Origin of the sequence: Balnearium lithotrophicum (assembly GCF_900182585.1) — a bacterium.
Lineage (GTDB): Bacteria > Aquificota > Aquificia > Desulfurobacteriales > Desulfurobacteriaceae > Balnearium > Balnearium lithotrophicum.
The window spans coordinates 1-56615 of the sequence record NZ_FXTM01000008.1; the positions used below are offsets into that span (position 1 = coordinate 1).

Sequence of the window (56615 nt, forward strand, 5' to 3'; positions counted from 1 at the left end):
TTTGAATTTCTTTAATTGTTTCATTGGTGGACACCTCCTTTTGTTGGAGTTCAAATCTTATTTTAGGGTGTCCACCTTCTTTCTGAACTTCAACAGTGGTTGTTCTTTATCAATACGTATCGAGTGCTCTATAGTTGGCTTACCTGGATTTAATATACTTTTGAAAAATTCTTTTAATTGGGAGGCCAAATTGTTGGCAAAGAGAATCATTCCATGCCTTGACGTTAAAGAAGGAAGAGTAGTTAAAGGAGTTAACTTTGTGAACTTGATTGATGCAGGAGACCCTGTCGAGAATGCCAAGGTCTACGATGAACAGGGAGCAGATGAGCTGGTTTTTCTGGATATAACTGCAAGCTACGAAAAGAGGGGAATTATGATAGACGTTGTAAGGAGGACTGCAGAGGAGGTATTTATGCCCTTAACTGTGGGGGGAGGGGTTAGAACTGTTGATGATATAAGGAATCTACTAAATGCCGGAGCTGACAAGGTTTCGATAAACACAGCTGCTGTAAAGAATCCCGAACTCATAACTGAGGGGGCAAAACTCTTTGGCTCGCAGTGTATAGTTGTTGCAATTGATGCAAGGAGAAAGGGGAAAAGCTGGGAAGTTTACATTCACGGAGGAAGAACTCCAACGGGAAAGGATGCTGTTGAGTGGGCAAGGGAGGTTGTTGACAGGGGAGCAGGGGAAATTCTCCTCACATCTATGGATAGGGATGGAACGAAGAAAGGTTACGACATTGAACTGACAAGAGCAGTTTCAGAGGCTGTTTCAGTTCCAATCATAGCCTCAGGAGGAGCTGGAAAGCCGGAACACTTTTACGAAGGATTGACAAAGGGGAAAGCTGACGCCGTTTTGGCCGCATCTGTTTTCCACTTTAGGGAAATATCAATTCCAGATTTAAAGAAATATTTAAAGGAAAGAGGAGTTTGGGTAAGGGTTTAGGGGGGTACCCCTAAACCCTATCCTTTAGTAGTAACCAGAGTCGTTTTTTAGCTTCATCTGAAATGTATTCAGGTTTTGTTTGAATTGCACCAATTAGAGCTGTTTTAGCAGGAGAATTTTCAATATCTTCAGGTTTTATTTTTTCAACAACTCTCTTAATCATTTTCTTTGCATTTTCGACGTTTCTTGCCATAGTTGCAAGAACCTTTTCTACGTTAACTTCCTCTCCTTCCTTCCACACGTCGTAGTCTGTTGCAAGGGCAACAGCTGAATAGGGAATTTCAGCTTCCCTTGCAAGCTTTGCCTCGGGAATGTTTGTCATTCCAATAACATCAACTCCCCAGCTCCTGTATATTTTTGATTCTGCCTTTGTTGAGAACTGGGGACCTTCTATACATATATAGGTTCCCTCCTTGTGAACGGGAATTCCCTCTTCCAAACAAGCATTGTAGATTATTTCGTTTAGGAGTGGACATGTAGGTGTATCAAAGGGAATGTGGGCAACTATTCCGTTACCGAAGAACGTTGAAGGCCTGTTCTTTGTCCTATCAAAGTACTGGGTTACTATTACAAAATCCCCCGGTTTTATCTCCTCCTTCATGGAACCAACAGCACTAACGGAAATAATACAGTCAACACCTAACATCTTAAAACCGTAGATGTTTGCCCTGTAGGGAACTTCTGATGGAAGGTATACGTGTCCCCTTCCATGTCTTGGAAGAAAGTAAATCTCTTTATCCTCTAACTTCCCGTATATGTAAGCATCGGAGGGCTGTCCAAACGGTGTATCAAGTCTTATCTCCTTAACATCTCTTAATCCTTCGATGTCGTAAAGGCCACTTCCACCAATGACTCCAATTTTCACTCTTCACCTCCAGTTTTTAGTTTGATTATTGTTCCCATTCCCCAAACGTTTACTACCTTGTCCCCATCCTTGTCCGTTCCTTCCAAAATTTTAATCGTAATGTTCTTTACTCCATCTGCTTTCAACTGCTGAGCCTGCTGTTCCAACATAGAAACAACCCTCATTATAGGGTCTATGGGGAGTTCCCCGTTAAACCACGTTTTCTGCTTCTGCTGGGAAAATGCATAGGCAATGTTGACAATTTCGTGGGGTTCTCTAACTTCTCCAAAGGATAAAACCATCTTTTCCTCCTGTTTTAAGTTTTAAGTTTTAAGAGAAATTTTATCCTACTGGAGGTTGTATTGGTTTTAAGGGATTTGGATGAGTTAAAGAACTTGGTTTTAAGTTTGAAGAAGGGCGGGAAAAAAGTTGTCTTTACAAACGGTTGTTTTGACATTCTCCACGCAGGACACGTTGACTACTTGGAAAGGGCAAAGCTACTGGGAGATTTCCTCATCGTTGGAATGAACAGCGATGAGTCTATAAGAAAAATTAAGGGAGAAAAAAGACCTATTGTTCCTGAGGATTTAAGAGCAAGGGTTCTTACAGGACTTAGAGCAGTTGACTGCGTTTTCATATTTAATGAGGAGACCCCTTTAAAGGTTATTGAAACTATTAGGCCGGATGTTCTTGTAAAGGGAGCAGATTGGCCGATAGAGAAAATAGTGGGAAGGGAATTTGCAAAGTCTGTTGAGAGGATTCCGTTTAAGTTTGATATATCTACAACAAAAATAGTTAGGAGGATTGTAGAGGTTTACTGTTCAAAGAACTCCCGAGGGACAACAACGTAGGTTTTTGAAACCTCCCTTGAGAGGGCCTTTACTGCATCTGTGGGAGCTACGTTTGAGAGCTCCTCAACTCTATCTCCAAATTTTACCCTTATAACGTCATCGCCCTTAGGAGAGTAGTAGGAATAGGCAACTTTTGAGGGTTCAACAACCTCAAAGTAGTACCTATGGTCAAAACCTAACTTTTCTACCCTCTCCCTAAACTCTATAACTTGAGAAGGCTTTACTTCAACAGTTTTGAAGAGCTCCCTCCTTATAAATCTCCTGGATAGGTCAGAAATTATTTCGTCCTTGTGTTTCTGGAGCATGTATATAGCAGTTGTGATGTTTCCGTCAGTTAGGTTGAAGAATGCCTCTAAGTCGTTATGCTTTAAACACCTTTCTAAGTTTTCATCTATTGGCAGTTTCTCCCCGTTCAAAAGGAGCTCCCTCAACCTAATAACTATTTTTTGAAGTAGAACCTGGGCAGAGAGGTTTACCTTGTGAAAGTAGACTGCCCAGTACATCTGATACCTCGACATAACGTAGGATTCTAAAGCATTCAATCCCTTGAAACTCCACACTAAACGGTCGTTTTCCAAATTGGCAGAGACCAAGATTCTGTTTGTATCTATTCTTCCAAACGATACTCCCGTGTAGAAAGCATCCCTCCTTAAGTAGTCAAGTCTGTCACAGTCAAGTTGGCTTGAGACCATCTGATGCGTAAATGGCTTCTCGTGTTCCTTTCTTAGAATTTTCATTGCCGACTCGATTAGTTTCCTATCTACACTCTCCTCCTCAATTAGTAGAGCGAGAGCCTTTTGAGTCAAATCCTCGTGGTGGAAGGGAAGGATATAACCTTCAAGAGCATGGGAGAAGGGAGAGTGTCCTAAGTCATGGGTAAGCGCTGCAACTTCAACAGACAGCTTGATTTCATCATCAAGATTGAAGCCGTTCAGCTCTAAATACTCAAAGAGTTTAACTGTAAGCCAGTACGTTCCAAGGGAGTGTTGAAACCTTGTGTGTTCAGCTCCCGGGTAAACGAGGTAACAGGGGCCTAACTGCCTTATGTATCTGAGCCTCTGCAGAAGTCTGCTCCTTAGAATCCTCTCTAAGGAGGAGTCCCTTTCAAAGAGGATAAATTCCTCATAAACAGGGTCCATCAAGAGTTTATGCTTTTTCAACTCTGCACTCTCTACAGATTCCGTAACAAACTGCCGAACAGCTTAAAGGTTCTCCTATGTGTTTTACCCTCTCCCTATCAATTTCGGGAATGAGGTCTAAATCGTAGATTTTCCCGCAGTTTAAACAGATGAAGTGGCTGTGGGGTTCAACCCTCGCATCGTACCTTACCTTGTCCTTTAGTGTAGGAACCCTTTGAATGAGACCAACCTTCTCCAAATTTGAGAGCGTTCTGTAAACCGTTGTAAGTGAAATTCCCTCAATCTTTCCCTTTAGACTCTCGTAGAGCTCCTCTGCACTCGGGTGGTCCTTCCTTGAGAGAATCTCCCTGTAAACGGCTATTCTCTGGGGAGTTACCTTTAACCCACAGCTTTTAGACTTTCTTTTAAACTCATCTATCTTCTCATTAACCTTCATTATTTTCTCCTGCAAGATATTTGCATCTTATAAATTTAGTAAATTTTAACTAATCTCCAAATTTATCACCTACACTTACCCTGTAACCCCTTACAAATTCCTCTCCAGAAATTTCCCTTCTACCTTCGGGCTTTAATCGCTCTATCCTTAGAGCTCCTTCCCCAGTTGCAACTATCAGCTCCTTATCTGCCCTTACTACCTCTCCAGGTTCTCCCCTTCCTGAAATGGGAATGGCTTTCGTTATTTTTATACGTTTTCCCTTAAATTCCGTAAAGGCAGAAGGCCATGGAGTAAAAGCTCTAACCATGTTAAATATCTCCTGAGAGCTCCTCCTCCAGTCAATTCTCCCCATCTCCTTTTTTATCTGTGTACAGTAGGTTGCTTCCTCCTCGTTTTGAGGTACTGGCTTTATCTCTCCAGAAACGTAAAGGGGAATCGTTTTTACCAGAAGGAGAGCTCCAACCTTTGATAACTTGTCATGAAGTGTTTGAGCGTTATCCTCAGGATTTATTGGGACTCTCTCCTGACTTATAATGTCTCCGGCATCCAACCTCTCTGTAACCTTCATTATTGTAATTCCCGTTTCAGTTTCTCCGTTTAGAATGGCACTCTGAATAGGGGATGCTCCCCTGTACTTTGGAAGAAGGGAGGCGTGGACGTTTATAACTCCAAATCTCGGGAGCTCTAAGAGCCATTTAGGGAGTATCTTTCCGTAAGCTGCAACGACAATTAAGTCTGGAGATACTTCTTCCAATAATCCCTTTAACTCCTCGTTTTCTTTCAATTTTTCAGGCTGGTAGACGGGAATTCCAAACTCTTGGGCAGTAACTTTTACAGGAGGAGGTGTTAGCTTTTTACCCCTACCTGCCGGTTTATCTGGCTGTGTTACAACTAAAGGAACTTCATAACCCGACTCAACCAACTTTTTTAGGGAAGGAACGGCAAACTCCGGCGTTCCCATAAAGACAACTTTTAAATTACTCACTGAATACCTCCTTTACCCTTTCAAAGGGGAAGGCTCCATCTCTCAAAAGCTCCGGTTTCCCCTTGAGGAGGGAAACAAGGGTTGATGGTAAATTTAGCGTCTCTCCCTCTAAACAGAGGGATATCCTGTCATCAAAGTACCTCTCACAGTCACTACAGCTTTCTGAGGGTTTTTCCCCTTCAGGGTTTGCACTTGGGGCAAAGAGAGGAAATGTTTCAGAAATCAGTTTCAAAAGAAATTCATCCTTCGGAACTCTAACAGCAACGTTCTCCCTCTTTAAAACCCTTCCAAGTGGGGAGTTTCTATTTAGGGGAAGTACTATCGTCAACCTCTCTGGAAAGATACTTTTTAACTTTTCCTTTGTTCCTTTAGGGAATAAAACTCCTAATTTCTCAGCCCTTTCAATAGAATCAAAGAGAACTATTAACGGTTTTTTATGGCTTCTCCTCTTAAGTCTGTAAATATCCCTGTAAACCTTTTCAGAAAGGGCACTACCTAAGAGTCCGTAGAGTGTATCCGTAGGGGAGCAGACAATTTTCTCCTTTCTTATTTCCTCTGCAACTACAGGCAGGTTGTCAATCTCCTTTCTCAGCTTCCTCATTACCTTCCTTTATGTTTAAAAGGTGCTTGTTATAGAGAAATATTAAATCGCCGACGTTGCACGAGAGTTCCATTGCAACCGGCTCACACTTTGCCTTGAGAATGAAAAAGATGTCCTTGTCGTAAACACCATCAAGGGTTTCAAAGTTTGCCTGTCCCTTTGATACAACGAAGTAGCTGTTCTTCCACGCCTCCTTGAACTCTGAAGAGGCAAATTCAAAGTCGATTCCAATGTAGTCCTTTCCAGCCGTGACAACCTCGTCAACAATATCCGCAACACCAGTTGAAACTGCATCCTCAACGGTTGCATCGTTAAGGACGGGAGCTCCCCTAACTGCCAGTACTACCCTTAATCCCCTTTTCTTAAGCTCCCTTATCAAAAACTTATCAAAGACTATCTCACCAGCGTTGTCTGCAGCGTAGAGAACGGTCTTTCCCGGAACTAAAAACCTCTCTAATATTGCTACATCAAAGTAGGCAAATGGCGTTTTAAAGAAGTTGTTTATCTCCTCCTCAAGGTCAAATGTGGAGGGAACACCAAAGTCTATGACGTTTCCAAGGGCTGCAAGTTTTATTGCTACAGAGAGCTTGTCGTCACTCCTTTCGTAAATTTCCCTCTCTAAAATTGGCTCCAATTTAAGGGCAATTGAGTTGTACTTGTCCTTAAGGTTTCTGTAGGGGTCCTCTACCTTTGACATCCTTTTAAATATCCTGTGAACAAAGGTAGCATTGTGACCTGGTGATTTTTCAGGGTCTAACTCCTTCCAGAGGAATTTTGCAACTTCCCTCTCAATTTTAATAGTTTCCTTATTAGAAAGCCCTGCCACCTTTGCGGCCTTTCTCACCTGGTTGAGAAAGCAGGGAAGACAAAGGGGATACACTTTCATCTTAGCCCTCTAAAACCTTTTTCTTCATCTCTTCTCTATAACTTTTGAGTTTTTCTCGGAGCTCCGGGTACTTAATGGCCATTATCTCAACTGCAAGGACCGCCGCATTTTTTGCACCGGCCTTCCCTATTGTAACGGTAGCAACAGGAATTCCTCCTGGCATTTGAACTATAGATAGAAGGGAATCTATCCCCTTTAAAGGAGAGGCATCCAACGGAACTCCAATTACAGGAAGTGTAGTTTTTGCAGCTATGACTCCTCCAAGGTGTGCTGCATAACCCGCAGCTGCAATTATGACCTCGTACTCCTCCTCTGCCTTTTCACAGAAGGAAATTACCTCATCTATTGTCCTGTGAGCAGAGAGAACCTTAACGTCAAAAGGAACTCCAAATTCTCTGAGCGTCTTTAGACAGGACTCCATAACGGGCATGTCAGACCTACTTCCCATCACTACTGCAACCTTTTTCATCTAAGACCTCCGGAAAAGCAGGTTTTGAAAGGTTCCCCGACTTATCAACGGCGTAGATAGCTACCTTTTTGGGACAGACTTTAAAGGTTAAGTATATACCACTAACTCTAATTTCCCTTCTATCTGTTTTAACTACGTAATCAACAACGTCCTTTGAAGGAGATGGCTCCCAGAATAGGGTACATACAGGTCTTTTAACTAAATACGCCTTTGGAGGAGGAAGGGGAGGAATTCTATCCTGAGGAGTAACAGAATAGGGTTCTGTTAATCTTCCCTTTACACTACCTTTTGAAAACCTAAATCTGTAGTTGTACCTTTTTCCGTTCTTTACGTTTTTATCGATAAAGGAGCTCCCCTTAAAGGTGGCGTAGGGTTTTACAAATGGAAATTCCTGATTTCTGAATGCTTCAACTTCCGTAACGGGATTTTCTACAGAGACTTTTACAAGTCCATCTCCAGCCTTCACCTTTACCTTTGGAACGTCCACGATAGGCTTTCTTCCCAGCAGACACTCTACGTTACTTTCGTTTTTTTCCCTTTTGTAGATGGAGATTACTTTGTAGCACCTCTTCTCTCCAGCCTTTATAGGAACATCTAAAAAGTAATTCTTTTCTGTTTCATACGTCTCCTTTCCAAAGTTTACTATCACCCTGTAATGGACTTTTGAAGGGTTCGGAATTTTCCTTCCATCCTCATAGGTGCTAACCCTCTTCCAAACGATTAGTGGCCTGTTGAAGTCCTGTACTTTTTCAGTTATTATTGGAGGTGATGGTTTTTTTGTAAGGGGAGGGAGAGGATTTCCCCTGTGGCCACAGGTGGAAAAGGAAAACAAGAGGGGAAATAGGAACAGTACTAATTTCTTCAAATTTCCTCCATTGAAAATTTTTTGCTGATATAATTTTCTCAAAATTTGAATCCATAAGGAGGTGGCGTTGGCTTCTATAGATGTAAATCAAATATCAAAGGGAATGAAGTTGGAAATAGAGGGAGCTCCGTACGAAATAATCGACTATCAGCACGTTAAACCCGGTAAGGGACAGGCATTTGCAAGAATCAAACTGAAGAATCTAAAAACTGGAAACGTTGTTGAAAAGACGTACAAGGTTGGTGAAAAGTTAGAACTCGCAGACTTTGAAGAGAGGGAGATGGAGTACATCTACAACGACGGTGAGTACTACTACTTTATGGATACGAGAACTTACGAACAGGTTGGAGTTCCAGCTGTTTCTTTGGGAGAAAAGGCAAAGTTTCTGAAGGAGAACACTCCCGTTATGGTTCAATTTTACAAAGGAGAGGCAATTTCTGTAAAACTTCCAAAGAGCATTGTTCTCCAGGTTGTTGACACCGAACCAGGGTTTAAGGGTGATACTGTTACAAACGTTACAAAGCCGGCTACCCTTGAAACTGGAGCGGTAATTCAGGTTCCTACTTTTATAAACGTTGGAGATTTTGTAAAGGTTAACCCTGAAACGGGAGAGTACATAGAAAGGGTAAACGTTAAGTAGGAGGATGTTTTGGAGAATTTGGAGAAAGTAAAGAACTTACTAAAGTCCCTGGAGAACACATCCTTAGAGGAAGTTGAAATAGAGACGGAAGGAATCAAAATAAAGGCAAAGTTCAAAAGGGAAATTACTGTTCAAACTGTTAAACCTTCCCCTGTAAAGGAGGAAGTTGAGGTTCCTCAGGAAGAGGAATTAGAAGAGAACTACTACGTTGTAGAGTCTCCCATGGTGGGAACGTTTTACAGAGCTCCCTCTCCGGGAGCTGAGCCATTTGTTAAGGAGGGGGATTACGTTGAAAAGGGGCAGGTTCTGTGTATAATAGAGGCTCTCAAAGTTATGAACGAGATTGAGTCTGAAGTATCGGGAATAGTTAAGAAAGTCCTCGTTGAGAATGGTCAACCTGTTGAGTACGGTCAACCTCTTTTCTACATTGAGAAAAAATAGGAAAGTGTAATGTTCAAAAAGGTCCTTATTGCAAACCGTGGAGAAATAGCTGTAAGAATCATAAGAACGTGTAAGGAATTGGGAATAAAGACAGTTGCAGTTTATTCAACGGCGGATAGGGAGTCGCTCCACGTTTACTTAGCGGATGAGGCCGTCTGTATAGGAGGGCCTCAGCCAAGCCAGAGTTACCTTAACATACCGGCAATAATTGCTGCTGCTGAGTTAACTGGAGCCGATGCAATTCACCCTGGGTACGGTTTTCTGTCTGAAAATCCCGGATTTGCCGAAATTTGTAATGCCTGTGGAGTGAAGTTTATAGGGCCCTCTCCAGAAACAATGCTCTTGATGGGAGATAAGGCGAAGGCGAGGGAGATTGCAAAGAGAGCAGGAGTTCCTGTAATTGAGGGAAGTGGTGTTTGCAGGAGTGTTCAGGAAGCCCTTAAGGAAGCGGAGAGAATAGGTTATCCGCTCTTAGTTAAGGCAGCCCACGGTGGTGGTGGAAGGGGAATGAGACTGATAAGTGAACCATCGGAGGCGGAAACACTGATAGCAACCGCCATGTCTGAAGCTGAGGCTGCCTTCGGAAGTAGTGAGGTTTACCTTGAGAGGTTCATAGAAAATCCAAGGCATATAGAAGTTCAAATAGTTGCAGATAGAGGGGGAAATGTAGCAACCTTTGGGGAGAGGGAGTGTTCTCTTCAGAGAAGGCACCAGAAGGTCTTAGAGGAAGCTCCTTCATCCTTTGTCGATGAGGAGCTCAGAAAGAAGCTTTCAGAGGCAGCAAAGAGGATTGCAGAGTACATAAATTATGAGGGTGCTGGAACGGTTGAATTTTTAGTTGATAAGGAAAAAAATTTCTACTTCATCGAAATGAATACGAGAATTCAGGTGGAACACCCTGTTACTGAAATGGTAACAGGAAAGGATTTAATTTCACTTCAAATAAAGGCAGCTTCCGGTGAGAAAATTGACTATAATCAAGTTGAATTAAAAGGACATGCTATAGAATTTAGAATAAACTGTGAAGATTATAAAAAAGGATTCTCCCCAGTTCCGGGAAAGATTGAAAAACTATTGATACCCGGAGGATTTGGAGTAAGGGTCGATACTCATATATACGAGGGATACCAAGTTCCCGTTTACTACGATTCTCTACTTGCAAAGCTCATAGTTTGGGGAGAGAGTAGGGAGGAAGCAATAAGGAGAGGAAGGAGAGCTCTCTCTGAGTTTGTAATAGAGGGAAGTTTAAAAACTACAATTCCTTTTCACCTGAAATTGATAGAAACGGAGGAATTTAGAAAAGGGAATTTGAATACGAGGATTTTAGAAGAGGTTATCCTTCCCAAGATTGTTTAATCAGTTTGGAGGAAAATAATGCCCAGTCAGTCGAAGTCTGAAAAGGTAAAAATATGGATTAAGGAGTACCTTTCTGAGTTTGGAGAGTACAACGGAACGATTGAGGAGCTATCAAATTTAACGAACGCCTCACCCTACATAGTGAAAAAAGTTTTAAAGGAACTTGAGAAGGAAGGTTTTCTAAAGTCTGAATCCAAAAGGGGGAAGGGGTTGACTATAAAGCTGGCCGAGTCTTCCGAACCTCAGAAAGAGGAGGAGGTGGCCAAGGTGGAGGAGAAAGAGGAAAAACAGAAAAACGTTGAGGAAGTGGAAGTAAAGGAAAAAAAGGAAAAGGAGAAGAAGAAGTCCCTTCAGGACAGGGTACTTTCATCCCTGTTGGGAAAGGACGTTACGGTTTTCCTCATAAGTGGAACGAGATTGGAGGGAAAACTTTTGGATTTTGATAACTTTACACTATCCATGACAGCTCCAAAGGGAAAATCCTTAGTTTATAAACACGCCATTGCAACAATTCTCTATGATGTGGAAGAGTAATGAAGAGGTATAAGACCTTAGAGGAAGCCCAAATAGCCCTTATTGAACTTCTTGAGGAGAGGGGAGAGTTTAGAGGAACGATTGAGGAGTTGTCTGAGGAGCTTTCTGTTAAACCTGAGCAGGTCAAACTTGTTGTTCAGGTTTTAAAGTCATCCGGTAACGTAATTACAGAGGAGTTTGACGACCACATAATCATAAAGCCTGCCTCATCAATTCAGGTTTACCTTCCGCCGATTCTGACGGAAGAGCAGAAAGAGGAGATTGAGAGGAAGGTGGAGGAGGGTTACAAGGTTATAGCCTGTTCAACTATGGGGGGAGTTCAGAGTAGGGAGCTCCGAAGTGCCCTTGGAAAGAGAGTTATTGTTTACTTTAGAAACGGTAGTAGATTGGAGGCAAAGCTAAAGGGTTTTGACAGGTTCTGTTTAAAGTTGAGAAACTACATGGGAAACATTCTTGCGTACAAACACGCAATTTCGACAATAGTCTATAAACCTTAAATTTCCCCCTTCTTTTACTTTAGGAGAAAGAAGTGAAGAAACTCCTGAATGAACTTAATCCACAGCAGAGAGAGGCCGTTCTCTACTTTGATTCTCCACTTTTAATACTTGCAGGTGCAGGTTCAGGAAAAACGAGGGTTATTACCTATAAGATTGCATACATGGTTAGGGAGCTCTCCTTCTCTCCCGAGAGAATTCTCGCAATAACGTTTACAAACAAAGCAGCAAGGGAGATGAAGGAGAGGGTAGAGAAGCTCTTAGGGAGTGACGTTCCCGTTTTTGTTTCAACGTTTCACTCCTTCTGTGTTAGGCTTTTAAGGTCTCACGCTGCTAAAGTAGGCTTAAAACCAAACTTTGTGATAGTTGATACTGAGGATAAGAAGAGGCTTCTAAAGGAAGTAGTAAAGGAGTTAAACCTTGATACAGAACTCTACAGTCCCTCTGCCCTGTCCTCTGTTTTGAGCAACATAAAGAATGGAACGTTCTCTCTTGATTCTGCACAGGTTTACTACGATAGAATTTCTCCTATTTTTGAGCTCTACAACAGAAAGCTGAAGGAACTTAATGCCGTTGACTTTGATGACTTACTCCTTTATGGAAGAGACATCTTAAGTGACGAAAGGACGAGAAGTTACTACGAAAGGTACTTTCAGTACCTGTTGATTGATGAGTATCAGGATACAAACAGAATCCAGTACGAAATTGCAAGGTCAATTGCTGGTAGAAAGGGAAATATCTGTGTTGTTGGAGATGAGGACCAGTGTATCTATACCTGGAGGGGGGCAAACATTGAAAACATCCTCTCGTTTGAAAGGGACTTCAAGAATGCAAAGGTAATAAAACTTGAAAAGAACTACAGGTGTACAAAGGTAATTCTTGAAGCTGCAAACGCCGTAATATCCAACAACAGGCTCAGAAAGGGAAAAAGGCTTTACACAGACAATCAAACTGGAGAACCAATAAGGCTCTTTAGGGCTGAAACAGACTCAGAGGAGTCACTCTTTGTTTCAAAGGCTATAAAGAACTTGATTAAAAAAGGAATAAGTCCAAAGGACATTGCAGTTTTCTACAGGACCAATTCCCTGTCAAGGTCGATAGAGGATGCTTTAAGGAGGGAAGGAATCTCCTATCAGATTGTTGGTGGAGTTAAGTTCTACGAGAGAAAGGAGATTAAGGACATTCTGGCCTACTTGAGGCTCTCTCTCTTTGAGGAGGACCTTATTTCCCTTTTCAGAGTTCTAAACGTTCCTAAGAGGGGACTTGGAAGTGCTGTTGAGGAGAGGTTACGGAGGATAACCGAAAGGGAAAGGTCATGGAGTGGAGTCCTCTCAAAGCTTGAAGGGGAACTCCGAATGGAAAAGCAGAGGAGGGCAGTCAGGGAGCTCCGTGAAACGTTAGAAATACTCAAAGGTAAGACCTCAGAACTTTCTCCCTACGAGCTTATCAAATTTATCGTTACAGTTACCAACTATGAGGACTACCTGAGGAACGAGTTTAAGGAGGACTTTGAACAGAGGTTGGAAAACGTTAGAGAGTTGGGAAATACAATTCAGGAGTTTTCAGAGAGAACGGGACTTAAAGGGGAGGAGCTCTACTTGGACTTCTTGACAACGGTAACTCTGTCATCGGACCAGGACGAGATTGAAAACGCTGAGAAAGTTACCCTTATGACAGTTCATGCATCAAAGGGTTTGGAGTTCCCCGTTGTCTTTGTAACTGGTCTTGAAGAGGGAGTTTTTCCTCACTTCAAATCGTCAGATTCCTCAGAGGAGATTGAGGAGGAGAGGCGTCTTTTCTACGTTGCCGTAACGAGGGCAAAGAGGCTCTTAACCCTTTCCTATGCAAAAAAGAGAAGGACATTTGGAAAATTAAGGGATACAAAGCCTTCAAGGTTTATCTCAGAAATTCCTTCAAACTTGATTAAAGAGGTAAAGAAGAGGACGAGGGGTGAGACCTTAAGGGAAAAAACGGAAAACTTGGAGATTGAAAAAAGCAGAAAGCCAAAACTGGTCTTTCACAAAAAGTACGGAAAGGGAGTTGTTAAGAGAGTTGATGGAAGGGGAGAAAATGCAAAGGTAACAGCGTTCTTTTCCAACTACGGTGAAAAGACGATAATAATGAAGTTTCTCAAAGTCTTGGCATAGGGAGGTTTACGTTGAAACCTATAAAGAAGAGGCTGTTAACTCCAGGTCCGACAATGGTTCCAGAGAGGGTTCTTGAAGCACTTTCAAGGCCAACCCTCTACCACAGGTCTCCCGAATTTAAGGAGGTCTTTTTAGAAACGAGAGAGCTCCTTTCAAAGGTTATGAGGACCGAAGGGGAGGTTCTTATCCTTACTTCCTCCGGAACTGGAGCAATGGAGGCAGCAGTATCTAACCTCTTCCAGCCTGGAGACAGTGCAATAGTGGTTGTTGGAGGAAAGTTTGGTCAGAGATGGGAGGAGCTCTGCAGAGTTTACAGTATCAACCCTATAGTGATTAACGTTGAATGGGGAAGGGCTGTGGACATAGAGGATGTGGAGAGAGCCCTGAAGGAAAATCCAGATGTTAAGGGTGTTCTTGTTCAAATTTGCGAAACATCAACTGGAACTATTCACGATGTTAGGGGAATTGGGGAGCTCCTTAAAAACTACCCAGATGTTCTCTTGGTTGCAGATGGAATTACAGCCTACGGAGTCTACGATATACCTACAGATGAGTGGGGAATTGACGTTGCAGTGACAGGTTCTCAAAAGGCACTGATGACTCCTCCCGGCCTTGCCGTTATAACTTTGAGCAAGAGGGCTGTTGAGAGAATAAAGCCGAGGAACTACTACTTTGACCTTAAAAAAGAGATAAAGCAGCAGAACAAGGGACAAACTGCTTACACAACTGCAACCAATTTGGTTGTGGCACTGAACGAGGCCCTTAAAATGATAGTTGAGGAAGGGTTGGAGAACGTTGCCAAGAGACACAAAGTTCTTGCAGAGGCAACGAGGGAAGGAGTTAAGGCTCTGGGATTGGAGCTCCTCTCAAGCAACCCTGCAAACGGCGTTACAGCAGTAAGGTGTCCTGAGGGGATAAATGGTCAGGAGATTGTAAGGGTAGCAAGGGAGAAGTACGGTGTGACGATTGCCGGTGGTCAGGAGCACCTGAAGGGGAAGATATTCAGGCTCTCCCACATGGGGTACGTTGACCAGTTTGACGTCCTTACAGGGCTTGAGGTGACAGAGTTTGCCCTTAAAGAGTTGGGATACGAAGGGTTTAAATTTGGTGACTCTGTCAGGGCTGCCATGGAAGTCTTCTACAAAAATGGTGTATAGTTAGGAAAAAATTAAAAGGAGAAAGTATGGAAAAGTACATCTGCACAGTTGAGTACACACTGACCTCACCAACGGGAGAGGTTATAGACACAACGGCTGGAAGGGAGCCATTTACATTCAAAACTGGTGAGGAGCAGGTAATTCCCGGATTTGAAAGGGAAGTTTTAAAAATGGAGGAGGGAGAGGAGAGGACCTTTACCTTACAGCCCTCTGAGGCGTACGGAGAAAGGAGGGAGGAGCTCCTTGAGACCCTTCCTAAAACTCTCTTTCAGGGTTTAGACCTTCAGAAGGGACAGCTTCTACAGGGAACAACTCCTGAAGGACAGACCTTCTTAGTGAGGGTTTTTGACTTTAACGATGAAACAGTAACGGTAGACCACAACCATCCACTTGCAGGAATGCCTTTAACGTTTAAGGTTAAACTCCTTAAGAAGGAGGTTGTTTCCTGAAAATGGAGACGGTTTTGGTTTCTGAGGAAAACCAGAAACTTATAAGTAAGCTCATTTTTAGCACGATTGTTCCAAGACCGATAGCTTGGATAACTACAGTTTCAAAGGAGGGGGCCGTTAATCTGGCTCCCTTTTCATTCTTCAATGCAGTTACAACGAAACCTCCACTCCTCTTTGTTTCTGTTGGAAAGAGAAAGGACGGTTCCCTTAAGGATACCTCGAGGAACATTGTTGAAACGGGAGAATTTGTCGTCAATGTAGTTTCTGAGGAGTTTTTGGAGAAGATGCACCTTTCGGGAAAGGACTTCCCACCTGAAGTAAGTGAACCGGAGGAGCTTGGGATTTCCCTTGAAAGTTCAGAGAAGGTTAAACCTCCGAGGGTTAAGGGAGTTCCTGCATCCTTAGAGTGCGTACTGAGGGAGCACTTAAACTTAGGTTCAACCCCGATGGACGTTTTCATAGGGGAGGTTGTTTCAATAACGTACTCTCCAGAGATTTTAAATTCCCAGAGGGGAATTGTAGGAAGGTTAGGGGGAAAGAGGTACTGTATAGTTAAAAATGAAGTTGACCTATCAAACCTTTAAAAGAGGGGGGCTAAGCCCCCTTTAGTATCAAGGCGTTTATTTATTATTAATATTCCGCTATATCTAATATGGTAAATCAAATTTCTATTTCAATAGGTTAATTGCAAAATTATTACAGTAGCCAAATTCTATCTCCCCCAGCTCCAGGGATTTTTCCTCTCCTTTACAGCTGGAAGTCCTAACTTGTCCCAAATTTCGTCAACTTTCCTCTTTATCCTTTCGTCCATCTCTATATCTGGCGGCCAATCCCTCTGAAAACCTTCACTCTTCCACTTTCTCGTTGCATCAACTCCCATCTTGCTACCGTAGAATGGAAGGGGTGACGTGTGGTCTAAAGCATCGACAGGCCCCTCTGAGAAGACAATGTCCCTCTTAGGGTCTACGTTGTTTCCCCACCTCCAGATAACTTCTCCGATATCGTGAACGTTTGTATCCCTGTCAAAAATAACTATGTTTTTTGTAAAGCTCATCTGCCCCAAACCCCAAAGTGCAGAGATAACCTTCCTTGCGTGTCCAGGATACCTCTTGTCTATGGAAATAAAGGCAAAGTTGTGGAATACCCCTTCAATGGGGAGGTTCATATCTACTATCTCCGGAAGCTGGGTTTTAAGTAGCGGAAGGAAAATTCTCTCCGTTGCCTTTCCAATGTAACAGTCCTCCATTGGAGGTTTACCAACGATTGTTGCAGGATATATGGGATTTCTCCTCCTCGTTATGCACGTGATGTGGAAAACAGGGTAAAAGTCCGGTAATGAGTAGTAACCTGTGTGGTCTCCAAAAGGACCTTCAAACCTGAACTCCTCAGTATCTACATATCCCTCAAGAACAATCTCTGCATTTGCCGGAACTTCTAAATCAACCGTTTCACACTTAACCATTTCAACAGCCTTTCCCCTTATGAATCCGGCAAAGACCATCTCATCAACATCATCGGGAAGTGGGGCTGTAGCCGAGTAGATGACTGCCGGGTCTGAGCCTATTGCAACGGCAACTGGAAACCTCTTTATTCCCATCCTTTTTGCTTTCCAGAAGTGCTTTGCCCCTACCTTGTGCCAGTGCCAGTGCATTCCCGTTGTGTTTTTACTGTAAACGTGAAGCCTGTACATTCCGCAGTTTCTCTCACCGGTTTCCGGGTCCTTCGTAAAGACTAAGGGAAGAGTAATAAACCTCCCGCCATCCTTAGGCCAGCAGAAGAGAATTGGAAACTTTGTAAGGTCCGGCTTCTCTATGACCTCTTTACAGGGAGCTCTGTTCTTACTTACCTCCTTCGGGAAGATGTCAGCTATCTTCTTTAGTTCAACAAGTTTCTTGATTTTATCCACAAAGCCTGTTGGCTTTTCAGGTTTTAGAAGCTTTGCTGCTCTCTTTCCAATCTCATCAGGGTCATCCTCAAGGGCCAGTTTCATCCTTCTGTAACTTGCAAAGAGATTTATAGCAACGGGAATATCTCCTCCATCAACATTTTTAAACAGAAGTGCCGGTCCTCCTGCTTTAACTACTCTATCGGCAATTTCTGTAATTTCCAAGTAGGAGCTGACGGGATAGTCTATTTCTTTCAGCTCTCCCTCTTTCCTCAACCTATCTATAAATTCCCTCAAATCCCTGTAGGCCATTTCTTCCTCTCACTCGATTTTGTAGAATTCTACCACCTTAGGGAGGAAGGTATGGCTAAACTAAAGGAAATAAAGGATTTTTTGGACTCTGTAATCCCTCTTGAGACTCAGGACAGCTGGGACAACTCAGGCATTCAGTTTGGTGTGAAAGATGCAGAAATTAAATCCATAGGTTTTGCCCTATCTGTATCAAAGGATGTTATTGAGGAGGCAAAAGAGAAGGGAATTGATTTGCTGATAACCCATCATCCCCTTACAATTTCCGGACTTAAAAAGTATGCTGATGACCTATACCCTCAAAACCTCCTGATAGAGCTCGTTAAAAACTCAATCTACCTTCTATCACTCCACACGAACTTGGACGTTTCTCCCTTTGGTCCAACGGCCATCATAGCCGACTTTTTGGGAATTGAAAGGAGGAGTTCTATCGTTCAGAATCCCCCCTACGGAATTTTAGGGGAGCTCCCTTCCCCTATCACTCAGAAAGAGCTTCTGAGTAAACTTGTGAAATTTTTACCGAGGGACGTATTTAAAACGGTTCTGTACAGGCCGGACTTTGAAGTTAAAAGGGTGGCCATTTGTTCCGGAAGTGGCGCTTCATTCATAGACAGAGTCTGCAGTAAGGCCGACGTTTACATTACAGGAGATGTTAAGTACCACGATGCTATGAAGGCTCTTGATTTGGGCTTAACCGTATTTGATATGGGCCACTTTGGTACCGAGAGGTTGTTTTTTAAAAAACTAATTTCCGTTCTTTCAGAGAACTTTCAGGAGCTTGAGTTCGTTATTTTTGAAGAAAAATCCCCCTTCGAGGTAGTTAAGGATGTTGAATGAAAAGTTGTTGGAGTTTCAGAATAAGGAAATTGAGCTTTTGAGATTAAAGACGAAAAAGGAGGAGCTCTTAGAAAGGAAGAGAGAACTCGAGTATGAGACAGGAGAACTTCAAAAACAGATAGACGCGGCTAAGAGTAAACTTGAAGATAAGAAAAAGGAGCTGAAGGATTTAAAAAACTTCATCTCCTACAAGAAGGAGAGAATTAAAGAACTGGAAAAACAGAAGGAGAGTGTAAAGAATAGGGAAGAATTCAAAAGGATTCTTAGACAGATAGCCAAAAATGAGGATGAGATAATCAAGACATCTCAACAAATAACAAAGATAGATGCAGAGATTGAGGCTTTGAAGGATGCATATCAAAAGGTTAAACAGGACGTGTTTCCCAAGATTAATGAAATTTTAGAGGAGTTGAATGAGATTGAGAGTGAATCCAAGAGATTGGAGGAGAAAATAGAGAAGGTTAGTGGAGAGATTGAAAAAATGAGGAGGGAGATACCGGAGGGTGACTTGGAGTTCTTTGAAAAGTTGAAGGGAAAATACAGTGGACTCGTTTTTTCCGATATATCAACTGGTATCTGTGAAGGTTGCGGAATAGCCTATTCTCCGGCTGAGTTTAGGGAGCTCCTAAGAAGTTTAGAGCCGGGGAAGACAAAGTGTCCTTACTGTGGAAGATTTATATACGCAAAAAACAGATAAGGTTGTTATTTTTCCACTGTGGCCATAAATTGAGCTTCAATATACAAAGTTAGGAGGAATTATGTCAGCAGAGGTAATTAAGAAAGCCTCAGAGCTTGCTCAGGCCATTGCAGAGAGTGAGGAGCTTGCAAACTTTAGGGCAGCAGAGGCCAAGTTAAGATTAGACCCTGAGGCTATGCAGCTTTTAAACGAGGTTCAGAGGCTTCAGCAGATGGCCCAAATGTCTCAAACTCCCGAAGCTATGCAGCAGTTGGAGGAGGCCTTTAACAAATTTGCCGAAAATCCAATTGGAAAGGAGTACTTAGAGGCCAACCAAAAGTTTTCACAGATGCTTGAAACTGTTAATGCTCTCCTTCAGGAAGCCATTGAAGGTCCTAAACAGCACGGTCACGGCTGTTCAGGTTGCTCCGGCTGTAGCTTCTAATTCCGGCGGCTCTGCCCGCCTTTAATCAAATCCCTTTTTGATTTAAATCACGGAAAACTCAGCAGTTAATACCATATCTTTTTATTCAGGAAGTTTCAAAGCCATTTATACAACAACGGAGAGGTTTTGCCAAGAAAGAAAATGCAAAAGTTTTTAGGTTTTGAGAAGTTGAAAAAGTTAATAACTAAATCGGAACTTTCAGAAGAGTATAAAAATAAAGTCATCCAAGAACTTGAACATGGCAATTTGTACTTCAATTTCTTTCAACTTTTAGAAAAAAAGTTTCATAGAAATTCAGAAAAAATTTATTATTAAATGGTTAAGGTTTTCAATTATATTTGGAATTGTTCTCTATTTTGTCTCTAGAATGGCTGATATTTTTCTACCAATTGATGTAAAGAAAACTCTTCTTTTAATAGATTTTGGTTTAGTTCTTCCTGCAGGTATCCTTCTTTTTCTGCTAACTTATAGGATTAAAAATGTTAATATTTTAGAACTTTTGTTTTCAATCCTTATAATTTTTGTTGGCTTAGTTAATATAATTCAATGCTATTTTCTCCCAGAAGGGAGTAGACAGTGGTTGTTTTTTGGTATATCGCTAATAATCTTATTTTCATACGCCTTTCAAAGGTTTAAATATGCAATTTTTAGTTCTCTATCCTTATCTCTCTTCTACATTTTAATGGCTGATTTATTTATCAGGTTGGATAAAAATACCCTTCTGGCCAATATACTTTTCCTAACCGTTGAAAATCTAATTTCAGTATTTTGTTCCTATCTTAAAGAAAGGACATTTATAAGGGATATTCTTCTTTCGGTTTTTACGTCCCAATCAAACAATGAGCTGAAAATACTCTCATACATTGATGGTCTAACAGGAATACCAAACAGGAGGTTCTTTGAGGAGCAGTTTGAACGTGAGTGGAAGAGGGCAATGAGAACAAAGCGTCCTATTTCACTTCTTATGATTGATATAGACTTTTTTAAGAACTTTAACGATACGTTGGGGCACTTGGAAGGGGATTGGGTTCTAAGGGAAGTTGCCAGAATAATTTCTGAAAATTTGAGAAAGGACATGGATATTGTGGCAAGGTACGGCGGGGAGGAGTTTGTTGTGGTTCTCCCTGAAACTGATGCCAAAGAGGCTAAGGAGGTAGCTGAAAGGATAAGAAAGGCTATTGAAAGCAGGTGTATAGAGCATCCTTCTTCCAAGGTTTCCAAGTGTGTAACGGTTAGCATAGGAATAGCAACTATTACTCCAGAGGAAAATCAATCTAAGGAGATTCTTATAAAAAGGGCGGACGAGGCCCTTTACGAAGCAAAGAGAAAAGGAAGAAATAGAGTGGAAGTCTTTGCAAAAAGTGAAAGTTAAGGAGACTTAAATGTTAAACTTTTCTCTGTTTCTCCTTATGATTTCAATAACCTCTTCATCGGTTGTCTGTGAAAAATCCCTGTAAAATTGACCGACAGCCTGAAAGAATTCAGGAGCGTGAAGGACCACCAATTCATCAACCATCTCACGAAACTCGGGGACTTTTTCAGCAGGCATTACTGGAACTGCAAGAATAATTCTGTTTGGATTTTGACGACGAAGTGAAAGAATGGCTGCCTTTACCGTTAGTCCGGTTGCTATTCCATCATCTACAAGTATAACGTCCCTCCCCTCAATGGGAATCCTCGGAAGGTCTCCCAAGTACTTCTTCTTTCTCCTCTCAATTTCTAAGAGCTCCTCCTGAACTTTCCTCTTAAGGTACTCCTTAGTAACTCCAAATGTTTCAGCGTAAGGGTTTAAAAGAACGCGGCCGTCCTCAGTTACAGCTCCAACGGCAAATTCCTCGTTGAATGGAGCTCCAATCTTTCTTGGAAAAACAAGTTCAATTGGAGCTCCCAAAACTTCAGCTATTGGTTCTGCAACAACAACGCCACCCCTTGGTATTGCAACGACAACAGGGTCAATAAGTGTGTTTCCAAACTTCCCGTATATCTCCCTTGCAAGGAGCTCTCCTGCCTCTCTCCTGTCTGAAAATACCATCTCTCCCTCCCGAAAATTACGTTTCTACTAACGAATATAGGAGTTCTATCTCCTCCTTCCAAATTGATGGGTCTATCGTTTCAAGGATTAGCGGAATGTCGTTGAGCCTATCGTCGTTCATTATGAACCTAAAGGCATCAATTCCAATGTTTCCCTTCCCGATTGAGTGGTGTCTATCAACTCTGCTTCCCAAAGTTGATTTAGCATCGTTCAGGTGCATTCCCTTTAAGTACTCAAACCCAACGATACTTCTAAACTCCTCCATAGTTTTTTCGTAGGCTTTTTTTGTTCTTATGTCGTACCCCGCTGCAAACATGTGGCACGTATCAAGACACACTCCTATTCTCGACTTATCCTCAACTAACTCGATTATCCTTGCAAGGTGTTCAAATCTGTAACCGACGTTTGAACCTTGACCTGCCGTGTTTTCAATTACTAAGACAACGTCCTTCGTTCTTGAAACAGCCTCGTTTATCGAATCTGCAACGACCTTTAAGCAGTCATCCTCTGTGAGCTTCCCAAGGTGGCTTCCTGGGTGGAAGTTCAGATACTTTAGTCCCAATTGATGGCACCTTTCTATCTCCTCAATAAAGGCTTCAATGGACTTTCTTCTCTTTTCTGGATAGGGATTCCCCAAATTTATTAAGTAGCTGTCGTGAGGTAGAACGTGTTCTGGCTTTATTTTGACTTTCTTTAAATTCTCCTTAAATTTTAAAATATCCTCATCCTTCAGAGGCTTTGCCTTCCACTGCCTTTGGTTTTTTGTAAAGAGGGCAAAGGCTCTTGCATTAATACTTTTAGCATTGAGGGGAGCGTTGAAAATTCCTCCTGAAGTGCTGACATGGGCACCGACGAACTTCAATTTAACCTCCTTACGTTTTGGGGGTATTAATGGCAGAATATATTCAGGTCATAACTACAGTGCCAACAAAGGAAGATGCTGAAAGAATTTCAAGACAGTTGCTTGAGAAAAGATTGGCAGCCTGCATCCAAAAGTTTAAGGTTGAGAGCTCCTACCTATGGAAGGGAAAAATTGAAAGAGGGATGGAATATATTCTCTTCATAAAGACTAAAAGAAGCCTTTACTCAAAGCTTGAAAAGGAGATTCTTTCAATTCACCCTTACGAAGTTCCTGAAATAATTGCACTACCTATAGTTAAAGGTTATTCTGCTTATCTTAACTGGATTAACATGGAGCTCCAATAGTGGAAATTTACTTAATCCTCTTTCTGGTTGGAATCATCTCAGGGTTTGCTGCAGGTCTTTTTGGGATTGGAGGGGGAGTAATTCTAGTTCCCATTTTCAACTATTTTTTTTCAATGAAGGGTATTCCTGAGGAGATAGGCTTTAAACTCTCCGTTGCTACAAGTCTATCTGTAATAACGGTTTCAACCCTGTTTACATCAGGGCTTCACATCTTTAAAGGAAAGGTTGAATTTGGAAGAGTTCTAAGGATTCTCCCCTACATCTTCTCAGGTATTCTCCTTGGAGTTCTTTTTTCCCACCTCGTTTCGGGAAGCTTTCTAAAAAGGTTCTTCGGAGTTTTTTTACTTCTTCTTTCGTTCAAGATACTTACTGAAAAGAAAGGAGTCTTAAGGTTTAACTTAAAGGAGTCTGTACTTTTTCCGTTTACTTCACTTCTTTCTGCATTTTTAAGTGCTCTCCTTGGAATAGGTGGAGGAGTTGTAGTAAATACACTAATGTTTAGTTTTTCTGAGATGGAAGTTAGAACTGTTGTAGCCTTTGCCTCTGTTCTCTCATTTATAAATGCCTTTTTGGGAACTCTTCTCTACCTTTTAGTGCCTGCAGAGAGGGTTTTAAGTTACCAGGTTGGGTACATATACCTTCCTGCTGCGCTGTTTGTCTCCATAGGAGGGCTTATAGGTAGCAGACTTGGAGTTAGAATTCTCCACACAGTTGAACAGAAACTATTGAAGAGGCTTTTTGGAGTTCTGCTCTTTTTGATTGGCCTAAGAATGTTGATGAAATAAGGCCACGGGGAATTAGAACGTTCCCCCGTGGGCATGACACTCAGTACACTTGTGGCCTGAATTGTGGTTCTGTATGTCAATTGGAAGTCCAAGACCGTTAACTGGAGAGTAGTCGCTGCTTCCATCGTGACAGGACGCACAGAGTGATGGAGACGTACTCCTGTTGTTTTCAACTGAGGAATCGTCGTTTTTTACAGGTAGATTCACATAATCGTTCAAATCTGTCGAGTTTTCCAAGTTGTACGTTCTATCCTTGGCCTCTACACTTCCGTAGTACTTCATGTTTTCAAAGTAGGCCGTCGTTTGGGGGTCAACAATCGTGTACTTGACTTCCTGAGTATTATCAACCTGCTTAACTGGTTTAACAACTGAGAGGGTCTCTCCAACTTTTTCAACTATCAATCCATCATTGTTACTTCCGTGGGGATTGTGGCACTGGACACACTCAAGCGGGGAGTGTTCAGTGTGGAAGAGGAGCTCCCCGTCCAAGTCAACCTGTTTAAACGGTTTTTCCGACGAAAAGCTGTTGTCTCCGTGGTAGTCCCCAGACCACTTCAGACCTACGTCTGGAGGGTTTAGATTCTCTGAAACTTTTTTATCGGGAGTACCATCACCGTTTGTATCTGCAAGGGGTTCATCCTTAATGGAGCTCCAGGTGTTGGAGTGGCACTTAAGACAGAGTTCCTGAGTGTTCCTTACTACAGTTCCTCCCAACTTTCCAAAGTCCGTATCCATCTCAACAATTCCGTCCATATCCGGCTGCCAGTGGCAAACTACACAGTCACCGTCATCGATTTTTCCGTTTCCGTTAAAGTCGTGGAAGTGTTTCCTATTGGAGGTGTTGGAGTAAAAGTGAAGTTTGTCCATCTGGTCATGACACACAAGGCACTGTCTCCTCTCACCACTAACTCCGTTAAGACCGTGACAGGCAGAACAGACCTCTATGGAGTTTCTAACTCCAACGTTTTCTACCGCCCTATCTATCAATTTCTGGTATTTGTCAGCGGAAAACTTTGGAGTTGCCATTGTATGCTTGAAGTTTTGGTGGCATCCTAAACAGTCCCTCTGTCCCCAGCCGTCCCTGTGGTTTTCCTCCGTTAGATAGGGGCTGCTTGGAACTGCAACGTTTACGCCAAAATCCCTGTAGTGAATATCGGGTTTTGCTATCCCTCCACCTCCCCCACATCCGTAGAGGAGGGAAATTCCCCCGGCGATAAGAAGAAGCCTTCTCACATTACCCTCCACAATTTTGTAAAAAGGGAAAATAATTGATTTAATATGATATCAAAATCAGCTCTGAAAAGTGTAAATCGTTACCATTCCAAAAAAGAGAGGTCTGTAGCTTCCGTTTTTAAACCCTGTTCTTTTCGCAACTTCTAAAAGCTCCTCGTAGTGAGGAAAGTTAACTATCGTTTCGTATAGGTGTTTAGTAACGTCAGATTTTGAGCGGAGCTTTCCAAGCGGAAGCATAACCCTTTTTAGAAACTGAATGAAAAGTCCCTTTAACAGGGGGTTTTTAGGAACTGAAACCTCCAAAATTCTTACCTCTCCACCCTCCTTTAAAATCCTCCTAATCTCACTCAGACCCCCTTCAGGGTTTTCAAAGTGCCTTAGAGCAAGTGAAACGAGAACCAAATCAAAGGAACTGTCCTTGAACGGGGTTTTAAGGGCATCTCCCCTTACGAAGGAAATTTCTGGATACTTCCTTTTGGCTACCTCCAACATGGAGAGGGAGTAGTCAAGTCCAACTATGGAGTCGGCCTTTCCAAGAAGGAGAGCTCCCACATCACCCGTACCACAGGCAAGGTCTAAAACCTTACCTGTCTTCTCTATTCCCTTTACTAGTTCTCTCTGCCATCTTGGAATGAGCCCCATTGAAAGGAACCTTGAAATAGAGTCGTACTTGTGGGCTATTCTGTCAAAAATTTCAACGCCTACAGGCTTTTTCAAGATATCTCCATTAATAGGTTTTAATTTCAAAGGGCTATTTTAAAATAGACCAAACCCAAAGGAGAGAAAAAAATGTTAACTGTTGGAGTTGATACAGGCGGAACGTTTACAGACTTTGTCTATAGGACTGAGGATGGGTGGAAGGTATTAAAGATTCCATCAACTCCGGAAAATCCAGCCAGAGCTGTTCTTGAGGGTTTAAAGGTTATAGGGGGAAAGGGGAGGAGAGTTATCCATGGAACAACCGTTGCTACAAATACCTTACTTGAGAGAAAGGGGGCAAGAACCGCATTTGTTACAAACAGGGGATTTGAGGACTTGCTCCGAATTGGAAGACAGAACAGAAGGGAGCTCTACTCCTTTAAGGTTGAAAAGACTAAACACTTGGTAGACAGAGAACTTTCCTTTGGATTAAACTGCAGGCTTAACTCAAAGGGAAAACACGTCGAAGTTTTGAAGGAAGAGGAGTTGGAAGAGCTCATTAAAAGACTAAAGGAGAAAGAAGTAGAGTCTGTTGCCGTGTGTTTCCTATTTTCATTCTTAAATCCTGTGGATGAAAGGAGAGTTAAAGAAAGGTTGGAGGAGGAGGGGTTCTACGTTTCAATCTCCTCGGAGATAGTTCCTGAGTTTAGGGAGTACGAAAGGGCATCAACGACAGTTGTCAATGCCTACGTTATGCCAAGGATGGATAGGTACATCTCCTACCTTGAGGAGAACTTAGAGGCTGGAGATACCTTGAGGATTATGCAGTCAAACGGGGGAACTATCTCTCCTGAAACGGCAAAGAGGGAGGCTGTAAGGACAGTTCTTTCCGGACCTGCAGGTGGAGTTGTTGGAGCCTGGAAGATAGGGGAAAGGGCAGGATTTAAGAAGCTCATAACGTTGGATATGGGTGGAACGTCAACGGACGTTTCGCTGATAGATGGAGAACCTAAGGTCTCCTTTGAATCTAAAATTTCCGATATTCCTATAAAGGTTCCCGTTGTGGAAGTTCACACGGTAGGAGCCGGAGGAGGTTCAATTGCCTACATAGACAGGGGGGGAGCTCTACAGGTTGGCCCTGAGAGTGCCGGAGCTTTCCCCGGCCCTATCTGTTACGGGAGAGGAGGAGAGAGAATAACCGTTACAGATGCAAACCTCTTTTTGGGGAGGTTAGAGCCTGACTTCTTCTTAGGTGGAGGGATGAAACTCTACCCTGAAAAGCTCAAGGAGCCGTTTGAGGAGATGGCAAGGAATTTAGGAGTTACCCCTCTTGAAGTTGCCGAAGGAATAGTTGACATAGCGAACTCAAAAATGGCAAAGGCTTTGAGGGTTATCTCCGTTGAAAGGGGATACGACCCGGAGGAATTTACCCTCCTCTCCTTTGGGGGAGCTGGAGGACTTCACTCTGCTTATTTGGCAAGGGAATTAGGAATTCCCAGAGTTTTAATTCCCCAAAATCCGGGAATACTCTCGGCCCTTGGAATGGTAATGTCGGACGTTATTAAGGACTTTTCCAAAACTGTAATGATGAGGGAAGAGGAGGCAACGGAGGAGAGAATTGAGGAGATTTTCTCGGAGATTGAGAAGGTTGGACTAAAGGAGATGGAAAAGGAGGGAGTAGAGGGAGAAGTTTTATTGGAGAGGTTTGTTGATGTCAGGTACAGAGGACAGTCCTTTGAAATTACAGTTCCCTACTCAAAGAGGTTCATGGAGGAGTTTGAAGAGCTCCACAGGAGAATTTACGGGTATACCCACAGTAGGGACAAGGAAGTGGTGACTCTGAGGGTTAGGTTAACGGGAGTAACCGAAAAGCCGGAAACTGAGGAGTTTGAGGAAGTTCCGATGGAGCTCCCCTCCGAAGCAGTTTTGAAGGAGAAGGAGGTCTTCTTTGAAGGAACCTATCAGAAAACTCCCGTTATAGATAGGGAGAAGTTAAATCCGGGAAACGAGTTTTCGGGTCCTGCACTCATTGTTGAGTACAGTTCTACAACCCTCGTTCCACCCTGGGCAAAAGTCAAAGTGGACAGGTTCAAGAACTTAATATTAGAGGTCAAAGATGGTTAATCCATTAAAAATAGAACTCTTTAAGAATGCCCTCTCATCCGTTGCTGAGGAGATGGGGGCAGTTCTCCAGAGGACTGCCTTCTCCCCAAATATCAAGGAGAGGAGGGACTTCTCCTGTGCCCTATTTGACAGGCATGGAAGGTTGATAGCTCAGGCTGCCCACATTCCCGTCCACTTGGGTTCAATGCCAATGTCTGTAAGGAGCGTTGTAGAGAGTTTAGAACTTAATGAGGGGGATGTAGCGGTAATCAACGACCCCTTTAAGGGAGGAACCCACCTTCCCGATATTACAGTTGTTTCTCCCGTTTACTACAGGGGAGAGCTCCTCTTCTACGTTGCAAACAGGGCTCACCACTCAGACGTTGGAGGAATAACCCCAGGCTCTATGCCCATTTCAACCTCTATATTCCAGGAAGGCCTTGTAATTCCACCCTTTAAGTGTGTAGAGGGAGGAAAGGTTAGGGAGGAGTTTATAGAGCTCCTAAAGTCAAACACGAGGACACCGGAGGAGAGGGAGGGAGACTTCAGAGCCCAGCTCATGGCTAACAGGAGGGGAGAGGAGAGGTTGAAGGAGCTCCTTGATAAGTACTCCCCGGAGGTTTTAGAGGCCTACTCTGAAGCCCTCCTCGACTACTCGGAGAGGAAAATGAGAGGAATAATTTCAGAAATCCCCGATGGAACCTACACCTATGGAGATTTCTTGGACAGTGATGGGTTCAGCGAAACCCCCGTTAGAATCAGAGTCATCCTTAAAATAGATGGGAGTAGTGCCGTTGTTGATTTTTCCCCCTCTGACCCTCAGGTAAGGGGGTGTTTAAACGGAGTAAGGTCAATAGCAGTTTCTGCCACCCTCTACGTCTTCAGGTGTCTTTCAGATGAGGATATTCCAACAAACGAGGGGATTTTAAGGCCCATTGAGGTAATTACGAAGAGGAGAACGGTTGTTGATTCGGAATTTCCAAGTGCAGTTTCCGGCGGAAACGTTGAAACCTCACAGAGACTTGTTGACGTTCTGATTGGAGCTCTCTCAAAGGCCATTCCTGAGAAGGTTCCTGCTGCAAGTCAGGGAACTATGAACAACGTAACATTTGGGGGTAAGAACGAAAGGGGTGAGGACTTTACCTACTACGAAACTGTAGGTGGAGGGGCTGGAGCTCTCAAAGGGGCTGACGGTGAATCTGCAGTTCAAACCCACATGACGAACACTCTAAACACCCCCGTTGAAGTCCTTGAATACCAGTACCCACTTATGGTTACAGAGTACAGTATAAGGGAAAACTCCGGCGGAGGGGGAATCTGGAAGGGAGGAGATGGAATAGTTAGGGAGTTTCTATTTTTAGGAGAAACTGAAGTTACGGTCCTTTCTGAAAGGAGGAAGTTTTCCCCCTACGGACTTGAAGGGGGAAGGCCCGGAAAGAGGGGAGTGAACATTTTGATAGACGGGGAGGGAAGGAAGAAGGAGCTCCCCTCGAAGTTTACAAGGCTCTTTAAACCGGGAGAGAGGTTGAGGATAGAAACTCCTGGAGGTGGCGGCTACGGTAGAAAACTTTGATTTTTTCCTAACTTCGTTTATATTTCCCACTGAAAACTCACCGAGCCAGACTCCGGAAGGGGTGCCCTTTCGGGTTCTTCCGGGGAAGGAAGGTTCGGGAGGCCAAACCCAAATTAGGAGGTAGACCTATGTCAGAGGAAATCAGGGAAAACCAAGAACAGACACAGCAGACTGCACAGGAGCAGGAAACATTTAAGCCAAGGCCACCGGGACAAAGGGTTACCATGAAGGAGCTCCTTGAAGCGGGTGTCCACTTTGGTCACCAGAAGGAGCGCTGGAACCCTAAGATGAAAAAGTTCATCTTTACAGAGCGTAACGGTATCCACATCATAGACCTTCAAAAGACCCTTCAGTACTTTGAGAAGGCCTACGATTACGTTGCAGACTTAGTTGCAAACGGAGGAAAGCTCCTCTTCGTCTGTACGAAGAAGCAGGGACAGGACATTATCAAGGAAGAGGCCGAAAGGTGTGGAATGTTCTACGTCAACAAGAGGTGGCTTGGTGGAACACTGACAAACTTCCAAACAATTAGGAAGTCAATCTACAAACTCAAAATGCTCAAGAAGATGGAAGAGGAGGGCGTTTTTGAGCAGCTTCCAAAGAAGGAGGCTGTTAAACTTCGCAGGAAGAAGGAGAAGTTAGAGAAGTACATCGGTGGAATTGAAAACATGAACCGCATACCTGACGCTCTCTTTATCGTTGATGTTGTTAGGGAGGAAAATGCCGTAAGGGAAGCAAGAAAGGCTGGAGTTCCAATAGTCGCTTTAGTTGATACAAATGCAGACCCAGACCTTATAGACTATCCAATTCCTGCAAACGATGATGCCATCAGGGCAATAAGGCTCCTTACATCAAGAATTGCAGATGCCGTTTTAGAAGGAAAGATGAGAAGGGAGGCGATTAAACTAGCTGAAGGTGAAGAGGCAGAAGAACTTGAATTCCTACCAGAGGAAGAGTAAGGGAGGAGAAAATGGCAGAGATTACAACTCAGATGATAAAGGAGCTTCGTGAAAAGACGGGAGCTGGAATAGTCGAGTGCAAAAAGGCCCTTCAGGAGGCAGGCGGAGATATAGAAAAGGCCGTTGAGATACTGAGGAAGAAGGGAGCAGCCAAGGCTGCTAAGAAGGCAGATAGGGCTACCGCTGAGGGAATAGTTGTTTCTTACATTCATGCTGGTGGAAAAGTTGGAGCTCTGGTAGAGCTAAGCTGTGAAACGGACTTTGTTGCAAGGACTGAGGACTTTAAACAGTTGGGTCATGAGATTGCTATGCAGGTCGCTGCTATGTCTCCAGAATTTGTGAGCAGGGAGGAAGTTCCTTCTGAACTAGTTGAAAAGGAGAAGGAAATTCTCAGACAGCAGGCACTCTCTGAGGGTAAACCTGAACACATCGTTGAAAAAATTGTTGAAGGAAGGTTATCAAAGTTCTTCTCCGAGAAGTGTCTCCTTGAACAGCCCTGGATTAAGGACGACAGCAAGACAATAAAAGACCTTCTGACAGACTACATTACAAAGTTAGGTGAGAACATAAAGGTTAAGAGATTCTGCCGCTTTGAAATTGGTAAGTAATACTTTGGGGGAGACTTTTCCCCCCTTTCGTATAATTCTCCTATTAACTGAAATTGAGAAGGTGGGAATGGGGCTTAAGTACAAAAGGATTCTCCTTAAACTTAGTGGTGAAGCTCTACAGGGAACTAAACCCTACGGAATTGACCCTGAGTTTCTCCGAAGGCTTGCTCATGAAATAAAGAACGTTGTTAATCTTGGAGTTGAGGTTGCTATTGTAATAGGTGGGGGAAACATATTCAGAGGAGTCTCCGGAGCCACTCAGGGAATGGACAGGGCAACTGCAGACTACATGGGAATGCTTGCAACTGTGATAAATGCCCTGGCACTACAGGATGCCCTTGAAAAGGAAGGGCTACAAACAAGGGTTCTCTCAGCTATCGAGATGAGGGAAATTGCTGAACCCTACATAAGGAGAAGGGCTATCCGCCACCTTGAGAAGGGAAGGGTTGTAATATTTGGAGCAGGAACAGGAAATCCATTCTTTACCACCGATACAGCTGCTGCCCTAAGGGCTGCCGAGATAAATGCAGATGTTCTCTTGAAGGCTACGAAGGTTGACGGTATTTACACTGCCGACCCCTTCAAGGATGAGAATGCCAAAAAACTTGACAAACTGTCGTACAGGGATGTAATTACAAATGGTATAAAGGTGATGGATTCTGCTGCAGTTTCCCTGTGTATGGAGAACAACATTCCCATAATTGTTTTTGATGTGAGGAAACCTGGAAACTTGGAGAGAGTTGTAAAGGGAGAAGCTGTAGGATCACTTGTTGAAGGAGAGGGGCTATGATTAACGAGCTGCTAAAGGATGCTGAAAAGAGGATGAAGAAGGCTGTTGAGGTTTTGAAGGGGGAGTTTGCAGGACTGAGAACAGGCAGGGCTTCAACTGTCCTTGTTGAGGATATAAAGGTTGACTACTACGGTTCAATGATGACCATAAAACAGGTAGCTCAAATTTCCGTTCCAGAGGCCAACCAGATAGTTATTCAGCCCTGGGATGTTTCTGTAATTCCAAACATTGAAAAAGCTATTAGGAATTCTGATTTGGGAGCTCAACCTCAGAGGGACGGAAACGTTATTAGAATAATCCTTCCTCCGTTAACAGAAGAAAGGAGAAGGGAACTTGTTAAAAAAGCTGGTAAGTTTGCAGAGCAGGCAAGAATAGCCATAAGAAACGTCCGTCACGAAATAATGAAAGAACTTGACAAACTCAAGAAAGAGGGCGGATATTCAGAGGACGATATAAAAAGGGCAAAGGATGAACTTCAGAAAATTACAGATAGATTTATAAAGGAAGTGGATAACCTCCTCGAGAAGAAAGAGGAGGAAATTCTTACCATCTAAGGAGGTGAAGGCTATGGCTCACAAGATTGACCCAGAACTCTGCATTGGATGTGGAGCATGTGCATCCGTATGCCCAACAAATGCAATCCATCCTACAGACGATGGAAAGTACGAAATTAACCCTGACGACTGTATCGACTGTGGAGCTTGTGTTGAAGTTTGCCCAACTGACGCGATTTCTGCCGAGTAAAACAGGGGGGCTTTAGCCCCCTTATCTAAAAACAAGGAACATGGATGGGGATATTTGGGGAACTAGGTTTCTTAGATATATCAAAACTTTTACTAAAAATTTCCGATTTAAGCGGATTTCTTGACCATTCACTTAAAGGACACAATCTAAGGGTTGCAGCTATTTCCTCAATACTGGCTCAGGATATCTCTTATTCTAAAGAATTTCTTAAAAAAGTTCTGATAGCTTCCATATTTCATGATATAGGAATCCTTTTTCAGAAGAAAGTTGAGCAGAAAGAATTACTGTTTAGAGAATCGTCGGAAGGGACAAAGGCGATTCATCTTCATGCTTTTCTAGGATATGAACTCTTTAAGAGATATCCTAAGTTTAAAGAAGTTGCCTTAGCAATAAGAGACCATCATAGAAACTATAGTGAATTTTTAAAAAATCCCGGTAAGTATTCCTATACTGGTCAAATAATACACTTAGCAGATAGAATTGATATATTTGTAATGAATAGAATTAAGTTAGGTTGGGATTTTCCTAAAATATTATTCTATTTAAAGGAAAAACTTTCTGTTTCAAAGGGAAGAATCTTTGACCCAGTACTCGTAGAGATTTTGATTAATCGTTACTTTGATAAGGAGGCTTTTTGGTTTTATCTCTATACAGATAGAGAGGAGTATGTTGAGGAATTAATACTTTCCTTAATATCAAATCTTGATTTATCCTATAAAATAAAGGAAGTTCTACAGGTTGTAGATATATTTGGTTTTATTATTGACTTCAAAAGCCCTTTTACAGCTACCCACTCATCTGGTGTAGCTCAAACTGCCGCTCATTTATCTTCCATTTTAGGGTTTTCTCCTGAAGAAGTTAGAAAAATGAAAATAGCTGGTTTCTTACACGATATTGGAAAAATCTATATTCCTCTTGAAATTTTAGAAAAACCAGGAAGATTGACAGAGAGTGAATTTTTCATAATGAAATCCCACGTTTTCCATACTTATATGATACTAAAGGAGTCTATTGGTGACATTGATATAGTAAAGTGGGCATCCTACCATCATGAAAAGTTGAATGGGGAAGGATATCCTTTTAAGTTGAAAGCGGAGGAACTTCCTATAGGTTCCAGAATTATGGCCGTTGCTGATGCTTTCACAGCCCTTACAGAAGATAGACCCTATAAAAAAGGTATTCCCCCAGAAAAGACCGTCCAAATCTTAGAGGAACTTGCCCAAAAAAATGCTTTAGATAAAAGAGTTGTTTATGTGCTAAAGAAAAATCTCTCATCGATAAATACATCTAAAGAAAAAGTACAGGAAAAAGCAAAAGAATTATATGACAGGATGAGACAAATAGCCTACTCTGGAGAGTTTAATTGATCTCCTCTAATATTTTTTTTACAGCAAGAACAGGATTAGAAGCTTTTGTTATAGGCCTTCCTATAACCATATAATTAGTTCCTAAAGTTAAAGCATCTTTAGGAGTAACTACTCTTTTTTGATCGTTCTTTTCAGACCAAGCAGGTCTAATTCCGGGAGTTACAGTTATAAAATCCTCACCTAAGTTTTCCTTTATTAATCTTACTTCTTTTGCTGAACAGACTACACCGTCTAATCCGGCCTTTTTTGAGAGCTCTGCCAACCTCAGAACAGTGTCGTTAACTGAGGAGTTAATGCCTATACTTTTTAGGTCGTCTTCGTTCATACTCGTTAAAACAGTAACTGCAATCAAAAGAGGTCTCTCTATTCCCAATTTATCGGAGTACTCCCTGTTAAACTCAGCCACTTCCCTTAAAAAATCGTACCCCCCGAGGGCGTGGACGTTGTACATCCAGACTCCAGCCTCTATCGCAACTTTTGCCGCAGATTTTACTGTGTTTGGTATGTCAAAGTACTTTAAATCTAAAAAGACCTCTCCTCCTTTACTCTTTATGTTTTTAACTACCTCAATTCCGCACCTTGAAAAGAGCTCCAGTCCAACCTTGAACCTTTTAATTCTTCCCTTCAGTTCATCAACCAACTTTAGAGCTTTGGAACAGTTATCAAAGTCAAGAGCAACTATTATCATTGGAGTTCCTCCACCATACAGACAAATGTAGGTTTAACAATAACGTCCATCCTGTCTATTTCCTCTACTGCCCTCTCTATCTGGGACTTCTTTGCCGGATGGGTCGTCATAACTATCGGTACACCACCGTTGAACTCAATGTTTTTCTGAAGGGCACTCTTTATACTTATGTTTTCCCTCCCCAGAATTTCAGCAATCCTTGCAAGGACTCCTGGTCTATCAACGGCAGTAAACCTGAGGTAGAACGATGAAACAAACTCGTTGGGCTTTTTCAGTTTAATCTCTCTATTTTCCTTGAATAAACACTCTGGAACGGAGAACGTATTTCCAAGTGCCAAATCAACAATATCGCTCACAACTGCGCTGGCAGTTGGCCTTCTGCCGGCACCTTTACCGTAGTAAAGCGTTCTTCCGACAAAATCCCCCTCAACAAGGCAGGCATTAAAAACATCGTTAACACTTGAAAGAATGTTCTCCTCAGGAATCATTGTAGGGTGAACCCTTACTTCAACTTCTCCACCTGAAACCTTACTTATTGCAAGGAGCTTTACAGCGTATCCGAACTCCTCCTTTGCTATTTCAACGTCTAAGGGTGTTAAATCCCTTATTCCATCAACAAAAACTTCCTCCGTTCTAATCCACCTGCAGAATGCAAGACTTGAGAGAATTGCTATCTTATGGGCTGCATCGTAACCATCAACGTCCAAGGATGGGTCCGCCTCTGCATACCCCTTCTCCTGTGCCTCTCTCAGGGCTTCCTCAAAACTTATGCCCCTTTGAGACATCTCTGTTAGTATAAAGTTTGCAGTTCCGTTTATTATTCCGTAGATAGCCTTTATTCTGTTTCCAACAAGCCCTTCCCTTACAGCTTTAATAACAGGAATTCCTCCTCCGACGCTTGCTTCAAACTTTACCGATACGCCATTCTCCTTTGCAAGCTTAAATATCTCCTCTCCGTAGTCTGCAAGGAGGGCTTTATTGGCAGTTACAACGTGTCTCTTCCTTTTTATTGCAGTTTTTACTATTTCCTTGGCAAAAGTCGTTCCGCCAACAAGTTCAACTACAGCATCACACTCAACATCTAAGGCTTTAAAGGCATCTGCAAATATTTTTTCAGCCGGAATTCCAAGTTTTTTAGGCTTTTCAGTATCCCTATCTACAACAAAGGCTATTTCGATTTTCCTTCCTATTCTACTTTCGATTGTTTCTCCATTTTCCAAGAGGAGCTCCACAACGCCACCACCTACCGTTCCACATCCAACTATTCCAACTCTAAAACTGTCCAAAACCTCCTCCCTAAACCTTTATGTTCCTCAATCCGTACTTTTCAAATGCCCTTTTTATTCCCCTAACTGCCTGTTTTATCCTCTGCTCGTTTTCAACTAAGGCAAACCTTACATACCTGTCTCCGTACTCGCCAAATCCAATTCCCGGGGAAACGGCAACTTTCCCATCAATTAGAAGCATCTTCGCAAACTCCAAAGAACCCATAGATTGAAATCTCTCGGGAATCCTTGCCCAGACAAACATTGTCGCCTTAGGCTTATCTACATGCCAACCAATCCTGTTTAATCCTTCAACTAAAACGTTCCTTCTCCTTTCATAAATCTGCCTGTACTCCTCAACGCAGGACTGGTCGCTCTTGAGAGCAATTATTGCAGCAATTTGAATGGGCTGGAACATTCCATAGTCGAGGTAACTTTTCATCCTGTAGAGGGCATGAATTATCTCTTTGTTTCCTGCTGCAAAACCAACCCTCCAGCCTGCCATCGAGTAGGTCTTTGAAAGGGAATAGAACTCAACAGCTACATCCTTTGCACCTTTTACCTGTAAAATGCTCGGGGGAACGTAGTTATCAAAGGCTATTTCTGCATAGGCTATGTCCTGAATAACTATTAGATTGTTTTCCCTTGCAAAATCAATTACCTTTTCGAAGAATTTTAGGCCAACCGTTGCAGTTGTAGGATTGTGAGGGAAGTTAAGGATTAAAACTTTCGGTCTTGGCCAGCTCTCCTTGTACGCCTTTATGATTGATTCAAAAAAGGCCTCCTCGTCAAACCCCTCCTCGGTTAGAAGGGGAACACTCCTTACATCTCCGCCGGAGATGATTATCGAATAGGGATGAATCGGATAGGCAGGAGTAGGAACAATTGCAACGTCTCCCGGATTTATAAGTGTTAAGGCTAAGTGGGCTATACCCTCCTTTGAACCTATCGTTGTTATAACTTCCGTTTCAGGGTCTAATTCGACGTTGTACTTTCTCTTGTACCACAGAGCCAGGGCTTCCCTTAACTTGTAAAGTCCCTTTGTTTGTGAGTACCTGTGATTTTTCGGGTTCTGTGCAGCGTCGCACAGCTTATCAACGATGTGCTGAGGTGTAGGAAGGTCAGGATTTCCCATTCCAAGGTCAACTATGTCCTCGCCAGCTCTTCTCATTTTCATTTTAAGGTCGTTAACGACTGCAAAAACGTACGGTGGGAGCCTGTCTATCCTTGCAAACTGAAACTTTGGCATTTTTTTCTCCTAAAGCTGAGTAGGTTTTAGAATTATAAAAACTGCTACCTTTGAATTCAAAGGTTTGATTTTTTTCCTTTTTATCAAATAAAATTTAACTGCACGGGTGAACGGGAAGTCCGGTGAAAGTCCGGCGCTGTCCCCGCAACCGTGAGCAGGAAAAAAGGAGGACCTTAGCCACTGGAGTGGAAGGGTGAGGAGCTCCCACTCTGGGAAGGCTAATGTCCGTTAAAGTCCTGCGAGCCGGGAGACCGGCCCGTGCAAAACCTTAACTGTCCTGCGGGGGTTCGGGACAGGGAGGAGAGTTGAGAGGGCTTTTTCTTTTTATTTTTTTACTTACTTTCTGGTTAAACTGTTATTCTCAGGAGAGAATAGTTTCACTTTCCCCTGCACTTACAGAGATAATCTCCTACTTAGGAGAGGATAATAGATTAGTAGGAGTTACAACTTTTTGTCATGGAAGTTTGTGCAGAGGAAAGGAGAAAGTCGGCGGGATTGTCAATCCAAATGTTGAGAAAATCTACTCCCTACATCCTGACTTAGTTGTATCAACGGACCTAACTCCTAAGAGGGAAATCGAAGTTTTAAGAAAGTTAGAGATAAGGGTTTTTGTCTTTAAGCTCACCTCACTAAAGGATATAGAGAGAGCAACAGACGAGTTAGGAGCTCTCTTTAAAGAGGAAAACAGAGGAAAGGAGCTGATAAGAAAAATAAAACGGGAGGCTGAAAATTTTCTATCCTGCTTTAAAGGGAAAAAAGTTTTAGTTCTAATATCCGTCAAACCCTTTTACTGTGCAGGAAGTAAAACGTACATAGGGGAAATTCTCTCAACTTCTGGGGCAAAGGTTGTTCCCAAATCTGACTTTAAGCCAATTTCAGCTGAGGAGATATTAAAACTTAAACCTGACGTTGTTCTGGTTGTAGGAAGAGAGGTTCCAAGCCTCCTCAGGAACTTCGGATTGAAGACTCTCAATTTCAAAAACAGTGATGAAATTCTCCATCCGAGTCCTCTCCTTCTAAAGGGAATCAAGGACTTGGGGAGGGAAGTTTGCAAAAATTAGCACTTCTTCTCACTCCGATTTTATCATCTCTCCTCTTTCTTTTTTACGGATTACCGGACGAGAGAATTCTAAAGTTTATTAGGATTCCCGAGCTCCTTCTAACCTTTGGATTTGGTGGAACCCTTGCCTATGCTGGGGCAGTTTTTCAGGGAACTTTAAAAAATCCACTGGCGGAACCCTACACCTTGGGGGTTGCGTCTGGGGCAGGATTCGGAGCTACACTATTTTCCCTTCTAAAACTGCCGATTGAAGCAGGAGCTCTAACAGGTGGATTAGTCTCAGTATTTCTCCTCCTTTTTGCCTATACTCTTTTTAAGGATACCCTTTCTATACTCCTGTTTGGCGTTGGAATTTCATCCCTCCTCTCTGCTCTTATACTTTTTCTCTATGCAATTTTACCGGCTTATTCACTTCAGGATGCTCTCTTCTTTACCTTAGGTTACATAACTCCCGTTTCTATAAAGGTTTCATTCATTCTATTTCTAATTTCTCTCTTATTTCTAATTGTTCTTTTCTTTAAATCCCGCTCCTTGGACCTGCTCTCCTTGGGAGATGAAACGGCTTTCTTCAGTGGAATTGAAGTTGAAAGGGAGAGATTAGAACTCCTCATCCTCTCGTCAATTCCGATTTCCCTATTTGTTTCTGAGTGTGGAATTGTTGGATTTGTGGGGATAGTCATTCCTCACATATCAAGGTTTTTAGGCTTTAGAGTTAGTATGGAACTCCTTTTTTCCTCCTACCTTATTGGCGCTTCTTTTTTAACGCTCTCACAGTTGCTTGCAAAAAACCTTGTTCCCTCAACGGTTCTTCCATCGGGAGCAGTCACTGCCGTTTTAGGTGTTCCCTTTTTTCTCTACGTTCTCTGGAGGTACTCAGGTGGTAGAGGTTAGGGAGCTCTCATTCAGAATTCTGAGTAACTTCACTTTTTCAGTTGGAAGTGGGAAGGTTGTTGGTATTGTCGGAAGGAACGGCTCTGGTAAGACAACTCTACTTAGGTGTTTAGGGGGATACCATAAGTACACGGGAAGCGTGAAGGTTGAAGGAGTAGAGATAAAAAGGGCTTCTTCCAAGGAGAGGTTTAAGCTTGTTAATTACCTGCCTCAGAGCTTCTCCTATTTCTTTCCCTACACAGTTCTTGAGTTTTTATCCGTTACTACTGGAAAAGAAAGGGAGGAAACAGAGGAGGTTTTGGAGGAGCTCCAAATTGGAAATTTGAGGAAGAGGTTTGTAAATACCCTTAGTGGCGGGGAGAGCGTAAAGGTTCAACTTGCAAGACTCATTCTTTCAGCCCCAAAGGTTTTCCTCTTAGATGAACCTGTAGCCTTTTTGGACGTTACTGTCTATTCACTGATAGGAAAGTTAGTAGAGAAATTACAGAGAGAGGGGAAAACGGTCTTTATAACGGCTCACGACCTTTCGTTCCTCTACGATACGTGCGACCTTTTTTTGGGAATGGAAAAGGGAAAGTTCGTCTTTTTCGGTGAAAAGGGAGATTTTCTCTATGGGATAAGGGAGCTCTTTAACGGATTTTTAAAGGTCAAGGCGTTTAACGGGGAAGTTTTTATAAAACCAAAGGGAGGTGAGAGTTGAGAAAGGTTTTACTTCTTTTGACGCTTCTTTCGGCTACGGGTGGGGCTCTTGCAGGTGAAAACTCTAACGAAATCACAGTAACTGCAACAAGGGTATACGTTCCAATTGAGAACGTTGGTGACGACGTTGACGTAATTACAGAAAAGGAAATCAAAAAGCTTGGATTTACATCGATTACTGACGTTTTAAACTACGTTGCAGGAATCACTTTTTACTCAAACGGCGGATGGGGGAAGCAGAGTAACGTCTTTATTCAAGGTCTTGGCGGAAAGTACATTTTAGTTCTCTTAAACGGAGTTCCGATTAACGACCCTTCAACTCCAAGTGGTAAGGCAAACTTTGAGTGGATAGACCTTAACAACGTCAAGAGGATTGAAGTTCTAAAAGGTTCCCAAAGCTCCCTTTACGGTTCAGAGGCAGTAGGAGGGGTGATAAACATAATCACGAAAACGCCTAAGAAGAACGAATTTTCTTTACGTTTTGAAGGGGGAAAGTACAAAACGTTCAAGGAAAACCTCTATTCAGGATTGAAACTGAGAAACGGATTTTTATCAATTTCTGCAGAGAACTTTAAGACAAACGGCTTCAGTGCTACAAACGAAAAGGCCGGGAAATATACTTACAATCCCGACAGTGACGGATTCCACTACACGACAGGAATGGTTTCTTTTGGATACAGACCTTCAACTACGGTTGAAATTTCTGGGGATTTTTCAGTGAAAGGAGGATACACAGATTACGATGCAGGAAGTTATCCGGCAAGGACTAACTACGATAGGCTCTTTTCAGATATTAGGACTAAGATATTTTCCTCCGAAAATCTGACCTGGGAGTTTTTACTTGGAAACAACAAAGAGGAAAGAAACGACACTTTTGGACTTTACAGGGGAATAACAAGGTATGTTTCTCTGTCTCCAACTTACTATTTGGGAGAGAAGACTTTTATTAAAGGAGGAGCATCCTACAGATACGAAAAGGCAAAGGTTGTAGGTTATCCAAACGTTGATAACAAAAGCCACTACTTGAGGTCTCTCTATGCTGAAGGGGTTACAAACCTCTTCGGAATTAATTTTGTAACCTCCCTAAGACTCGACGATCACAAGGAGTTTGGGACCCACGGAACGTACAAAATCAGCTCAGCCTACACTCTTTCAAGGACAGGAACAACGTTTAAAGCTCAATACGGAACAGGATTTAAAGCTCCTACACTGAGCCAGATGTACGGTTATTACAGCTCAGCTTGGGGAAAGACGATAGGAAATCCTGACCTTGACCCTGAAAAGTCAGAAGGGTGGACGTTAGGAATCTCTCAGAGACTTCCAGTAATTTCGGGAAATCTGTCCATTAACTACTTTAAAAACAGAATTTGGAACCTAATAACTACAACTTACGACTCAAAGGAAAATGCAACTACGTATACAAACGAAGGAAAGGCAATAACGGAGGGAGCAGAGGTAAAACTGAGAGGAAATTTAACAAGTTGGCTCTCCCTGTTTGGCTCGTACACACACTTGAGGGCTGTTAGTAAGAAAAACGGAAGGTGGGAGAAACTTGAAAGGAGACCTAAGGAGAAGTTTACACTTGGAGCAAACATTAAACTACAAAGGTTGGAGCTCTCCTTGGTTGTAAACCACTACGGTTCGAGGAAGGATACAGATTGGTCAACGGGAGTTCCTAAAAAGGTAACCCTTGACAGCTTTACAGTCTACAACTGCTACGTGACCTATAAACTCAGCGATAGAGTGGAGCTCTACGCAAAGGGAATCAACCTAACAGACAAGGACTACGAACTTGCTTACGGTTACAACACAATGGGGAGAGCTCTCTTTTTGGGAACGGACTTTACGTTTTAGGGGGACCTCCCCCCTTTTTTATAATTTAGAAAAATTTAACTGGAGAGAAAACTGGAGGAGCTTCTTAAGATTTCAGAGGAAGTTCTTGAGGGTAAGAGGGATTTTTCAGAGCTCTTCAATTTCCCTGAAAAATTACAGGAAAGAAAGCCCGTTGAAAATCCATTTAAACGCTCTGCACTGATAGTTTCAGGAGACAGAATAAACCACGTTAAAAAGGCTCTTCTGAGACCTGCAGATGTAGTTATTTTCAACGTTGAGGATGGAGTTTCGGAGGATAGGAAGGAATTTGCAAGGTGGTTTTTGAGAAAGTTTCTGATAAACACACCCTTGGATGGTTCTAAAGAAGTTGTACTGAGAATAAATCCCATAAATTCCAAACATTTTTGGAAGGACATAACGACCCTTCTACCTGTAGTTCCCCATGCAATAAGACTCAGTAAGGTGAAAGGACCTGAAGATGTTTCAACCCTTGATTCGATAATAACATCCTTTGAACTCTCTAAGGGAATTGAGAGAAATTTTATAAAAATTCAGCTCTCAATAGAAACTCCTGAGGCAGTTAACAAGCTGTTAGATATCCTTTCCTCCTCAGAGAGAATTAACGCCGTTTATCTTGGAATCCTTGACCTCTTCTCTGAACTCTCTCTTTCCCATAGGCTATCTCAAGGGGATTTGGGAAGATTTGTAAGGGAGAAATTTGTCTTCGAATCAAGGAGTAAGGGAGTTCACCCGATAGCTCCTGCATTTCAGGACTACGAGAACTTAAAAGGCTTTGAGGATGAGGCAGAGAAAGAGAGGGAAATTGGATTTTCAGGAAAGATGTGCATATCGGTAAGTCAGGTTGAAGTTGCAAACAGGGTATTTTCTCCAACTAAAGAGGAAATTGAGGAAGCAAGGGAGATTGTTGAAATTTATGAGAGAGCTCTTAAGGAAGGAAAGGGAGGTATTCCATACAAGGGAAAATTTATAGACCAGCCGATTTACAAGGGAGCTCTCAATCTCCTTCGTTATGCAGGAATTTCTGGAGATGGTTTTCCAAAGTAGAATCCCTGTCCGTAGTCAATTCCCAGTTCTTTTACCTTTTTGTAAAGTTCTTCATTACTAATAAACTCTGCAACTGTTTTTATATTAATATCTCTAGCAAACTCTGCAGTATGAGCAACAAATTTCTCAATGTCCTTGGACTGGGGAATTTTTAAAATTAGACTTCCATCTATTTTAATAAAATCCGGTTTCACAACAGCTAAGTACTCATAGTTGGAATATCCGCTTCCGAAGTCATCAATCGCAAAGGAAGCTCCTAAATCTTTAACTTTAAAGAAGAAGTCCATTAATCTCTTTTTATCGCTAAAGGCTTCCGTTTCAACTATTTCAAAACAAACCTTATCACCGATATTAAATTCCTTGAGCAATGAAAGAATCCAATCAACCATCTTTTCATCTACCAAATCATCGGAGGAGATGTTAACGGAGATACCAATACCTTTCTCTGCACAGGTGGAAAAAGCCTTCTCCATGAGGCGTTTTGAAAGTTTCCTGTACAGGGAAAGTTTTTTTGCAATGGGAAGGAAATCTCCTGGGTTTAGCAATTCTCCATCCAACATTAATCTCATTAAAACTTCGTACTTTTCTGGAGTGAGTGTTTTCAAGTTAACTATCGGTTGGTAATAAGGAACAATTCCATCGACCTCAATAGCTTTTTTGACCTTTAAAGCTACCCTTACGTTCTTCTCTGCTTCTTTAAGTTTTTCCTGGAGTTCCTCATCAAAAACGAATACATCTACCTGTCTCCTCTTTGCTTCCTCCAGTGCCATTTCGGCTTCTATCAGAAAGTTTGAGGAGTTGCTTGAAATTCCAGCTACTACATCCATTTTTAAATTAATTTCCCTCACATTTATACTCATCGATTCCAATTTATTTATAACCTGCTGAACAAAACTTTTAAACTGTGACTCATTTGTATCACAACAGAGAACTCCAAACTGGTCTGCTCTAATTCTATAAATAGAACAGTCTTTTTTTAAGTTCCTAACAACCTTTCTAAGGTTTTTACCAAGTTCCCTTAAAACTCTATTTCCTCCCTCAAATCCAAAAACTTCGTTTATCTCCTTAAAATTCCTAACGTCCAGAATTGCAAAGCAGAATTCCCTTCCAAAAATTTGATTTATCCTGTTCAAAAGTTTCTTTCTGTTTGGAAGTCCCGTAACATCGTCCTTATAGGCAGTTAGTAAAAGTTTCCTATTCAACTTTGCGAGTTGTTTTTCGCTTTCAATCAAACTTTTTAACGTTCCCATTAGATGTCTATTACTTATATACAGGCCTATTCCTGAAACCAGAATAATAAATAGGACAATAGAAGAAATAATATTTATAGCAAGATTAGCATTTTCTACAAATTCTCTCTTGTATAGGTAAACATTTTTTAGTAATTCTGGTAATTTTACATATGAAGCTAAGATTAGATTTACATCTTTATAATATTTCACATAGTAAATTTTATTTTTGAGCTGAATTAATATTCCATTTGAGATATCTTTAAGCTTATATCCTCTTAAAAGTTTGAAACTGTTCAGATTATCAATAGCAAAAACATTGTAAGCAGATAGAACATTTGAAAAAACTTCCCTTGTCATTTTTAAGATATCAGTTTTATAAATACCAGCTCCTATTATCCAGTGGTAAGGTTTAAAAAGTTTCACAAAGGAAATTTTCTCATCCATCTTCTTAGTATTTGGAAGATACCAGTAGTAGGAAACAAAACCCTCGTTGTTTGGAGAATAGAGAACTTTTTCCTCAAATTTTCTGTGGACAAAATTTCCTTTTAAATCCCTCCAATTCCACATACTTTTACCTTCTATTTGTGGAAAGGCTGGATTTAAAAATACTTTTCCCTTTACTTCATCGATGAAAATATAACTTTTTCCATTGAACAGTTTAAAATTTGTTAATGTTCGCTTAATAATTTTCTTAATTAGATTATCGCTACACCCTCTCTTTTTACAGTAGTAGTAAATACTGTTTGCTACAATCCAGGCATCATCAACGAACTGTTTAATCTCTTTCTTTGCATTTTTAATCTGAAAATCCTTTAACTTTTTAAGAGCTTTATGTGAGGACTCAACGTTATTTTTCAGCGTAAGCTTGGTTTCCTCAATCGTTGTTGAATAAACAATTTCATTTAATTTTTGTTTTAAGAAGATAAAATTAAATCCAGCAAAGATTAAGGTAGATACCAAAAGAAATACGAGAACCAACTGGTATGTGAACCGTTCCTTACCTATGTTCATAACTCTCCCTAACATAAAGTGCTAAAATTTCAAAAATTTCAATTGGAGGAACAGCTTTGAAAAAGCCACCGTACAAAGTCCTCAAAAAGAAGGAAAAGAGGGAAGTTTCCATTCCGGAAAAGATTGACACTCCACAGGCCGAACAGTTGGTTTCCGACATATACTTCGTTCTCCACTTCTTGGAAAAGCACAGGAAAAAAATATTAAGTGCGTTAATTATTATACTCCTATTCGGAGGAGTTTACGCCGGGTACTCCTTCTACTCAAAAGGTATAGAACTAAAGGCAGCCGAGATAACAGACAAAGGGCTTTACTATTTAGATAAGGGAGATAAGAAGAAGGCAATTGAGTACTTTAAAGAAGCCGTAAGGAAATACGGAAGTGCTCCTTCGGGAAAACTCTCTAAGTTCCTTTTGGGAAAGTTGACTAAAAGTAAGCAGGATTTTAAGGATTTAACTAACGTGAAAAGCTTTCTCCTATCTCCTCCATCAAAAACGTCACTTTCAGCCATCCTGATAGATGAAAAAAAACTAAACGAGGCTAAAGGGATTTTAGGTGGAGTGAAAAGGGATGAGTGGACTCACCCTGAGGCCATTTACGATAAACTAATAATATCACTAATGGAAAATAAAAAGGGCGATGCGAGAATGTACTTAGAGACGATTAAGGGGAACTACTCAAACCTTCCCATATCACAGCTTGCAGAGAGGTTGATGAAGTGAAGCTAAAGATTTTAGAGGGAGCTCTAAAGGAGGAGCTCCTAACAACACTGAGGAACAGAGAGACTTCTCCAAAGGAGTTCAGGGAAAACTTGGAGAGGTTAGGAACGCTTTTAATCTCTGAAGCTTTAAAGGACGTAAAGACAAGGACGGTTAATTTAAAGACTCCCGTATCGGAAGGAAACTTTAGAAAAATTTCACAGGAAGTTGTCTTCATTGCGATTTTAAGGGCAGGGCTTTCTCTCATTCCCCCTGCAGTTAACCTCTATCCAAAGGGAAGGATAGGTTTCATAGGAACGTACAGGAACGAAAGAACCCTTGAGCCTGTAAACTACTACGTTAAATTTCCAAAAGTTGAAGGAGCAAAGTACATTATCTTGGACCCCATGCTTGCAACGGGAGGAACTGCAGAACAGTCAATAGAGATTTTAATGGAAAATGGAATTAGAGAGGAAAACATAACTTTCGTCTCCGTTGTATCTGCTCCTGAAGGGATAGAGAGGTTAAGAAGATTTAAAGAAGCAACTCTAATCACGGCCTCTGTTGATGAAAGGTTGAACGATTACGGTTACATTGTTCCGGGACTTGGAGATGCAGGGGATAGGTTCTGCGGAACTGACGATGTGGAGGTAGTTGAGAGCTATGGAGTTTAAGGCCATAAGGGGTGTTGAGGACATAATTCCACCGGAAAGTGAGAAGTTCGAGAGGGTGGTTGATACCTTTAAGGAAATTGTAAAGCTTTCAGGCTTTAAGGAGGTAATACTCCCAATTTTTGAGGAGGCAAAGCTCTTTACGAGGAGCGTTGGGGAGACAACGGACATAGTTCAAAAGGAGATGTACGTCTTTCAGGATAAGGGAGGGAGAACAATTGCCCTGAGGCCTGAGGGAACAGCATCGGCAGTTAGGGCTTACGTAGAAAACGGTATCTATGCGAGGGAGCCCTTTACAAAGTGGTTCTACGTAGGTCCTATGTTCAGGTTTGAAAGGCCTCAGGCAGGAAGAAAGAGGCAGTTCTTTCAGGCTGGGTGTGAGGTCTTTGGAATTAAGGAGCCGGGAGCAGATGCAGAGCTCATAAAGGTTGCTTCAGACATCCTTAAAAAGTTAGGTATTGATGCGGAGCTCCAGATAAACTCCATAGGCTGTAAAAAGTGCAGGCCTGAGTATAGGAGAGCTCTAATCTCATTTTTGAGGGAAAGAGTAAATGAACTCTGTCCTACCTGTCGGGAGAGGTTGGAGAGAAATCCTTTAAGGGTTCTTGACTGTAAGGAGGAGAGCTGTCAGGAGGTAGTGAGTAGAGCTCCAAAAATTACAGATTTCCTCTGTCAGGAATGTAAGGAGCACTACGAAAGGGTTAAGGAGTACTTAAAACTCCTCAGCGTTCCGTTTGTAGAAAATCCACTCCTTGTAAGGGGATTGGACTACTACACGAAAACGGTCTTTGAGTTTAAGAGCTCCAAGCTCGGAGCTCAGAGCACAGTCCTTGCAGGGGGGAGGTACGACGACCTCATAGAGGAGATAGGAGGGCCAAGGACTCCTGCTTTAGGCTTTGCAATGGGAATAGACAGAGCTATCCTCCTCCTTCCAGAATCTAAGGAAAGGAGGGAGGGAGTATTTGTCGTAACGAGGGGAGAGGAGGCCTATAGAAGGGGATTAAAAGTTGTTTCGTTTTTAAGGGAAAAGGGAGTAAAGTCAGAGATTGACCACAGGAGAGGAAGTTTTAAGGCACAGATGAAGGCTGCCGATAGGAACAGGGCAAGGTATGCACTAATAATAGGTGAAGAGGAGGTTGAAAACGATTTCTTCTCTCTTAGGGATTTAGAGACTGGAAAGCAGGAGAGAGTTGAAGGTCTGGAGGAGCTTCTTGGAAGGCTCTAAAAGGAGAGTTCTCATTTTAGGTTCGACCGGCTCAATAGGTGAGAGTACGATTGACATAGTTAAAAGGTTTCCCGAAAGGTTTGAAGTTGTTGGTCTTGTTGCGGGAAGGAACAGGGAAAAACTTTTAAAACAGGCGCAGGAGTTAGACGTCAAAAACTACGTTCTGTTTTCTGAAAGGGGTTTAGAGGGGATAAAGGAGCTGATAGAGAGTACCGATTTTGACGTGGCTGTATGTGCCATTTCAGGCTCTGCCGGAATCCTTCCAACCTACTGGGCTTCAAGGAAAGGAGGGAGAATTGCCCTTGCAAATAAGGAATCTTTGGTCTGTGCAGGTGAGTTTATAAAGAGGGAAGCAAAGGAGATTATTCCCGTTGACAGTGAACACTCTGCAGTCTTTCAGTGTTTAGTAGGTGAGAGAAAGGAGGACGTTGAGGAGATTGTTTTAACGGCCTCAGGCGGAGCTTTTTTAGAAAGGGAAGACCTTGAAAACGTAAAACCTGAGGAGGCCCTTAAACACCCCAATTGGGATATGGGCAAAAAGGTAACGGTTGACTCATCAACTTTAATGAACAAGGGATTGGAGGTTATAGAGGCCTACTGGCTCTTTGAACTTCCTTTGGATAGAATAAAGGTCGTCATCCATCCTCAGAGTATCGTTCACTCGTTAGTTGTCTTTAAGGACAAATCTGTAAAGGCTCAAATTGGTATTCCCGACATGAGAATTCCGATAAGTTATGCCCTATCCTACCCCGAGAGGTTGGAGTTAGGTGAGGAGATGAAGTTGAACCTCTTTGGACTTAGCCTCTCCTTTTTAGAGCCCGACGTTGAAAGGTTTCCCTGCTTGAAGTTGGCCTATGAGAGTTTAAAGAGGGGATACCCCTATCCGATAGTTTTAAATGCTGCCGATGAGGTTGCAGTGGAGCTCTTTTTAAACGGAAAAATTAGATTTACAGACATTCCTAAGCTAATTGAGGAGGCTCTCAACAGGGCAGACTTCAAAAAGCCAGAAACCATTGAAGAGGTCGTTGAAATTGACAGAAGGGCAAAGGAACTAACGTTGGAAATTTTCAGGAGATTCCATTGAGAAAGGGATACGTTCATCTCTACACGGGAAATGGAAAGGGAAAGACATCTGCAGCAGTAGGTCTCTGTATAAGGGCTATAGGAAGGGGTCTTAAGTGTTCGTTCATTCAGTTTATTAAAGGAAAAGAGACGGGCGAAATGATTACTGCAAAGAAACTTCCTAACTTTGAGTTTATACAGACGGGAAGGCCTGACTACGACTTTAGGCCAAACGAGGAGGACAAGAGAAGGGCAGAGGAAGGCTTAAAAATTGCAAGGGACAGAATGAACTCAGTTGACGTTTTGGTTTTGGACGAGGTTGTCGTTGCCGTATTTTTAAAGCTAATAGAGGAAGAGGAGCTCCTTTCCCTGATTTTAGAGAAACCTAAGAGTCTGGAACTTGTGCTGACGGGAAGACATGCAACGGGAAGACTTATAGAGGTTTCAGACTACGTTACAGAATTTCAACTAATAAAACACCCTTTTTACAGAGGAGAAAAAGCAAGACCTGGCATAGATTATTAGGAGAAGCGATGAGATACTTAACTGCCTTTCTTCTACTTTCTCTTTCCTTTACCCTTCAAAGTTGCCTACCCCTTATAGCAGCTGGAGCTGGGGCTGCTGGTGGCTACTACGTAGGTAAGAACTACAATGTAAAAGTCAAGTCACCTGTTGAGGTTGAGAAGAAGAATGATTAGGGTTTGCGAAATATTTGAGTCCATCCAGGGAGAAGGATTAACCCTTGGAGCTCCCTCAATATTCATAAGAACGGGAAAGTGCTCTGTTGGTTGTAAGTTCTGCGATACAAAGTACTCATGGGATTCAGGGAGGGATTACACATTAAATGAAATCTCTAAAATAGTACAGGAGAGCAGAATTCCTGAGGTTGTTATAACAGGAGGAGAACCTTTAGAGGAGGAGGATTTACCGGAGCTCCTTAAAGAACTTTCGAGTTTTTCCCAAGTTAGGAGGATAACGTTAGAGACCTGCGGTCATATGTTTAGGGAGCTCCCAAAGGAAAAGCTCCACTTGGTCGTTTCACCTAAACCTCCAACGATGGGAGTTAAATTCCCTCTTTCGGAACTTCAAATGTTTCTAAAGTTTTATACTGACCTTGAGCTTAAGTTTACGCTCTTTTCGGAGGAAGACTTTAGTGTGATTAAGGATTTTTTGAATAAAAGTAAGAAAGTTCCTGAACCTATTGTTTTACAACCCTTAAACGTTCCAACTGAAAATTACTCCGAAACCTGTAAAAGAGTTATTTCCCTAATCTTTTCTAACAGGGATTTTATAAACAGGTACAGAATTAGGATAATTCCTCAGGTTCACAAGTTTATCGGAGTAAAGTGAATGTTCTGGCTCTACCAGTTACTCCTTTCCGTTTCAATTCCCCTTTTTCCTCTCCTTAAAAAGACTGTAAGTAAGAGGGGAAAAGTAAGTTTAAAAAATAGATTTTCTACAGAATTCTCGGAGGGGAAACAAAAATTTCTACTTCACGTTTCAAGTATAGGTGAGGTTAACTCTGTAAAGCCACTTGTTAAAGCCCTCCAAGGGAAAGTCTCTCTTACGGTTTTTACAGACTACGGTCTTGAAAGGGCAAGGAAAATTTACCCTGAGATTCCTTCAAGAATCTCTCCAATTGACCTTTACCCTATCGTTAAAAACTTTCTAAAGAAAACTTCCCCTAAGGCCGTTCTTATTTACGAGACGGAAATCTGGCCTTCCCTTCTTAAAGCTTCCTCAGAGCTCCAAGTTCCAACCATCTTCGTTAGTGGAAAAATTGGTGAAAGAACGTACAGGAGGATAAAAAGGTTTGAAGGATTTTTAAAGCCCCTATTTAGTGACAAGATTTTCCTTTCAAGAAGCGAGGAGGATGCAGAAAGAGCTTTAAAACTTGGATTTAAGGAAGTTCAAGTCGTAGGAGACCTTAAATTGGATTACGAACCTCCAGAAAAGGGGGTCTCACTTGAAATCGATGAGGAAAGACCGGTAGTTATCTGGGGAAGTACCCACGAGGGAGAGGAGGAGTTGGCCGTAGAGGTTCACAAAAAACTAAAGAGAGACTTTCCAAACATTTTAACAGTGATAGCTCCAAGGCACGTTGGAAGGAGGATAGATATTTCGGGAAACGTTGAGTACAGAAGCAGAACAAAGAGGGTTAGAAGGGAAACAGAGTTTTACATTGTTGACACCGTTGGAGAGCTCTCCTCTCTCTACTCCTACGCAACCGTTGCAGTGGTTGGAGGAAGCTTTGTTGAGGGAATTGGAGGGCACAACCCCGTTGAACCTGTTGCACTTAAAGTCCCGACGTTAATCGGTGAGTTTGGAAATGAGTTTAAGGAGATTGCCCAAACGTTGAAAGTTCCCGTTTTAAAGAGGAGTGAGCTCTACCCCTGTTTGTTGACACTGTTAAAGGAGCCTAAATTGAGGAGTAAGCTTGGAAAGGAGAGTTACTTCCTCTGGCAGGAAAGGAGAGGAGTAACGGAAAGGATTTTGAGGTTTTTAGGAGAGAGAGTTGAACTACAACGAAATTAGGAGGAAGGTTTTAAAGAGAGAGGGACTTTACGGCCTCCTGTTTCCCCCGTTCTACCTCCTTTCGAAACTTTACTGTTTTGGAGCTCTCCTCAGAAACAGGCTCTACGATTCAGGCTTTTTTGAGAGTAAGTCCTTTAATCTTCCTGTAATTTCTGTTGGAAACATAACTGCAGGAGGAAGCGGAAAAACTCCCCTCGTAGAATCAATCTACCTACTCTTAGAGGAGTCTGGATTTTCCCCTGCAATAGTCTGTAAGGGATACAGGGGAAAGGAAAAGGGGCCTGTTTTTGCCGAACCCGAACCTGAAAGGTTCGGTGACGAGTGTGCCGTTTATTCCTTAAAAGGCTATAAAACGGTTGTTTCAAATTTAAAGGTTGATGGAGTTGAATTTGCATTTGAGAAAGGAGCAAATGTTGTAATTGTTGACGATGGATTTCAGCATAGAAAGGTAAAGCCCAAGATAAACTTGGTTGCAGTAGACCCCTTTAATCCATTCGGAGATAACTACTGCTTACCTTTAGGCCTTTTGAGGGAACCCTTAAGTGGCCTTGAGAGGGCTGATGCCTTTGTAATAACGAGGAGTAATTTGATTGATGAAAAGAGGTTGGAGAGTTTGGAGCTCTACCTGAAAACCTTTAAAAAGCCCATTTTCAGAGCAGAGTTTTCATTTAAGTACTGGGTTGATTCAGGATTTAACAGAACCTTACCTCCGGAGGATAAGGAAGTTGACCTCTTCTGCGGAATAGGAAACCCTGGACAGTTTGTTGAAATGGTTATAAAGATGGGATACAGAATTAGAAACCTTATTGTCTTTGAAGACCACCACAGGTACACCGCTATTGAGGCAATGGAGCTCCAAAACTTAAAAAACCCTGTAACAACAGAAAAGGATTTGATAAAGCTGAGAGGAATGGTTCCAAAGGCAAAGGCTCCCGTTTTAAGGTTGGAGTCCTATGGGCTTAAGGAGTTTCTCCTGGCAAACATTGAAAATACAGAGAGAAACGAAGAGGAGGAATTTGAAGGAAGTCTCGCAACTTCTGGAATATCTGACTTTAAAATTAACCGTTAGCGGAATTCAGAAGTTAGATAGAAAGAGGGCTTTTTCAATTGCCGAAAAGTTGGGAAGTATCCTCTACAACATTCCGAGGGTAAAGAAGGTTTGTGAGGAAAATTTAAGGTTTACAGGTTTTCCAGAGGAGATTGGAAGAGAGAGCTTTAAAAACTTCCTCAAGGCATCTGTTGATTTCTTTAGGATGTCGAAGTATTCCGAAGAAGAAATTAAAGACCTCTTTCTTCCTGTTGACCCTTCGGTTGTTCCAGAGGGAGGTGGTTTTCTGCTTACAGCCCATATAGGAAACTGGGAGATAATGGGAGCTCTCTTCTCAATCCTAAGTAAAGGAAAGCTCTCAGTGGTTGCAAAGCCAATGAAAAACAAAAGAGTTGACAAACTTATAAATGGAATAAGGAGAAGGTTTGGAATTAGGGTTATTCCAACGGGAAAAGGTATTGAGATTTTTAAGGAGATAAAGAAAGGAAACTACGTGGGAGTCCTCTTAGACCAGAGGCCAAAGGTAAAGGAAGGTGTTCTAACCTCGTTTTTAGGTAGAAAAACCTACACGAACAAGGGATTGGCACTTCTATCTATAAAAACCGGTAAGCCTGTAATTCCAGCATTCTGTTTCCTTGAGGGTGAAAGGTACAGAATTGAGGTTTACGAGCCGATATACCCTGAATGGAGTGTTGAGGAGTTGACTCAAAAGTACACATCCGCAATTGAGAGAGCAGTTAGAAGACATCCAGAGCAGTGGTTCTGGTTCCACAGAAGGTGGAGGAACTCACCTGAGTTTAGGGAGTGGAAGGGTGAGAAGGCTATTTGAGTTTTTGAAGCTTTTTTTTAAGGGAGCGGTAGGAGACCCATTTGAAAGGGTTGAGTATAAGGAGGGAACTCTAAACGACCAGCTCTTAACAGTTATCCTAAGCGAAAGGTTGGGAATTCCAAATCCTATGTACTACTATCTTGTTGAACTCCTTCCCTACTTGGGAGAGGAGGTTCCTAATTGGGAGGTTAGGAGCTCCAACAGGAAAACCGTTCTTGATAGAGCTCTTAAGGAGTTTGGAGAACCCTAATGGTTGAAAATTACGACACCTTTTTCTGCTCAGGAAAAGGGGGAGTAGGAAAGAGCACTGTTTCCTCCGCGATTGGAGTAAAGCTTGCAGAAAAGGGATACAGAACGTTAGTTGTTTCGTTGGACCCCGCCCATTCCCTCTCTCTGACGTTTGACAGAAAAATAGGTGAAAAACCGACTAAAGTTGTAGAAAACCTTTATGCAGTTGAGTTTAACGTTGAAAAAGAGATTAAAAATTACCTTGAAAGGGTAAAAAGAGAGGCAAGGGAGATTCTGAGCCCTGTTGTCCTGTCTGAGATTGAGAAGCAGATTGAGCTTGCCTATTACTCTCCTGGGGCTTTTGACCTTGCCACTCTGGATTTAATGTACAGAACGGCCATTTTGGAAAGGGGGAAATTTGAAAAGGTCGTATTTGATACCGCCCCTTCAGGTTTTACGGTTAGACTCCTGTCATCCCCCCAGATAAGTGAAAAATGGCTTGAAGGACTTATCAATTTGAGGAAGGAGTCCTTAAAGTACAGAAAAATGGCAGGGGGAACAGAAGTTGAGAGCGACCCAGTTGTAAGGATACTTAGGAAAAGACTAAATCAGATAAGGGAGCTCCGAAAACTCGTCTTCTCTCCCAGAACCCTCTTTTCAATTGTTGTAAATCCTGAAACGCTAACCGTTGAGATAGGAAGAAGGACTCTTTTGGAGCTCCGAAATTTGGGAATTGTGGTAAGACTCATTGTTGCAAACAAAATTGAAAGTAAAGAGGAACTTTCAAAAATAGAGAGGGAGTTCAAGAAGTACAGAACGGAGTTTCTCGTTATTCCAAAGAAAGGGAAAGAACCTAAAGGGGTTGAATCCCTAAGAAGTATTGCATTTGGTCTATAACATCCCCTTTCTCTTTTTCTTATCCTTGTACATTAACGAATCAACGGTGGAGATTAAAATCCTTACTATTTCATCCTTGTTCTTTAATCCCTTAAAATCGCTGGGGAAAGTTACAATTCCAAAGGAAACAGAAAGATTTTCCTCCGGGAAAATCTTCTCAATCTCCCTTCTTATGTCCATCAGTCTTTTCTTTATTCTGTTTTTACTTTCGCTGGATAGAATGAGGATTAGAAACTCATCACCTCCAAATCTTGCAACTACATCGTAAGAACGAAAGTGTTTTTTTAGAATGTCTGCTACTTTCTTTAAGACTTCGTCTCCTTTTAGGTGGCCGTACTTGTCGTTTATCCTTTTAAAGTTATCAAGGTCCAACATAACTACGCTGAAGCTTGTCTTTTCCCTCAGAGCTCTCTCAATTTCGTTCTCCAGTCTGTCGAGAACGTAGTATCTGTTGTAGAGACCTGTTAATTCATCAGTAACCGATAACTTGTAGGTTTCCTCCAAAAGTTTTTCCCTCTGGAGGAGAAAGTAGTCGTACTTCTTCGTAACCTCTTCAAGTAAGTTCTTCAGAATAGTAATCTTTACGTTCTCTCTCATTGTTTTTCCCTCAAAGCTACGAGAAGAGATGTCTGATTGTAAAACTTCAGTGATTTAAAGAACTTGTCCGGTCCTATTTCACCGTAGGTAAAGAAACCAAAGAGTGGGGCATTTAGAACCTGAGTGTAAATTTCATTTTCAACGTAGTTTAAATCCTCCAAAACGAACTGTCTTGCGGTACATGAGAAGTTTAAAATAACGTCAGGATATCTAATGGACTTTTTAACCTTAAGGGCAACTCTTCTATCCTCCTCAAGAATCTCATCCTTATCTCCGTAGGAGAATTTAAACTTCTGTCCCTTCTTTACAGGGCCGTAAAATTCAACGTAGTCCTTTTCAACTTTCCTAAAAGTCCTCATCGTTGCAACGTAACCGTCCTTCTCATCCAATATATTTATAGGAGAATACCAGAGATTTCTAACGTCGTTCTCAACTCCCTTCATCAGATTTTGAACAAGGTAAGAGAAGTTTTTCCCATCATCAGTTTTGTATATCCTGTAGCCTGAGGCATCTTCTATGGTGTACGCTATACCGTAAGGTCTGAAACCGAGGGAAATTCCAATCTCAAAGTCAAAGTTGTCAAACGACAGAATAACAAAACCATTTTTTATGACCTTGTTTTCTGTAAATTGGTACGTTAAAACCTCTCCATCATTTTCAAATCCACTTGAAAGACCGCCTATTATGTTATTAACATAACTGTAATTTAATAGGTTACTTAAATTCTCGATGAAGTACCCCATATTGTGTTCACAAAGGCCACTAAAAATCAAGTGTAATTTACCAGTATTCCTGTTGAGGTAATCGGCAGTTCTCTCTAGTGCTGACTGTTCCTCTATGTTTTCTACAAGGAATTTGCCTATTCTCCCATTTTTCTCAAATTTCAGACTTAAAAGGCTTATTCCTTCGACTATTTCAGTATTTGAAAAGGCATCTAAAGCATGAAAAGCAATCCAATTATCCGTTTTAAAAAACTTGTTTATAAAGTAAGTCACATCCTCGTAACCGTACTTTGGGTGTATGGCGAAGATAAAAAAATCAAAATTAGTTTTTAAATTCGATACTTTTTCTTTTAATTCCTTAAGGGCAAAGTAGAGACTGTTTTCTTTTGAACAGTTGACTGTAGCAATCATAGTATTAAATCATCCTCAATCTGGTTCCCAATTTATATTATACATCCATAATTTTAAGATAAATCTCAATTAAAAGGGGTAAACTTGAGGAAAATAGCCTTTTATACCTTAGGTTGTAAGATGAACATCCACGAAACCGCCTACATGGAGGAAAGATTCAAAGAGGCAGGATATGAAGTCGTTCCCTTTGAGGAAAGGGCTGATGTTTATATTATCAACACGTGTACAGTAACTCACACGGCAGACTCAAAGAGCAGAAAGGCCGTGAGAAAGGCCAAGAGTACAAATCCTGAATCCCTTGTAGTTGTTACCGGATGTTACTCTGAAGTCTACCCAGAGGAAGTGGAAAAAATAGAGGAGGCTGATTTTATAACAGGTAACGTTGAAAAGTTCAACATTGTTGGACTTGTTGAGAGAAGGTTGAGGGGAGAGTTACCAAGAGTTTACGTTAAAGGGGTCTGGAAGGATGGAAAGTTTTATCCACTCACGTTGAGGCACTATGAGGGAAGAACGAGGGCTTTCTTAAAAGTTCAGCAGGGGTGTGAACTCTTCTGTTCCTACTGCATCATTCCTAAGGCAAGGGGAAGGATGGTAAGTCTTCCACCAGAGGAGGTTCTAAAACAGGCGGAGGAGTTGGTTTCTGCAGGGTACAAGGAAATTGTCCTTACGGGAACTCACTTGGGTGGTTACGGTGTTGACCTTGGGGGAGACTGGAATCTGGCAAGATTAATCACTAAATTAGTAGAGATTCCAAACCTTTACCTTCTAAGGCTTAGCTCCGTTGAGCCAGTGGAGTTTACAGATGAGCTGATAGAGGTTATAACCTCCTCAGAAAAAGTTGCTCCACACTTTCACATTCCCCTCCAGAGTGGAAGCAGAACTGTTCTTGAGAGGATGAGGAGAAGGTACACTCCGGAGGAGTACAGGAGAGTTGTAGAGAAAATAGTTTCCTTGAGGCCTGAGAGCTGTATTGGAACCGATGTAATGGTTGGATTTCCAGGGGAAACTGAAAAGGAGTTTGAGGAGACAAGAAAACTTATCGAGGAACTTCCCTTAGGATACCTTCACGTGTTTCCATACTCAAGGAGAGAGGGAACAGTTGCATCTAAACTCAAGGATTCGGTCTCCCCTGAGGAGAAGAAGGAAAGGGCTAAAATTTTGAGGGAAATAGGAAAGGAAAAGAGCATTTCCTTTAGAAAGCAGTTTTTAGGAAGGAAACTTGAAGGGCTGGTTTTAAGCGAAATTGAAGGAAAAAGGAGCAGAGCTCT

Annotated in this window: 63 protein-coding genes and 1 riboswitch (1 of these 64 running past the window's edge); of the genes, 43 read left to right on the forward strand and 20 right to left on the reverse strand. The window is 42.0% G+C overall.

Features of this window, described 5'->3' with window-relative positions; translation table 11 throughout:
* Positions 1 to 190 precede the first annotated feature (190 nt).
* Positions 191 to 946, forward strand: a complete 756-nt coding sequence (hisF, locus tag FN732_RS03765) for an imidazole glycerol phosphate synthase subunit HisF (protein ID WP_142934877.1) — start codon at positions 191 to 193, stop codon at positions 944 to 946.
* Between the two features lie 10 nt (positions 947 to 956).
* Here the strand turns inward: hisF and mtnP are convergent, their stop codons facing one another.
* Positions 957 to 1811 carry an S-methyl-5'-thioadenosine phosphorylase gene (mtnP, locus tag FN732_RS03770; RefSeq protein WP_142934879.1) on the reverse strand — a complete coding sequence of 285 codons (855 nt, stop codon included), beginning with the start codon at positions 1809 to 1811 and terminating at the stop codon, positions 957 to 959.
* A complete protein-coding gene (locus FN732_RS03775; protein ID WP_142934881.1) occupies positions 1808 to 2092 on the reverse strand; it encodes a hypothetical protein in 285 nt (94 codons plus the stop codon). Before FN732_RS03775 ends, mtnP begins: the two co-directional genes overlap by 4 nt.
* Positions 2093 to 2152: 60 nt before the next feature.
* Here FN732_RS03775 and rfaE2 point away from each other — a divergent pair, with 60 nt between their 5' ends.
* On the forward strand, positions 2153 to 2641 hold the full coding sequence (rfaE2, locus tag FN732_RS03780) for a D-glycero-beta-D-manno-heptose 1-phosphate adenylyltransferase (RefSeq protein WP_221928596.1): 489 nt from the start codon (positions 2153 to 2155) through the stop codon (positions 2639 to 2641).
* On the opposite strand, the gene FN732_RS03785 is transcribed toward rfaE2, so the two are convergent.
* The 7 genes from FN732_RS03785 to FN732_RS03815 are packed head-to-tail and all read right to left on the reverse strand — an operon-like array spanning position 2605 to position 8022.
* Positions 2605 to 3801, reverse strand: a complete 1197-nt coding sequence (locus FN732_RS03785; RefSeq protein ID WP_142934883.1) for an HD domain-containing protein — start codon at positions 3799 to 3801, stop codon at positions 2605 to 2607. The genes rfaE2 and FN732_RS03785 overlap by 37 nt on opposite strands.
* Complete coding sequence (locus tag FN732_RS03790; protein ID WP_142934886.1) at positions 3788 to 4216, reverse strand: Fur family transcriptional regulator; 429 nt, start codon at positions 4214 to 4216, stop codon at positions 3788 to 3790. The genes FN732_RS03785 and FN732_RS03790 overlap by 14 nt, the downstream gene beginning before the upstream one ends.
* Positions 4217 to 4265: 49 nt before the next feature.
* Complete coding sequence (fmt, locus tag FN732_RS03795) at positions 4266 to 5201, reverse strand: methionyl-tRNA formyltransferase (protein ID WP_246051318.1); 936 nt, start codon at positions 5199 to 5201, stop codon at positions 4266 to 4268.
* Positions 5194 to 5802 (reverse strand): L-threonylcarbamoyladenylate synthase, encoded by a 609-nt coding sequence (locus tag FN732_RS03800; RefSeq protein ID WP_142934888.1) that lies wholly within the window; start codon positions 5800 to 5802, stop codon positions 5194 to 5196. The genes fmt and FN732_RS03800 overlap by 8 nt, the downstream gene beginning before the upstream one ends.
* Positions 5777 to 6688 carry a damage-control phosphatase ARMT1 family protein gene (locus FN732_RS03805; RefSeq protein WP_142934890.1) on the reverse strand — a complete coding sequence of 304 codons (912 nt, stop codon included), beginning with the start codon at positions 6686 to 6688 and terminating at the stop codon, positions 5777 to 5779. Before FN732_RS03805 ends, FN732_RS03800 begins: the two co-directional genes overlap by 26 nt.
* A gap of 1 nt (position 6689) precedes the next feature.
* On the reverse strand, positions 6690 to 7157 hold the full coding sequence (gene purE / locus FN732_RS03810; protein WP_142934892.1) for a 5-(carboxyamino)imidazole ribonucleotide mutase: 468 nt from the start codon (positions 7155 to 7157) through the stop codon (positions 6690 to 6692).
* Entirely contained in the window at positions 7126 to 8022 is an 897-nt protein-coding gene (locus FN732_RS03815; RefSeq protein ID WP_142934894.1) for a fibronectin type III domain-containing protein, read from the reverse strand. The genes purE and FN732_RS03815 overlap by 32 nt, the downstream gene beginning before the upstream one ends.
* Before the next feature lie 67 nt (positions 8023 to 8089).
* Between FN732_RS03815 and efp the strand changes: the two genes are divergently transcribed.
* Genes efp through FN732_RS03860 form a run of 9 tightly spaced genes read left to right on the forward strand, consistent with a single transcriptional unit; the run spans position 8090 to position 15824 of the window.
* A complete protein-coding gene (gene efp, locus FN732_RS03820) occupies positions 8090 to 8662 on the forward strand; it encodes an elongation factor P (RefSeq protein WP_142934896.1) in 573 nt (190 codons plus the stop codon).
* A 9-nt stretch (positions 8663 to 8671) separates the two neighbouring features.
* Positions 8672 to 9103 carry an acetyl-CoA carboxylase biotin carboxyl carrier protein gene (gene accB, locus FN732_RS03825; RefSeq protein WP_246051321.1) on the forward strand — a complete coding sequence of 144 codons (432 nt, stop codon included), beginning with the start codon at positions 8672 to 8674 and terminating at the stop codon, positions 9101 to 9103.
* Positions 9104 to 9112: 9 nt separating this feature from the next.
* Positions 9113 to 10459 carry an acetyl-CoA carboxylase biotin carboxylase subunit gene (gene accC / locus FN732_RS03830; RefSeq protein WP_142934899.1) on the forward strand — a complete coding sequence of 449 codons (1347 nt, stop codon included), beginning with the start codon at positions 9113 to 9115 and terminating at the stop codon, positions 10457 to 10459.
* 18 nt (positions 10460 to 10477) lie between these two features.
* Positions 10478 to 10993, forward strand: a complete 516-nt coding sequence (locus FN732_RS03835; protein WP_142934901.1) for an RNA chaperone Hfq — start codon at positions 10478 to 10480, stop codon at positions 10991 to 10993.
* Positions 10993 to 11490, forward strand: a complete 498-nt coding sequence (locus FN732_RS03840; protein ID WP_142934903.1) for an RNA chaperone Hfq — start codon at positions 10993 to 10995, stop codon at positions 11488 to 11490. Before FN732_RS03835 ends, FN732_RS03840 begins: the two co-directional genes overlap by 1 nt.
* Positions 11491 to 11522: 32 nt before the next feature.
* The gene (locus FN732_RS03845) at positions 11523 to 13634 is read left to right on the forward strand and encodes an ATP-dependent helicase (protein WP_142934905.1); all 2112 of its coding nucleotides are present in this window, start codon (positions 11523 to 11525) and stop codon (positions 13632 to 13634) included.
* An 11-nt stretch (positions 13635 to 13645) separates the two neighbouring features.
* Entirely contained in the window at positions 13646 to 14791 is a 1146-nt protein-coding gene (locus FN732_RS03850) for a pyridoxal-phosphate-dependent aminotransferase family protein (RefSeq protein WP_246051322.1), read from the forward strand.
* Positions 14792 to 14817: 26 nt separating this feature from the next.
* A complete protein-coding gene (locus tag FN732_RS03855; RefSeq protein WP_142934909.1) occupies positions 14818 to 15240 on the forward strand; it encodes an FKBP-type peptidyl-prolyl cis-trans isomerase in 423 nt (140 codons plus the stop codon).
* 2 nt (positions 15241 to 15242) lie between these two features.
* On the forward strand, positions 15243 to 15824 hold the full coding sequence (locus FN732_RS03860; protein ID WP_142934912.1) for a flavin reductase family protein: 582 nt from the start codon (positions 15243 to 15245) through the stop codon (positions 15822 to 15824).
* A gap of 128 nt (positions 15825 to 15952) precedes the next feature.
* Here the strand turns inward: FN732_RS03860 and FN732_RS03865 are convergent, their stop codons facing one another.
* Positions 15953 to 17437 carry a menaquinone biosynthesis decarboxylase gene (locus FN732_RS03865; protein ID WP_142934914.1) on the reverse strand — a complete coding sequence of 495 codons (1485 nt, stop codon included), beginning with the start codon at positions 17435 to 17437 and terminating at the stop codon, positions 15953 to 15955.
* A gap of 51 nt (positions 17438 to 17488) precedes the next feature.
* Between FN732_RS03865 and FN732_RS03870 the strand changes: the two genes are divergently transcribed.
* The 4 genes from FN732_RS03870 to FN732_RS03890 all read left to right on the forward strand — a co-directional run bounded on the left by FN732_RS03870 (position 17489) and on the right by FN732_RS03890 (position 20764).
* Positions 17489 to 18271: a Nif3-like dinuclear metal center hexameric protein gene (locus tag FN732_RS03870; protein ID WP_142934917.1), complete on the forward strand. Its 783-nt coding sequence runs from the start codon at positions 17489 to 17491 to the stop codon at positions 18269 to 18271.
* Positions 18261 to 18968, forward strand: coding sequence for a zinc ribbon domain-containing protein (locus FN732_RS03875; protein ID WP_142934920.1), 708 nt, complete (start codon positions 18261 to 18263; stop codon positions 18966 to 18968). The genes FN732_RS03870 and FN732_RS03875 overlap by 11 nt, the downstream gene beginning before the upstream one ends.
* A 61-nt stretch (positions 18969 to 19029) precedes the next feature.
* Positions 19030 to 19392, forward strand: coding sequence for a YlbF/YmcA family competence regulator (locus FN732_RS03880; protein ID WP_142934922.1), 363 nt, complete (start codon positions 19030 to 19032; stop codon positions 19390 to 19392).
* Positions 19393 to 20074: 682 nt separating this feature from the next.
* Positions 20075 to 20764 carry a GGDEF domain-containing protein gene (locus FN732_RS03890; RefSeq protein WP_185954231.1) on the forward strand — a complete coding sequence of 230 codons (690 nt, stop codon included), beginning with the start codon at positions 20075 to 20077 and terminating at the stop codon, positions 20762 to 20764.
* A 6-nt stretch (positions 20765 to 20770) separates the two neighbouring features.
* On the opposite strand, the gene FN732_RS03895 is transcribed toward FN732_RS03890, so the two are convergent.
* Positions 20771 to 21424: a phosphoribosyltransferase gene (locus tag FN732_RS03895; protein WP_142934928.1), complete on the reverse strand. Its 654-nt coding sequence runs from the start codon at positions 21422 to 21424 to the stop codon at positions 20771 to 20773.
* A gap of 16 nt (positions 21425 to 21440) precedes the next feature.
* The gene (nfo, locus tag FN732_RS03900) at positions 21441 to 22286 is read right to left on the reverse strand and encodes a deoxyribonuclease IV (RefSeq protein WP_142934930.1); all 846 of its coding nucleotides are present in this window, start codon (positions 22284 to 22286) and stop codon (positions 21441 to 21443) included.
* 29 nt (positions 22287 to 22315) lie between these two features.
* On the opposite strand from nfo, the gene cutA reads away from it, so the two are divergent.
* Both cutA and FN732_RS03910 read left to right on the forward strand, forming a co-directional pair.
* Complete coding sequence (cutA, locus tag FN732_RS03905) at positions 22316 to 22630, forward strand: divalent-cation tolerance protein CutA (RefSeq protein WP_142934932.1); 315 nt, start codon at positions 22316 to 22318, stop codon at positions 22628 to 22630.
* On the forward strand, positions 22630 to 23415 hold the full coding sequence (locus FN732_RS03910; RefSeq protein ID WP_246051323.1) for a sulfite exporter TauE/SafE family protein: 786 nt from the start codon (positions 22630 to 22632) through the stop codon (positions 23413 to 23415). Before cutA ends, FN732_RS03910 begins: the two co-directional genes overlap by 1 nt.
* Before the next feature lie 12 nt (positions 23416 to 23427).
* Here FN732_RS03910 and FN732_RS03915 read toward each other — a convergent pair whose 3' ends face one another.
* On the reverse strand, positions 23428 to 24648 hold the full coding sequence (locus tag FN732_RS03915) for a cytochrome c3 family protein (RefSeq protein ID WP_142934936.1): 1221 nt from the start codon (positions 24646 to 24648) through the stop codon (positions 23428 to 23430).
* Between the two features lie 57 nt (positions 24649 to 24705).
* Entirely contained in the window at positions 24706 to 25365 is a 660-nt protein-coding gene (locus FN732_RS03920) for a ubiquinone/menaquinone biosynthesis methyltransferase (RefSeq protein WP_185954232.1), read from the reverse strand.
* 72 nt (positions 25366 to 25437) lie between these two features.
* Between FN732_RS03920 and FN732_RS03925 the strand changes: the two genes are divergently transcribed.
* The 8 genes from FN732_RS03925 to FN732_RS03960 all read left to right on the forward strand — a co-directional run bounded on the left by FN732_RS03925 (position 25438) and on the right by FN732_RS03960 (position 33431).
* Positions 25438 to 27411, forward strand: a complete 1974-nt coding sequence (locus FN732_RS03925; protein ID WP_142934940.1) for a hydantoinase/oxoprolinase family protein — start codon at positions 25438 to 25440, stop codon at positions 27409 to 27411.
* Positions 27404 to 28963: a hydantoinase B/oxoprolinase family protein gene (locus tag FN732_RS03930; RefSeq protein ID WP_142934943.1), complete on the forward strand. Its 1560-nt coding sequence runs from the start codon at positions 27404 to 27406 to the stop codon at positions 28961 to 28963. Before FN732_RS03925 ends, FN732_RS03930 begins: the two co-directional genes overlap by 8 nt.
* A gap of 224 nt (positions 28964 to 29187) precedes the next feature.
* Positions 29188 to 29922, forward strand: a complete 735-nt coding sequence (gene rpsB / locus FN732_RS03935; protein WP_246051326.1) for a 30S ribosomal protein S2 — start codon at positions 29188 to 29190, stop codon at positions 29920 to 29922.
* Positions 29923 to 29933: 11 nt separating this feature from the next.
* Complete coding sequence (gene tsf / locus FN732_RS03940; RefSeq protein WP_142934947.1) at positions 29934 to 30530, forward strand: translation elongation factor Ts; 597 nt, start codon at positions 29934 to 29936, stop codon at positions 30528 to 30530.
* A gap of 67 nt (positions 30531 to 30597) precedes the next feature.
* A complete protein-coding gene (gene pyrH, locus FN732_RS03945) occupies positions 30598 to 31320 on the forward strand; it encodes a UMP kinase (protein ID WP_142934950.1) in 723 nt (240 codons plus the stop codon).
* Complete coding sequence (frr, locus tag FN732_RS03950; protein WP_142934952.1) at positions 31317 to 31874, forward strand: ribosome recycling factor; 558 nt, start codon at positions 31317 to 31319, stop codon at positions 31872 to 31874. The genes pyrH and frr overlap by 4 nt, the downstream gene beginning before the upstream one ends.
* A 13-nt stretch (positions 31875 to 31887) precedes the next feature.
* Positions 31888 to 32064, forward strand: coding sequence for an ATP-binding protein (locus tag FN732_RS03955; RefSeq protein WP_142934954.1), 177 nt, complete (start codon positions 31888 to 31890; stop codon positions 32062 to 32064).
* 44 nt (positions 32065 to 32108) lie between these two features.
* On the forward strand, positions 32109 to 33431 hold the full coding sequence (locus FN732_RS03960; protein ID WP_142934956.1) for an HD-GYP domain-containing protein: 1323 nt from the start codon (positions 32109 to 32111) through the stop codon (positions 33429 to 33431).
* Here FN732_RS03960 and pyrF read toward each other — a convergent pair.
* The 3 genes from pyrF to FN732_RS03975 are packed head-to-tail and all read right to left on the reverse strand — an operon-like array spanning position 33424 to position 36633.
* Positions 33424 to 34119, reverse strand: a complete 696-nt coding sequence (gene pyrF / locus FN732_RS03965) for an orotidine-5'-phosphate decarboxylase (protein WP_142934959.1) — start codon at positions 34117 to 34119, stop codon at positions 33424 to 33426. The two genes, FN732_RS03960 and pyrF, sit on opposite strands and share 8 nt — an antisense overlap.
* The gene (locus tag FN732_RS03970) at positions 34116 to 35405 is read right to left on the reverse strand and encodes a homoserine dehydrogenase (protein ID WP_142934961.1); all 1290 of its coding nucleotides are present in this window, start codon (positions 35403 to 35405) and stop codon (positions 34116 to 34118) included. Before FN732_RS03970 ends, pyrF begins: the two co-directional genes overlap by 4 nt.
* A gap of 10 nt (positions 35406 to 35415) precedes the next feature.
* Positions 35416 to 36633 carry an aminotransferase class I/II-fold pyridoxal phosphate-dependent enzyme gene (locus FN732_RS03975; RefSeq protein ID WP_142934963.1) on the reverse strand — a complete coding sequence of 406 codons (1218 nt, stop codon included), beginning with the start codon at positions 36631 to 36633 and terminating at the stop codon, positions 35416 to 35418.
* A gap of 87 nt (positions 36634 to 36720) precedes the next feature.
* Positions 36721 to 36907: riboswitch (cobalamin riboswitch) on the forward strand.
* Positions 36908 to 36938: 31 nt separating this feature from the next.
* Here FN732_RS03975 and FN732_RS03980 point away from each other — a divergent pair.
* From FN732_RS03980 to FN732_RS04000, 5 genes are all read left to right on the forward strand, one after another.
* Positions 36939 to 37694 (forward strand): ABC transporter substrate-binding protein, encoded by a 756-nt coding sequence (locus FN732_RS03980; RefSeq protein ID WP_185954233.1) that lies wholly within the window; start codon positions 36939 to 36941, stop codon positions 37692 to 37694.
* The gene (locus tag FN732_RS03985; RefSeq protein ID WP_142934967.1) at positions 37682 to 38584 is read left to right on the forward strand and encodes a FecCD family ABC transporter permease; all 903 of its coding nucleotides are present in this window, start codon (positions 37682 to 37684) and stop codon (positions 38582 to 38584) included. The genes FN732_RS03980 and FN732_RS03985 overlap by 13 nt, the downstream gene beginning before the upstream one ends.
* On the forward strand, positions 38571 to 39284 hold the full coding sequence (locus FN732_RS03990) for an ABC transporter ATP-binding protein (RefSeq protein WP_185954234.1): 714 nt from the start codon (positions 38571 to 38573) through the stop codon (positions 39282 to 39284). Before FN732_RS03985 ends, FN732_RS03990 begins: the two co-directional genes overlap by 14 nt.
* Positions 39281 to 41137 (forward strand): TonB-dependent receptor plug domain-containing protein, encoded by a 1857-nt coding sequence (locus FN732_RS03995; protein ID WP_142934972.1) that lies wholly within the window; start codon positions 39281 to 39283, stop codon positions 41135 to 41137. Before FN732_RS03990 ends, FN732_RS03995 begins: the two co-directional genes overlap by 4 nt.
* 180 nt (positions 41138 to 41317) lie before the next feature.
* The gene (locus tag FN732_RS04000) at positions 41318 to 42181 is read left to right on the forward strand and encodes an HpcH/HpaI aldolase/citrate lyase family protein (protein ID WP_281279905.1); all 864 of its coding nucleotides are present in this window, start codon (positions 41318 to 41320) and stop codon (positions 42179 to 42181) included.
* Here the strand turns inward: FN732_RS04000 and FN732_RS04005 are convergent.
* Positions 42145 to 44439, reverse strand: coding sequence for an EAL domain-containing protein (locus tag FN732_RS04005; RefSeq protein ID WP_142934977.1), 2295 nt, complete (start codon positions 44437 to 44439; stop codon positions 42145 to 42147). The two genes, FN732_RS04000 and FN732_RS04005, sit on opposite strands and share 37 nt — an antisense overlap.
* A 41-nt stretch (positions 44440 to 44480) precedes the next feature.
* On the opposite strand from FN732_RS04005, the gene FN732_RS04010 reads away from it, so the two are divergent.
* From FN732_RS04010 to FN732_RS04060, 12 genes are read left to right on the forward strand one after another with little or no spacing between them, the layout of a single operon-like run.
* Positions 44481 to 45146 carry a YfgM family protein gene (locus tag FN732_RS04010; protein WP_142934979.1) on the forward strand — a complete coding sequence of 222 codons (666 nt, stop codon included), beginning with the start codon at positions 44481 to 44483 and terminating at the stop codon, positions 45144 to 45146.
* Positions 45143 to 45796 (forward strand): uracil phosphoribosyltransferase, encoded by a 654-nt coding sequence (upp, locus tag FN732_RS04015; RefSeq protein ID WP_185954236.1) that lies wholly within the window; start codon positions 45143 to 45145, stop codon positions 45794 to 45796. Before FN732_RS04010 ends, upp begins: the two co-directional genes overlap by 4 nt.
* Positions 45786 to 47018: a histidine--tRNA ligase gene (hisS, locus tag FN732_RS04020; protein ID WP_142934984.1), complete on the forward strand. Its 1233-nt coding sequence runs from the start codon at positions 45786 to 45788 to the stop codon at positions 47016 to 47018. Before upp ends, hisS begins: the two co-directional genes overlap by 11 nt.
* Positions 47005 to 48102, forward strand: a complete 1098-nt coding sequence (dxr, locus tag FN732_RS04025; RefSeq protein WP_185954237.1) for a 1-deoxy-D-xylulose-5-phosphate reductoisomerase — start codon at positions 47005 to 47007, stop codon at positions 48100 to 48102. The genes hisS and dxr overlap by 14 nt, the downstream gene beginning before the upstream one ends.
* Complete coding sequence (locus FN732_RS04030) at positions 48099 to 48605, forward strand: cob(I)yrinic acid a,c-diamide adenosyltransferase (RefSeq protein ID WP_246051324.1); 507 nt, start codon at positions 48099 to 48101, stop codon at positions 48603 to 48605. Before dxr ends, FN732_RS04030 begins: the two co-directional genes overlap by 4 nt.
* A gap of 8 nt (positions 48606 to 48613) precedes the next feature.
* Positions 48614 to 48778 carry a hypothetical protein gene (locus FN732_RS09555; protein WP_185954238.1) on the forward strand — a complete coding sequence of 55 codons (165 nt, stop codon included), beginning with the start codon at positions 48614 to 48616 and terminating at the stop codon, positions 48776 to 48778.
* A complete protein-coding gene (locus tag FN732_RS04035) occupies positions 48771 to 49430 on the forward strand; it encodes a 7-carboxy-7-deazaguanine synthase QueE (RefSeq protein WP_142934990.1) in 660 nt (219 codons plus the stop codon). The genes FN732_RS09555 and FN732_RS04035 overlap by 8 nt, the downstream gene beginning before the upstream one ends.
* Entirely contained in the window at positions 49431 to 50615 is a 1185-nt protein-coding gene (locus FN732_RS04040) for a 3-deoxy-D-manno-octulosonic acid transferase (protein WP_142934993.1), read from the forward strand.
* A complete protein-coding gene (gene lpxK / locus FN732_RS04045; RefSeq protein WP_142934995.1) occupies positions 50596 to 51684 on the forward strand; it encodes a tetraacyldisaccharide 4'-kinase in 1089 nt (362 codons plus the stop codon). Before FN732_RS04040 ends, lpxK begins: the two co-directional genes overlap by 20 nt.
* On the forward strand, positions 51632 to 52492 hold the full coding sequence (locus FN732_RS04050; protein ID WP_142934997.1) for a lysophospholipid acyltransferase family protein: 861 nt from the start codon (positions 51632 to 51634) through the stop codon (positions 52490 to 52492). Before lpxK ends, FN732_RS04050 begins: the two co-directional genes overlap by 53 nt.
* Entirely contained in the window at positions 52476 to 52742 is a 267-nt protein-coding gene (locus tag FN732_RS04055; protein WP_142934999.1) for a DUF7990 family protein, read from the forward strand. Before FN732_RS04050 ends, FN732_RS04055 begins: the two co-directional genes overlap by 17 nt.
* Positions 52742 to 53617, forward strand: a complete 876-nt coding sequence (locus FN732_RS04060; protein WP_142935001.1) for an ArsA family ATPase — start codon at positions 52742 to 52744, stop codon at positions 53615 to 53617. The genes FN732_RS04055 and FN732_RS04060 overlap by 1 nt, the downstream gene beginning before the upstream one ends.
* Here FN732_RS04060 and FN732_RS04065 read toward each other — a convergent pair.
* Complete coding sequence (locus FN732_RS04065; RefSeq protein WP_142935003.1) at positions 53612 to 54214, reverse strand: GGDEF domain-containing protein; 603 nt, start codon at positions 54212 to 54214, stop codon at positions 53612 to 53614. The two genes, FN732_RS04060 and FN732_RS04065, sit on opposite strands and share 6 nt — an antisense overlap.
* Complete coding sequence (locus FN732_RS04070) at positions 54211 to 55347, reverse strand: FIST C-terminal domain-containing protein (RefSeq protein ID WP_142935005.1); 1137 nt, start codon at positions 55345 to 55347, stop codon at positions 54211 to 54213. The genes FN732_RS04065 and FN732_RS04070 overlap by 4 nt, the downstream gene beginning before the upstream one ends.
* 84 nt (positions 55348 to 55431) lie before the next feature.
* Here FN732_RS04070 and mtaB point away from each other — a divergent pair, with 84 nt between their 5' ends.
* A protein-coding gene (mtaB, locus tag FN732_RS04075; RefSeq protein WP_142935008.1) for a tRNA (N(6)-L-threonylcarbamoyladenosine(37)-C(2))-methylthiotransferase MtaB crosses the window boundary here: on the forward strand, positions 55432 to 56615 show its 5' portion. It continues 124 nt past the right edge of the window; the window shows 1184 of its 1308 coding nt (coding positions 1–1184); it begins with the start codon at positions 55432 to 55434; the stop codon falls past the right edge of the window.

Bases quoted from the DNA above. Each gene is read 5' to 3' on its own strand.
- rpsB (WP_246051326.1), top strand. From the start codon at position 29,188: ATGAAGGAGCTCCTTGAAGCGGGTGTCCACTTTGGTCACCAGAAGGAG.
- FN732_RS03860 (WP_142934912.1), top strand. From the start codon at position 15,243: ATGGAGACGGTTTTGGTTTCTGAGGAAAACCAGAAACTTATAAGTAAG.
- FN732_RS03805 (WP_142934890.1), bottom strand. From the start codon at position 6,688: ATGAAAGTGTATCCCCTTTGTCTTCCCTGCTTTCTCAACCAGGTGAGA.
- pyrH (WP_142934950.1), top strand. From the start codon at position 30,598: ATGGGGCTTAAGTACAAAAGGATTCTCCTTAAACTTAGTGGTGAAGCT.
- pyrF (WP_142934959.1), bottom strand. From the start codon at position 34,119: ATGATAATAGTTGCTCTTGACTTTGATAACTGTTCCAAAGCTCTAAAG.
- FN732_RS03800 (WP_142934888.1), bottom strand. From the start codon at position 5,802: ATGAGGAAGCTGAGAAAGGAGATTGACAACCTGCCTGTAGTTGCAGAG.
- FN732_RS04060 (WP_142935001.1), top strand. From the start codon at position 52,742: ATGGTTGAAAATTACGACACCTTTTTCTGCTCAGGAAAAGGGGGAGTA.
- FN732_RS03775 (WP_142934881.1), bottom strand. From the start codon at position 2,092: ATGGTTTTATCCTTTGGAGAAGTTAGAGAACCCCACGAAATTGTCAAC.
- FN732_RS03895 (WP_142934928.1), bottom strand. From the start codon at position 21,424: ATGGTATTTTCAGACAGGAGAGAGGCAGGAGAGCTCCTTGCAAGGGAG.
- hisS (WP_142934984.1), top strand. From the start codon at position 45,786: ATGGAGTTTAAGGCCATAAGGGGTGTTGAGGACATAATTCCACCGGAA.
- FN732_RS03975 (WP_142934963.1), bottom strand. From the start codon at position 36,633: ATGCCAAAGTTTCAGTTTGCAAGGATAGACAGGCTCCCACCGTACGTT.
- tsf (WP_142934947.1), top strand. From the start codon at position 29,934: ATGGCAGAGATTACAACTCAGATGATAAAGGAGCTTCGTGAAAAGACG.
- FN732_RS03930 (WP_142934943.1), top strand. From the start codon at position 27,404: ATGGTTAATCCATTAAAAATAGAACTCTTTAAGAATGCCCTCTCATCC.
- FN732_RS03875 (WP_142934920.1), top strand. From the start codon at position 18,261: ATGTTGAATGAAAAGTTGTTGGAGTTTCAGAATAAGGAAATTGAGCTT.
- frr (WP_142934952.1), top strand. From the start codon at position 31,317: ATGATTAACGAGCTGCTAAAGGATGCTGAAAAGAGGATGAAGAAGGCT.
- FN732_RS03925 (WP_142934940.1), top strand. From the start codon at position 25,438: ATGTTAACTGTTGGAGTTGATACAGGCGGAACGTTTACAGACTTTGTC.
- FN732_RS09555 (WP_185954238.1), top strand. From the start codon at position 48,614: ATGAGATACTTAACTGCCTTTCTTCTACTTTCTCTTTCCTTTACCCTT.
- FN732_RS03865 (WP_142934914.1), bottom strand. From the start codon at position 17,437: ATGGCCTACAGGGATTTGAGGGAATTTATAGATAGGTTGAGGAAAGAG.
- purE (WP_142934892.1), bottom strand. From the start codon at position 7,157: ATGAAAAAGGTTGCAGTAGTGATGGGAAGTAGGTCTGACATGCCCGTT.
- FN732_RS03955 (WP_142934954.1), top strand. From the start codon at position 31,888: ATGGCTCACAAGATTGACCCAGAACTCTGCATTGGATGTGGAGCATGT.
- accC (WP_142934899.1), top strand. From the start codon at position 9,113: ATGTTCAAAAAGGTCCTTATTGCAAACCGTGGAGAAATAGCTGTAAGA.
- FN732_RS04005 (WP_142934977.1), bottom strand. From the start codon at position 44,439: ATGTTAGGGAGAGTTATGAACATAGGTAAGGAACGGTTCACATACCAG.
- FN732_RS04035 (WP_142934990.1), top strand. From the start codon at position 48,771: ATGATTAGGGTTTGCGAAATATTTGAGTCCATCCAGGGAGAAGGATTA.
- FN732_RS03855 (WP_142934909.1), top strand. From the start codon at position 14,818: ATGGAAAAGTACATCTGCACAGTTGAGTACACACTGACCTCACCAACG.
- FN732_RS04065 (WP_142935003.1), bottom strand. From the start codon at position 54,214: ATGAGAGAGAACGTAAAGATTACTATTCTGAAGAACTTACTTGAAGAG.
- FN732_RS04070 (WP_142935005.1), bottom strand. From the start codon at position 55,347: ATGATTGCTACAGTCAACTGTTCAAAAGAAAACAGTCTCTACTTTGCC.
- cutA (WP_142934932.1), top strand. From the start codon at position 22,316: ATGGCAGAATATATTCAGGTCATAACTACAGTGCCAACAAAGGAAGAT.
- FN732_RS03870 (WP_142934917.1), top strand. From the start codon at position 17,489: ATGGCTAAACTAAAGGAAATAAAGGATTTTTTGGACTCTGTAATCCCT.
- FN732_RS03790 (WP_142934886.1), bottom strand. From the start codon at position 4,216: ATGAAGGTTAATGAGAAGATAGATGAGTTTAAAAGAAAGTCTAAAAGC.
- FN732_RS04040 (WP_142934993.1), top strand. From the start codon at position 49,431: ATGTTCTGGCTCTACCAGTTACTCCTTTCCGTTTCAATTCCCCTTTTT.
- FN732_RS03835 (WP_142934901.1), top strand. From the start codon at position 10,478: ATGCCCAGTCAGTCGAAGTCTGAAAAGGTAAAAATATGGATTAAGGAG.
- FN732_RS03880 (WP_142934922.1), top strand. From the start codon at position 19,030: ATGTCAGCAGAGGTAATTAAGAAAGCCTCAGAGCTTGCTCAGGCCATT.
- FN732_RS03890 (WP_185954231.1), top strand. From the start codon at position 20,075: ATGGCTGATTTATTTATCAGGTTGGATAAAAATACCCTTCTGGCCAAT.
- FN732_RS03960 (WP_142934956.1), top strand. From the start codon at position 32,109: ATGGGGATATTTGGGGAACTAGGTTTCTTAGATATATCAAAACTTTTA.
- FN732_RS03840 (WP_142934903.1), top strand. From the start codon at position 10,993: ATGAAGAGGTATAAGACCTTAGAGGAAGCCCAAATAGCCCTTATTGAA.